Source organism: Tannerella sp. (assembly GCF_052170195.1).
Classification (GTDB): domain Bacteria; phylum Bacteroidota; class Bacteroidia; order Bacteroidales; family Tannerellaceae; genus Tannerella.
This window is the reverse complement of record NZ_JBQNAZ010000021.1, coordinates 1-47,655: the sequence shown is the minus strand read 5'-3', so window position 1 is coordinate 47,655 and position 47,655 is coordinate 1. Positions and strand designations below refer to the sequence as shown.

Annotated in this window: 35 protein-coding genes and 1 riboswitch; of the genes, 17 read left to right on the top strand and 18 right to left on the bottom strand. The window is 50.3% G+C overall.

Translation table 11 applies throughout. The features are described from left to right. Window positions 1-493 precede the first annotated feature (493 nt). Together ACTTKA_RS07360 and ACTTKA_RS07355 are read left to right on the top strand one after the other, a co-directional pair. Window positions 494-3,739, top strand: coding sequence for a S41 family peptidase (locus tag ACTTKA_RS07360; protein ID WP_442724527.1), 3,246 nt, complete (start codon window positions 494-496; stop codon window positions 3,737-3,739). A gap of 156 nt (window positions 3,740-3,895) precedes the next feature. Beyond that, window positions 3,896-5,707, top strand: coding sequence for a glycoside hydrolase family 2 protein (locus ACTTKA_RS07355; protein WP_442724526.1), 1,812 nt, complete (start codon window positions 3,896-3,898; stop codon window positions 5,705-5,707). A gap of 12 nt (window positions 5,708-5,719) precedes the next feature. Here ACTTKA_RS07355 and ACTTKA_RS07350 read toward each other — a convergent pair whose 3' ends face one another. From ACTTKA_RS07350 to ACTTKA_RS07335, 4 genes are read right to left on the bottom strand one after another with little or no spacing between them, the layout of a single operon-like run. After that, a complete protein-coding gene (locus tag ACTTKA_RS07350; protein WP_442724525.1) occupies window positions 5,720-6,871 on the bottom strand; it encodes a Rid family hydrolase in 1,152 nt (383 codons plus the stop codon). Then, window positions 6,868-7,656: an amidohydrolase gene (locus ACTTKA_RS07345; protein WP_442724524.1), complete on the bottom strand. Its 789-nt coding sequence runs from the start codon at window positions 7,654-7,656 to the stop codon at window positions 6,868-6,870. The genes ACTTKA_RS07350 and ACTTKA_RS07345 overlap by 4 nt, the downstream gene beginning before the upstream one ends. After that, window positions 7,649-8,233, bottom strand: coding sequence for a lysophospholipid acyltransferase family protein (locus ACTTKA_RS07340; RefSeq protein WP_442724523.1), 585 nt, complete (start codon window positions 8,231-8,233; stop codon window positions 7,649-7,651). The genes ACTTKA_RS07345 and ACTTKA_RS07340 overlap by 8 nt, the downstream gene beginning before the upstream one ends. Beyond that, complete coding sequence (locus ACTTKA_RS07335; protein WP_014226372.1) at window positions 8,230-8,529, bottom strand: hypothetical protein; 300 nt, start codon at window positions 8,527-8,529, stop codon at window positions 8,230-8,232. Before ACTTKA_RS07335 ends, ACTTKA_RS07340 begins: the two co-directional genes overlap by 4 nt. 152 nt (window positions 8,530-8,681) lie before the next feature. Here ACTTKA_RS07335 and ACTTKA_RS07330 point away from each other — a divergent pair, with 152 nt between their 5' ends. The 6 genes from ACTTKA_RS07330 to ACTTKA_RS07305 all read left to right on the top strand — a co-directional run bounded on the left by ACTTKA_RS07330 (window position 8,682) and on the right by ACTTKA_RS07305 (window position 16,996). Further along, window positions 8,682-10,337, top strand: a complete 1,656-nt coding sequence (locus ACTTKA_RS07330; protein WP_442724522.1) for a glycogen/starch synthase — start codon at window positions 8,682-8,684, stop codon at window positions 10,335-10,337. Between the two features lie 109 nt (window positions 10,338-10,446). Beyond that, window positions 10,447-13,011, top strand: a complete 2,565-nt coding sequence (gene glgP / locus ACTTKA_RS07325) for an alpha-glucan family phosphorylase (RefSeq protein WP_442724521.1) — start codon at window positions 10,447-10,449, stop codon at window positions 13,009-13,011. Between the two features lie 116 nt (window positions 13,012-13,127). Then, a complete protein-coding gene (locus tag ACTTKA_RS07320) occupies window positions 13,128-13,754 on the top strand; it encodes a hypothetical protein (protein ID WP_442713806.1) in 627 nt (208 codons plus the stop codon). A 14-nt stretch (window positions 13,755-13,768) separates the two neighbouring features. Beyond that, complete coding sequence (locus ACTTKA_RS07315) at window positions 13,769-14,581, top strand: SDR family oxidoreductase (RefSeq protein WP_442724520.1); 813 nt, start codon at window positions 13,769-13,771, stop codon at window positions 14,579-14,581. A gap of 33 nt (window positions 14,582-14,614) precedes the next feature. After that, a complete protein-coding gene (locus tag ACTTKA_RS07310; protein ID WP_442724519.1) occupies window positions 14,615-15,682 on the top strand; it encodes a sugar kinase in 1,068 nt (355 codons plus the stop codon). A gap of 42 nt (window positions 15,683-15,724) precedes the next feature. Further along, window positions 15,725-16,996, top strand: coding sequence for a lactate racemase domain-containing protein (locus ACTTKA_RS07305; RefSeq protein ID WP_442724518.1), 1,272 nt, complete (start codon window positions 15,725-15,727; stop codon window positions 16,994-16,996). 165 nt (window positions 16,997-17,161) lie between these two features. On the opposite strand, the gene ACTTKA_RS07300 is transcribed toward ACTTKA_RS07305, so the two are convergent. The 8 genes from ACTTKA_RS07300 to ACTTKA_RS07265 all read right to left on the bottom strand — a co-directional run bounded on the left by ACTTKA_RS07300 (window position 17,162) and on the right by ACTTKA_RS07265 (window position 23,734). Further along, entirely contained in the window at window positions 17,162-17,710 is a 549-nt protein-coding gene (locus ACTTKA_RS07300; protein WP_442713802.1) for an outer membrane beta-barrel protein, read from the bottom strand. Between the two features lie 179 nt (window positions 17,711-17,889). Then, window positions 17,890-18,504, bottom strand: a complete 615-nt coding sequence (locus ACTTKA_RS07295) for an L-threonylcarbamoyladenylate synthase (protein ID WP_442713801.1) — start codon at window positions 18,502-18,504, stop codon at window positions 17,890-17,892. A 55-nt stretch (window positions 18,505-18,559) separates the two neighbouring features. After that, window positions 18,560-19,144 (bottom strand): GTP cyclohydrolase I FolE, encoded by a 585-nt coding sequence (gene folE, locus ACTTKA_RS07290; RefSeq protein WP_075589091.1) that lies wholly within the window; start codon window positions 19,142-19,144, stop codon window positions 18,560-18,562. A 2-nt stretch (window positions 19,145-19,146) separates the two neighbouring features. Next, window positions 19,147-19,623 (bottom strand): SPOR domain-containing protein, encoded by a 477-nt coding sequence (locus ACTTKA_RS07285; RefSeq protein WP_075589083.1) that lies wholly within the window; start codon window positions 19,621-19,623, stop codon window positions 19,147-19,149. Between the two features lie 34 nt (window positions 19,624-19,657). Beyond that, window positions 19,658-20,419 carry a triose-phosphate isomerase gene (gene tpiA, locus ACTTKA_RS07280; protein ID WP_442724517.1) on the bottom strand — a complete coding sequence of 254 codons (762 nt, stop codon included), beginning with the start codon at window positions 20,417-20,419 and terminating at the stop codon, window positions 19,658-19,660. 12 nt (window positions 20,420-20,431) lie between these two features. Continuing rightward, the gene (locus tag ACTTKA_RS07275) at window positions 20,432-21,703 is read right to left on the bottom strand and encodes a BT_3928 family protein (protein ID WP_442724516.1); all 1,272 of its coding nucleotides are present in this window, start codon (window positions 21,701-21,703) and stop codon (window positions 20,432-20,434) included. Next, entirely contained in the window at window positions 21,696-22,244 is a 549-nt protein-coding gene (locus ACTTKA_RS07270) for a DUF1599 domain-containing protein (RefSeq protein WP_442724515.1), read from the bottom strand. The genes ACTTKA_RS07275 and ACTTKA_RS07270 overlap by 8 nt, the downstream gene beginning before the upstream one ends. Window positions 22,245-22,336: 92 nt before the next feature. After that, window positions 22,337-23,734, bottom strand: coding sequence for a LysM peptidoglycan-binding domain-containing protein (locus ACTTKA_RS07265; protein ID WP_442724514.1), 1,398 nt, complete (start codon window positions 23,732-23,734; stop codon window positions 22,337-22,339). A gap of 548 nt (window positions 23,735-24,282) precedes the next feature. On the opposite strand from ACTTKA_RS07265, the gene ACTTKA_RS07260 reads away from it, so the two are divergent. Then, the gene (locus ACTTKA_RS07260; protein ID WP_442724513.1) at window positions 24,283-25,275 is read left to right on the top strand and encodes a GSCFA domain-containing protein; all 993 of its coding nucleotides are present in this window, start codon (window positions 24,283-24,285) and stop codon (window positions 25,273-25,275) included. A 2-nt stretch (window positions 25,276-25,277) separates the two neighbouring features. Next, window positions 25,278-27,752 (top strand): bifunctional UDP-N-acetylmuramoyl-tripeptide:D-alanyl-D-alanine ligase/alanine racemase, encoded by a 2,475-nt coding sequence (locus ACTTKA_RS07255; RefSeq protein WP_442724528.1) that lies wholly within the window; start codon window positions 25,278-25,280, stop codon window positions 27,750-27,752. Here ACTTKA_RS07255 and pnuC read toward each other — a convergent pair. The 6 genes from pnuC to ACTTKA_RS07225 all read right to left on the bottom strand — a co-directional run bounded on the left by pnuC (window position 27,740) and on the right by ACTTKA_RS07225 (window position 38,894). Then, window positions 27,740-28,402 (bottom strand): nicotinamide riboside transporter PnuC, encoded by a 663-nt coding sequence (gene pnuC, locus ACTTKA_RS07250; RefSeq protein WP_442724512.1) that lies wholly within the window; start codon window positions 28,400-28,402, stop codon window positions 27,740-27,742. The two genes, ACTTKA_RS07255 and pnuC, sit on opposite strands and share 13 nt — an antisense overlap. A 35-nt stretch (window positions 28,403-28,437) precedes the next feature. After that, complete coding sequence (locus ACTTKA_RS07245; protein ID WP_442724511.1) at window positions 28,438-30,636, bottom strand: TonB-dependent receptor; 2,199 nt, start codon at window positions 30,634-30,636, stop codon at window positions 28,438-28,440. A 54-nt stretch (window positions 30,637-30,690) separates the two neighbouring features. Next, window positions 30,691-30,786, bottom strand: a riboswitch (TPP riboswitch). A 389-nt stretch (window positions 30,787-31,175) separates the two neighbouring features. Then, on the bottom strand, window positions 31,176-32,636 hold the full coding sequence (locus tag ACTTKA_RS07240; RefSeq protein ID WP_442724510.1) for a TolB family protein: 1,461 nt from the start codon (window positions 32,634-32,636) through the stop codon (window positions 31,176-31,178). A 24-nt stretch (window positions 32,637-32,660) separates the two neighbouring features. Beyond that, window positions 32,661-34,130 (bottom strand): DUF6057 family protein, encoded by a 1,470-nt coding sequence (locus ACTTKA_RS07235; RefSeq protein ID WP_442724509.1) that lies wholly within the window; start codon window positions 34,128-34,130, stop codon window positions 32,661-32,663. 77 nt (window positions 34,131-34,207) lie between these two features. Further along, a complete protein-coding gene (locus tag ACTTKA_RS07230) occupies window positions 34,208-35,842 on the bottom strand; it encodes a RagB/SusD family nutrient uptake outer membrane protein (RefSeq protein ID WP_442724508.1) in 1,635 nt (544 codons plus the stop codon). A 22-nt stretch (window positions 35,843-35,864) separates the two neighbouring features. Further along, entirely contained in the window at window positions 35,865-38,894 is a 3,030-nt protein-coding gene (locus ACTTKA_RS07225; RefSeq protein WP_442724507.1) for a SusC/RagA family TonB-linked outer membrane protein, read from the bottom strand. 1,611 nt (window positions 38,895-40,505) lie between these two features. Here ACTTKA_RS07225 and ACTTKA_RS07220 point away from each other — a divergent pair. The 7 genes from ACTTKA_RS07220 to ACTTKA_RS07190 all read left to right on the top strand — a co-directional run bounded on the left by ACTTKA_RS07220 (window position 40,506) and on the right by ACTTKA_RS07190 (window position 47,346). Next, window positions 40,506-40,709 (top strand): hypothetical protein, encoded by a 204-nt coding sequence (locus ACTTKA_RS07220; protein ID WP_442724506.1) that lies wholly within the window; start codon window positions 40,506-40,508, stop codon window positions 40,707-40,709. A gap of 24 nt (window positions 40,710-40,733) precedes the next feature. Beyond that, the gene (locus ACTTKA_RS07215) at window positions 40,734-42,851 is read left to right on the top strand and encodes a M3 family metallopeptidase (RefSeq protein ID WP_442724505.1); all 2,118 of its coding nucleotides are present in this window, start codon (window positions 40,734-40,736) and stop codon (window positions 42,849-42,851) included. A gap of 98 nt (window positions 42,852-42,949) precedes the next feature. Continuing rightward, window positions 42,950-44,113, top strand: a complete 1,164-nt coding sequence (locus ACTTKA_RS07210) for a sensor histidine kinase (RefSeq protein WP_442724504.1) — start codon at window positions 42,950-42,952, stop codon at window positions 44,111-44,113. 130 nt (window positions 44,114-44,243) lie between these two features. Continuing rightward, window positions 44,244-44,849 (top strand): RNA polymerase sigma-70 factor, encoded by a 606-nt coding sequence (locus ACTTKA_RS07205; RefSeq protein ID WP_442724503.1) that lies wholly within the window; start codon window positions 44,244-44,246, stop codon window positions 44,847-44,849. A gap of 132 nt (window positions 44,850-44,981) precedes the next feature. Further along, the gene (locus tag ACTTKA_RS07200) at window positions 44,982-45,317 is read left to right on the top strand and encodes a YegP family protein (RefSeq protein ID WP_442713786.1); all 336 of its coding nucleotides are present in this window, start codon (window positions 44,982-44,984) and stop codon (window positions 45,315-45,317) included. A gap of 150 nt (window positions 45,318-45,467) precedes the next feature. Continuing rightward, complete coding sequence (gene trmB / locus ACTTKA_RS07195; RefSeq protein ID WP_014226116.1) at window positions 45,468-46,229, top strand: tRNA (guanosine(46)-N7)-methyltransferase TrmB; 762 nt, start codon at window positions 45,468-45,470, stop codon at window positions 46,227-46,229. A gap of 10 nt (window positions 46,230-46,239) precedes the next feature. Next, the gene (locus ACTTKA_RS07190) at window positions 46,240-47,346 is read left to right on the top strand and encodes an Mrp/NBP35 family ATP-binding protein (protein WP_442724502.1); all 1,107 of its coding nucleotides are present in this window, start codon (window positions 46,240-46,242) and stop codon (window positions 47,344-47,346) included. The last annotated feature ends 309 nt before the right edge of the window (window positions 47,347-47,655 follow it).

Below are 47,655 nucleotides of genomic sequence, written 5' to 3'. Positions count from 1 at the left end.
TTATGTTATGCCGTGTAGGGGCGAACCTTGTGTTCGCCCTTTTTTTGTGTGGTGTTGGGTTATCAGAACGCAAATTTCGCAAATGACACAAATGGGCGCAGTACGTACCATGTACCACGCATAACAATTAACAATTGAATTATGTTATGCCGTGTAGGGGCGAACCTTGTGTTCGCCCTTTTTTTGTGTGGTGTCGGCAATATCCGAACGCGAATTTCGCAAATGGGCGCAAATCAACGCAAATGAACACGGTACCCCCCGTAGAGACGCAATTCATTGCGTCTCTACACCATGTGCCCGGCATGACAATTGACCATTAAATTCGTCATATACACGCCATGACGGGCGAACACAAGGTTCGCCCCTACGCGGCATCCGATGGCTGAATGCTGACAGCAGACCGCCCTCAACAACTAAACGGCTAAACAAATCAACCCGATTTGAGGTAATAATGCTTACCTTTGTACACGTCTAAAATCAAATGTAAAAACGTATGAAGAAAAAACAACTATGGAGCCTGGTATGTGCGATGTTCGTCGCAGCGCAACAGGGACAGGCCGAAGAAGCGCGGTTGCTGCGTTTCCCGGCCACGAACGGTAACGACATTGTGTTTTCGTATGCCGGCGATTTGTACAAAGTATCTGCCCGTGGCGGAGAAGCGAAACGGCTCACTTCGCACGCCGGCTACGAAATGTTTCCGCGCTTTTCGCCCGACGGAAAAACGATTGCCTTTACCGGACAGTACGACGGAAATACGGAAGTGTATACCATCCCCGCCGACGGTGGCGAACCGCTGCGCGTAACTTACACCGCCACCAACCAACGCGATGATGTGGGAGACCGCATGGGACCGAACAACATTGTGACCGCATGGACAGCCGACGGCGCGAAAATTGTTTACCGCAACCGGATCGGCTCCGGATTCAGCGGCAAACTGTATACCGTAGCCAAAGAAGGCGGACTCTCCGAAGTCATCCCCTTGCCCGAAGGCGGCTTTTGCAGCTTCTCACCCGACGGAAAACGGCTGGCTTACAACCGTGTGATGCGCGAGTTTCGCACATGGAAATACTATCAGGGCGGTATGGCGGACGATGTCTGGATTTATGACGCCGGAAAGAAAACGGTCGAGAACATCACGAACAATCGTGCACAAGACATCTTCCCGATGTGGGTCGGCGACGAAATCTATTTCCTCTCCGACCGCGACCGGACGATGAATCTCTTCGTCTACGATACAAAAACAAAAACGACCTCGAAGGTAACCGACTTCACCGAATATGATATCAAGTTCCCAAGCACGAACGGGCAACTGATCGTCTTCGAAAATGCCGGCTATATCTATCGGTTCGATCCTGCCGCAAAGAAAGCCGAAAAGGTCAACATCACGCTGGCCTCCGACCATCTGTACGCCCGGAGCGAAATCAAGGACGGCGGACGGTACATGCGCGGAGCCAGCCTCTCGCCCGATGGGAAACGGGTTGTCGTCACGGCACGCGGCGAAATCTTTAACCTCCCCGTCGAGAAAGGCGTGACGAAAAATATCGTCCGCACACCGGGCGCCCACGAACGCAGCGCTACTTGGTCGCCCGACGGCAAACACATCGCTTACATCTCCGACGCAACGGGCGAAACCGAGCTTTACATGCAACCGGCCGAAGGTGGTGAAGCCGTTCAGCTGACGAAAAATAACGATACGTATATCCGTAACTTCGAATGGAGTCCCGACAGCAAATCGATCGTGTACACCGACCGCAAGAACCGAATCAACCTGCTGAATGTGGCAACCAAACAGGTAACCGAAGTGCTGCGCGATCCGAAGAAAGAACCGTATGAGGTCACTTTCTCGCCCGACAGCAAATGGCTGGCATATACACGCATGGCCGACAACGAATACGACATCATTTATCTCTATCGCATCGACGACAAGAAAGAATTTCAGGTAACCGACCGGTGGTACGATTCGGGTTCTCCCACGTTTAGCACAGACGGGAAATACCTTGTATTTACCTCGATGCGCGACTTCAATCCGACCTACGGATCGAAAGAATGGAACCACGTCTACGGTTATTCGAACGGGGTTTACCTCGCGCTGCTGACCAAAGATACGCCCTCCCCCTTCCTGACCAAGGACGACGGGAGCAAAGCCGAACCGAAGAAAGTAGAAATCAACGTAGAAGAAGGCGGCAAGAAAAAAGAGACGGACGAGAAGAAAAAACCCGAAGGCGTCACGGTCAAAGTCGATGCGGACGGACTGAGCGACCGGATCGTGAAAGTCCCCTTGCCGCAAGGATATCACGGTAATCTTTATTCCGACGGGCAAAAAGTGTATTACAGCCGTAACAACTCGACCTATGTCTATGATCTGAACAAACAGAAAGAAGAAACCGTGGCCGAAGGCGCCCGTATGTGGGTGGAGCCGGGAGGTAAAAAAGCCGGATTCTTTAAGAACAAACAATTGTTTGTCAAAGATATTCCTGCCGGAAGAGTCGATCTGAAAGATCCTGTGAACTTCTCGGATATGAAGATGACGATCGACTATGCCAAGGAGTGGGCGCAAATCTTCGACGAAGCTTGGCGCGCTTTCCGCGACGGCTTCTACCTCGAAAATATGCACGGCGTAGACTGGAAAGCGATGAAAAAGAAATATGGCGTATTACTCCCTTATGTGAAGAACCGTCAAGACCTCACCTACCTGATCGGCGAAATGATCGGCGAACTCAATTGCGGCCATGCCTACGTGAACACCGGCGAGACGAATCGCCCGCAACGCATCAAGACCGGACTGTTGGGCGCAGAGATCTCGCGCGACAAGAGCGGCTTCTTCCGCCTCGAAAAAATTCTGCCGGGCGAATCATGGAGCCCCGCTCTCCGTTCTCCGCTCACCGAGCCGGGCATCGAAGCTCAAGTCGGCGATTTCATCGTCGCCATCGACGGAGTGCCGACCAACACGGTTAACGACCTGTATGCCCTCCTCGTAGGGAAAGCCGACGTTCCGACGGAATTGTCGCTCAACGGCAAAGCGCAGCTCAACGGCGCCCGCAAGGTGGTGATCCGCCCGCTCGAAGAAGAATATTCGCTCTATCATTACCAATGGGTAAAAAATAACATCGAGAAGGTTGACAAGGCTTCGGGCGGCAAAATCGGATATATCTATATCCCCGATATGGGAGTAGACGGACTGAACGAATTTGCCAAATATTTCTATCCGCAACTCGACAAGGAAGGACTCATCATTGACGACCGCGCGAACGGCGGCGGTAACGTCTCCCCGATGATCCTCGAACGTCTGGCTCGCGAACCGTACCGCATGACCATGCGCCGCGGATCGACCCGTAACGGTACCGTGCCCGATGCGGTGTTGGTTGGCCCGAAAGTGTGTCTGATCAATAAATATTCGGCTTCCGACGGCGACCTGTTCCCGTGGGGATTCCGCGCGCTTAAACTCGGTAAACTGATCGGAACCCGCACATGGGGCGGAATTGTCGGGATCACAGCCTCGTTACCGTTTATCGACGGTACCGACGTGCGCGTGCCGTTCTTCACAAGCTACGACATGAACGGTAACTGGATGGTAGAGAACAAAGGCGTAGAACCGGATATCCTCATCGACAACGATCCGGTAAAAGAATGGAACGGCGAAGACGAGCAGCTCAACCGCGCCATCGAAGAAGTCATGAAAGAACTGAAGAACCGCAAACCGTTGCCCAAAACTCCGGCGCCGCGGGTGTGGAATAAATAACTCTGATCGATGCCTTCCGTATCTCTGTATGGGATGAAGTACATCTCTGTACAGACCCGGAGGGCATCGATCTTTCTCCGGCATATCAGTACAGTCGGCAATATACAAAGTTCCATTATCATTTATCTATCTCACAAAAATTCACACAAAATCATCATGAAAAAGACAATCCTGTTTATATATATCGTACTTTTCTCACTCGGCGTATCGGCACAATGGAAACCGGCCGGCGACAAGTTAAAAACGGTTTGGGCTGAACGCTTTGACCCGAACCGGGTATTACCCGAATATCCGCGTCCTCTGTTAGAACGACCGGCATGGATGAACCTGAACGGCCTCTGGGAGTATGCGATTCGAGACAAAGGAAAAGCCGAACCGGCCGATTTCGACGGAAAGATTCTCGTGCCTTTCGCCGTAGAATCATCGCTTTCGGGCGTACAAAAGACCGTGAACGAACAGCAGGAACTGTGGTATAAACGTACGTTTACGGTGCCGGCAGCCTGGAAAGGTCGGCATGTAAAACTCAACTTCGGAGCCGTCGACTGGCGCGCCGACGTGTTTGTAAACGATATCTTTATCGGCACACACCAAGGAGGCTATACACCCTTCTCGTTCGATGTAACCCCATTTCTTAAAACAAACGAACCGCAGAAACTCGTCGTACGGGTATGGGATTCGACGAACAAAGGATATCAGCCGCGAGGCAAACAGACGTTAAACCCCGAAGGCATCTGGTACACGGCCGTTACCGGTATCTGGCAAACGGTATGGATCGAGCCGGTTGCGGAGCATCATATCACAAGCGTCCGCTCAATTCCCGATATCGACCATGAAATCGTCGAAGTGACCGTCTCGACCAACGACGATCGGAGCCATGATATCATTGAAGTCTGTCTTTTCGACGGTGATCGTATGGTATCTTCGGCCAAAGGCATCAGTGGAAAGACTTTGCGTATACCGGTTACGAACGCCCGGCTGTGGTCGCCCGAATCTCCGACGCTCTATGCGATGAAGATCAGCCTCACACACAACGGCAAAAAAATAGACGAAGTATCGTCCTATACGGCTATGCGCAAGATATCGACGGCTCGTGACGCCAACGGCATCATGCGCATGCAGCTCAATAATAAGAATTATTTCCAGTACGGACCACTCGACCAGGGCTGGTGGCCTGACGGACTCTATACAGCACCTACCGACGAAGCGCTGCTTTATGATATTCGAAAGACGAAAGATTTCGGATTCAATATGATACGTAAGCATGTCAAGGTTGAGCCTGCACGCTGGTATTACCACTGCGACAGGGAAGGGATGCTCGTCTGGCAGGACATGCCGAGCGGCGACATGGACAATGTGTGGGAGCCGCGTCAATACGGCGGAGGCACAGACAGACAGCGAAGCGAAGAGTCTGTCGCCAATTACTATCATGAGTGGGGAGAAATCATGGACTTGTGCATCTCCCATCCTTCCGTCATTATCTGGGTGCCTTTCAACGAGGCATGGGGACAATTCGACACCGAAAAAGTAACGGCATGGACGGAACATCGTGATCCGTCACGACTCGTCAATCCGGCCAGCGGAGGAAACCATCGCCGGTGCGGAAGCATACTCGACCTGCACAATTATCCCGGTCCGGAAATGTATCTGTTCGATCCCGAACGTGTAACGGTTCTCGGCGAATATGGCGGTATCGGGTTGGCGCTCGAAGGCCATCTATGGTGGGATAAACGCAACTGGGGATATGTGCAGTTTAAAAACAAAGAAGAAGTAACGGCCGAATACGTGCAGTTTGCCAAGACGCTTCAGTCATTCGTCAGACAAGGTTTCTCCGCAGCCGTTTATACGCAGACAACCGATGTGGAAGGCGAAGTGAACGGGCTGATGACCTACGACCGGAAAGAGATCAAAATCAACGAAGCCGAAGTACGTGCTGCCAATCAAGAGGTTATTCGTATACTATCGGAATAGTCTGACGCATTCTCAGAATAGGGGGAAACGGTCGTCGCCGTCGGCAGTGACGGCGATGCACTCGACCTCGACGAGCCATCCCGGACGACAGACCGCAGCACAGACCGTGATACGGGGTATTTGTGGGAAATAAGCGTCTATCCATGTGCCGACCGCTGCGTAATCGCCCGGGTCGCGCACATAGACAATCATCTGCATGACGTTGTGCATGCCGGCATCAGCCTCGGCCAACAACGCCCTGATATTTCCGAATAAACAGTCGAGTTGACCGGAAAGATCGCCGGGATGCACGATCTCGCCATACTTGTTAATGCTTGCCGTACCGGAGATAAAGATATGCCGCCGGTCACCGTATTGCACCATGGCACCCCGCTCGAACGTCACGCCGTATTCGCTCGTTCGATTCAGATGATCAAGCGCATCAAGATAGCGCACCTGCTCCGTTTCCAAGCCGTGCACCGCATACGCATCCATCGTCACCAATGCCCGCGGATCGGTATGCCGTCCCTCAATGCCCGTGCTGGCAATGAAATGACTCTGCGACGTCAGCCCTTCCCGCTCGAAACATGCCCGGCGTGCCTTCACCATACCGGCATAACGCAAATCGACGTCGCGCACAAAAAGCCATGTACGAATACAGTGACGGCTCAACGTGCATGCCTGCGTCGCCAATAAAGCCGTGTAACGGTCAAAAATATCGGCTGTCTGCTTCTCTTCGTCCGAAGCCGATGAGTGAAGTTGTGTATGATAAAAGTGACGATAAGACGGACGGATCAGTTCGGTAGCCTGTACGGACAAGTTTTTAGACACACGTGAACTTTCGGATGTCACCCAATAAGCCCAGAGGGCTACCTTTGTCAGACCGGGCGCCTGCTGTACGACAGACAACGCCGCGTCTTCGTTATCGTATCCACACAAAAAACCGTGTTGATTCATGACATCGCTGAGGAAGTAACGCCTCCAGACGAGTATCGTATGGGGGTATTCGCGCTGCCAACGGATCAAAGCCTCTTCAAGCTGTGTAAATTGCGTTTGAGTATCCGACTCCGATGCCGTGATTCGTATCGACAAATGGTATTCGGCAGCCTGCCCGGACAGAGCAAATTCGCTGTAAGTAGCGAGGACCGGCAGATCCGCCCATTCTCTGTGATGTGTGCAGATCATCGGATATCGAACTGATCCGCATCACGCCAGACCGGAAACTTCTCCCGAAGCGTATCCAACGGCTCCCGCTCCAGCGTACACGTGACGATTGTTTCTTCCTCTTCGCCGGCATCCGCCAGCTTTTCTCCTTTCGGAGTATATATTCTCGAGCTGCCGTGATAAGCGAACTCGCGGCCATCCACACCGACACGGTTCACCCCGCACACATACACCATATTCTCGATCGCCCGCGCATGCAGCAGCGTCTTCCACACATCCCGTCGCACACTCACCCAGTTGGCCACGTAAATCAGCACGTCGTATTCGTTATTCACATTGCGGCTCCAGACCGGGAAACGCAAGTCATAGCAAACCATCGGGCAGATTTTCCAGCCGCGATAATCGAGAATCAGCCGCTTATCGCCGGCCGAGAAACTGCGATCTTCGCCCGCCATACGAAACAGATGACGCTTATCGTAATAATACTCCCGACCATCAGGGGTAATAAAGAATGCACGGTTATAAAAACGCCCTTCTTCCGAAGCGATAAAGCTCCCTGTCACGGCCAAGCCGTATTCTCGGGCCCACTGCTTCACCGAAGCGATCGTCTTGCCGTCGACCGGCTCCGACAGGTCGTGCACGCGCATCGACAATCCCGTCGTAAATAACTCCGGTAAGACTGCCAGATCGGTTTTGCCGGTTAAACCATGCAGCAATTTCCCATAATAAGCCACGTTCTCCGTTCTGTCTTCCCACACAATCGGAGCTTGAATCATACTGACACGCAACGAGCTGTTACTATTCATCGATCTTTCCGTTTCTCTTATCGCGTTCTTCCCCGACTTCCCCGAATTTCTCTCCATGATGGCCTCTGATTCCCTTATAACACGAACGGATATAACGGATGTCCGCATCCGCATCGCCCGTCGGCCGGAAAGTCGACATAATCCCGACTTCTTTCCTGCCGTAATCGATATAACCAAGCTGAATCGGTACCTGTGCCTTCAAAGCGATGTAATAAAAACCACGTTTCCACTCATCGACCCTCTTGCGCGTCCCTTCCGGCGTGATAGCTACACGGAAATAATCGTGTGATGCAAATTCAGCCGCCATCTGTTCGGTCATGGACTGGTTGCGGCTCCGGTCGATCGGTACGCCGCCCATGCTCCGAAAGATTAATCCTAACGGAAAGAAAAACCATTCTTTCTTCATCAGGAATTTAGCTTGTTTCCCGACCGCGTTGTAAAACAACTTGCCGATCAGAAAATCGGTGTTGCTCGTATGAGGGGCTACACAAATCACACACTTGGGAACATCGTCGCCCGTCAGACCGATATTCCATCCCATGCACTTAAGAAGCCATCTACAGATCGCTTTTTTCATGCTTTCTTATCAAGCGCTTCGGTCAATCGGACGATCTCTTCGGCCAACGCATTCCATTCTTTTCTCAGATCAGCAGATAACTTTTGATAATATTTCTTGACCTCTGCCCGGTTTGTGCCCGGAGCATGATGTGCACGGCAAATAAACTCATCGTTCCGATCGCCCATGCGCGTCGCCAATAATAAAACTTTCTCATTGTCTATTTTCGGAAGTAAATAATGACAGATTAACAAGTCGGAAAACAACATCCCGAACAGACGGGAGATATGTTTCTTTAATTTTCTTCTTTTTGCCATTTTAGTTTCTTCTTTTTGAGTTAAACATTTTCTTTTTTTCGACAATCAAAGGTATGACAATTCTCCGGGATTTGGATAAAGAAACACAAGAAAAAGAAAAAAAGACGTATCTTTGCCGGCTAAACAACTACCTTTTATAAGGTTAGACAACTATGATAAAAAAGGCAATAACTCAACCGGATTATATTTTTGAATGCAGCTGGGAAGTCTGCAATAAAGTTGGCGGTATTTATACCGTCTTGTCCACAAAAGCACGCACGTTACAACAGCGTTTTACCGATACGATTATTTTCATCGGGCCGGACCGCGGAAAGCCGGATGCCGATTTTCGAGAAGACCCTGCGCTCTACGCCGACTGGGCGAAAGCGGCAGCTTCCGAAGGACTGTCCGTGCGCAAAGGACGATGGCAGATACCGGGCACACCTCCGGTGATTTTAGTCGACTATCAGCCTTTCTTCGAAAAGAAAAACGAAGTCTATTACGAAATGTGGGAATCGTTCGGTGTCGATTCGTCAAAGGCTTATGGCGATTATGACGAGTCTTGTATCTTCGCCTACGCCACCGGAAAAACGATCGAAAGTTTCTACCGCTTTCATGGGTTGGAACAGAAAAAGATCATCGCCCATTTCAATGAATGGATGCTGGGGTTCGGAGAGCTATATCTACAGAAATACGTACCGCAGATTGCTACGGTGTTCACGACACATGCTACCTCCATCGGACGTTCGATTGCCGGAAACGGTAAACCCCTCTACGGATGCATGAATGGATACGACGGCAATCGGATGGCAAGAGAATTAAACATGGAAGCCAAGCACTCGGTCGAGAAGCAGGCTGCCCGTTATGCCGACTGTTTCACGACCGTAAGCGATATTACGGCCACCGAATGCAGGCAGCTCTTGGACAGAGCACCGGATATCGTGACCCCCAACGGTTTCGAGCCGGACTTTGTGCCTGCCGCTGACGCCTATCCGGCATGCCGTGCCGAAGCCCGTAAGAAGTTGCTTAAGGTAGCCGAAACATTATGCGGCCACCCGATTGATGAAGACGCATTCCTCATCTCGACGAGCGGCCGGTATGAGTATCGTAACAAAGGCATCGACGTCTATATCGAGGCCATGAACCGCCTGCGTACCTCCGGCAAGCTGAATCGGCAGGTCGTCGCATTCCTGCTCGTACCGGCGTGGGTGTTTGCGCCACGGGCCGATCTGAAAGCAGCTCTGGATAATGATTTCCGCACGCCCGAACCGATGCAGACCGCTTTCTTGACGCACTGGCTCCATAACATGCACGAAGACCGCGCTACCCGGTTCATGATTCATTCGGGGTGCGTGAATGCAACCGACGACAAGTTGAAGCTGATCTTCGTGCCCTGCTATTTAGACGGGAAAGACGGTATTTTCAACAGGTCGTACTACGACCTGCTGATCGGTATGGATGCCACCGTCTATCCGTCGTATTACGAGCCGTGGGGATACACGCCGCTGGAGAGCGTGGCGTTCGGCATTCCGACCGTTACGACCGATCTGGCCGGCTTCGGGTTATGGGCCAAAACAAAAGTTTCGGGCGATGATATCGCGGAAGGGGTGGCTGTTATTCACCGGACGGACGACAATTACTTTCAGGTGGTCGAAGATATCTCCACCGCGTTGCTTTCACTCATCGAAAAAGATGCAGCCGAACAGAAACGTATTCGTGAAAGATGTTTCAAGCTGGCAGCTCAGGCCGAATGGAAGCGATTCATCAACTATTATTACGAAGCGTTCGATAAGGCATTCGACAACGCGAAAAAACGCCTCCACGCATAGGCATCAATAAACAACAGGAATATGCAAAAAGCAGTGTAACAGGCTTACATTACGCAAAATTTACACTATCTTTGCTGCCCTTATTCTTATTTTTATAAAAAACAAAAGTATGAAGATTCAGTCAAAGAATTCAAATGATCCGATCTGGAGAGACATATACTCTCATTCCAAACTTCCGAAACAATTAGAACCACTTCACGAAATCGCTACCAACCTGTGGTGGGTCTGGCATTACGAAGGCGCGAAGCTCTTCGGAGAAATTTCGCCCGAGTTGTGGAAATCGACCGAAGGTAACCCCGTTTTATTGCTTCAGAAGTTACCACAGGAACGGATCGAAGCGATTCTGGCCGATCAGAAGTTGATGGACAAAATCGACGACGTATATAAACAATTCAAGAGCTATGTAAAAGTCAAGCCCGATACAAGCAAACCGTCGGTGGCCTATTTCAGCATGGAATACGGACTGACGAACGTACTGAAAATCTATTCGGGCGGATTGGGTGTGCTGGCGGGCGACTACCTGAAAGAAGCCAGTGACAGCAACATCGATCTGGCAGCCGTCGGGTTTCTGTACCGTTACGGCTATTTCACCCAAAGTCTGGCCATGGACGGCCAGCAGATTGCCAACTACGAAGCCCAGAATTTCGCGACATTGCCGCTCACGCAGGTGATGACTGACGACGGCCGTCCGATGGTGCTCGAGGTGCCGTATCCCGAACGGATCGTCTACGCGCATGTCTGGAAAGTAAGCGTCGGGCGTGTACCGCTTTACCTGATGGATACCGACATACCCGAAAACAGCGAGTGGGATCGCTCGATCACCCACCAGCTTTACGGCGGCGACTGGGAAAACCGCATGAAGCAGGAATACATGCTCGGCATCGGCGGTATTTTGCTATTGAACAAGTTAGGACTGAAGAAGCAGGTCTATCACTGCAACGAAGGCCATGCCGCACTGATCAACGTACAGCGGCTCGTCGACTATATACAGAACGAGAAGTTAGACTTCAATCAGGCGCTCGAGGTCGTTCGCGCCTCCTCGCTCTACACGGTTCATACGCCCGTTCCCGCAGGCCACGACTATTTTGAAGAGTCGCTTTTCGGCAAATACATGGGCGGATTCGCGGAGAAGCTCGGCATCAGCTGGCAGGACTTTATCGACATGGGACGTACGAACCCGGGCAGTCAGGAAAAATTCTGCATGAGTACATTCGCCCTCAACACCTGTCAGGAAGCCAACGGGGTAAGTTACCTCCACGGCATCGTATCGCGCCAGATGTTCGCGCCGGTATGGAAAGGATATTTCCCCGAAGAGCTGCACGTGGGCTACGTGACCAACGGGGTGCACCTGCCTACATGGATGGCTACCGAATGGAAAAAATACTGTGCGAAGAATTTCGACAAAAGTTTCTTCAAAGACCAGTCGAACAAAGCAATCTGGGAAGCCATCCAACATGTTCCGGACAGCGACATTTGGGAAATCCGCAGGGCGCTCAAGCATAAACTGATCGAATACATCAAAGATCAGTACCGCGACAACTGGCTGAAGAATCAGGGCGATCCGTCGAAAGTAGTTACGCTGATGGAAAAAATCAACACGAATGCGTTGCTGATCGGCTTCGGACGCCGTTTTGCCACATATAAACGGGCGCACCTCCTGTTCACCGATTTGGACAGGCTGGCCAAGATCGTCAACAACGAAAAGTGCCCGATACAATTCGTATTCACCGGGAAGGCGCACCCGGCCGACGGCGGCGGGCAGGGACTGATCAAGCACATCGTGGAGATTTCGCGTCGTCCGGAATTTCTGGGCAAAATCCTCTTCCTCGAAAACTACGACATGCGTCTGGCACGCCGTCTGATTTCGGGCGTCGACATCTGGCTGAATACCCCGACACGACCGCTGGAAGCATCCGGCACATCGGGCGAAAAGGCCGAGATGAACGGCGTACTCAACTTCTCCGTGCTCGACGGATGGTGGTACGAAGGCTATCGGGAAGGAGCCGGCTGGGCGCTGACCGCACAACGCACGTACGACAATCAGCAATATCAGGATCAGCTCGATGCCGCGACGATTTACCATCTGCTCGAAGACGAGATTATCCCGCTCTACTTTGCCAAGAACAGCAAAGGTTATTCGCCCGAGTGGATTCAGTACATCAAAAACTCCATCTCGCAAATCGCACCGGATTACACGATGAAACGCATGCTCGACGATTATATCGAACGGTTCTACAGCAAGCTGGCCGCACGATCGACTTCGCTCATACGGAACAATTACGCCGAGGCTCGAAGCATCGCTGCATGGAAGAAAGAAGTGGCCGAGCACTGGAACGATTTTGAGATCGAATCGTTCGAATATAGCGAAGACGCTGCGCATCCCATGGTAGGCGACGAATACGTTGTCCGGATTGTCATCGACCGCAAGAGCCTCAAAAGCATGCTCGGCGTCGAAATCGTCTACACGCGCGAAAACCCGGAAGACCATACGACCGAATTTGTTTCGGCCACTCCGTTCCAACTGAAAAAGGTAGACGGCACGAAACTGCATTTCGAACTGAAAAAGAGAACGAAAGTCTACGGACATCTGCGTGTCGGATTCCGTGTTTATCCGGTAAACGAACAACTGCCTCACCGGATGGATTTCGCGTACATCCGCTGGGTTCAGCCGTAAACATGCGGTCGTCCGTCATAGAAAAACCGGGCATACGTCCGGTTTTTTTGTGCCCGTCCGTTTCTGTTTTCAAAATATATCGTACATTTGTGTATTGTTAAAAAAGACAAGACACCATGGACAAAAAAATCATGATCTCCGACCTCTTCCACAAATCGTGGAAAAGTCTGTGGGCCCAGATCTGGGTACTGAGCGGACTGTTAATCGGCTACGCAATCATCAGCATGTTGCTTCAAGCCTTTATCCCGAGGCCTGCCAACGGCACTCTCAGTATCGCCGGGACGGTCATCGTGCTGATCGGTCTGTTTATCTCGCTGATCTTCGAATTGGGATACACGAAAAACCTTTTTCAGGCGATCGACGGTGAAGAGCCGCAGTTCTCTTCCTACGGACAGATGAGTCGCAAAATCTTCGTGTATTTCGCGGCTAAGCTCATCTACGGACTTATTGTTTGCGCGGGACTGTTGCTGCTCATCGTGCCGGGCATTTATTTAGCCATCCGCCTGCAGTTTTATTACATGGCGATCGTAGAAGAAGACGCGGGTATCCTCGACTCGCTCAGGCGAAGTTGGGAGATCACACGCGGTTCGACGCTGAAACTTGTTCTGCTCATGCTCGTCCAAGTCGGCGTCATGCTGGCCGGATTCGCCTTGTTTCTGATCGGCATCTTCGTGGCGCTGCCGCTGTGCGGACTGATGAGTTGCTACGCATTTCGCCGGTTGACGGTATCGACCACTTCATAAAATCAAGATACATCATGAATCATTTATTCAGTATAAAAGACAGAGTCATCGTCCTGACAGGAGGCTACGGCATACTGGGACGTTGCATCGCCAAACATTTGGCGCGCGAAGGAGCGAAGGTCGCTATCCTCGGACGGAACGCCGAGAAGGGCAACCGGTTGAAAGAAGAGGTGCGCAAGCTCGGAGGCATGGCCATGTTTCACGCGGCCGACGTCATGCGCCGCGAACAGCTCGAAGAAAGCCGGCAAGCCATCGTGCAAGCATTCGGAAGCATCGACGTGCTGATCAATCTGGCAGGAGGAAATATGCCGGGCGCTACGATCGCGCCGGATCAGACGTTTTTCGATCTCGACCTCGACGCTTTCAGGCAAGTCATCGACCTGAACCTGTTCGGTACGGTACTCCCGACGATGGTATTTGCCGAAACTATGGTCGAGCAAAAGAAAGGAAGCATCATCAATATCTCGTCCGAGGCATCGCTGCGACCGCTTACGCGCGTACTGGGCTACGGATGCGCCAAGGCCGCCGTCAATAACTTCACCCGGTATCTGGCCACCGAGCTGGCTACGAAATTCGGCGAGGGACTGCGGGTGAACGCCATCGCGCCAGGGTTCTTCCTGACCGAACAGAACCGCACGCTGATGACCAACGCCGACGGTACCCCGACGGAGCGTTGCCAACGTATCGTCGCACACACGCCTTACGGCCGACTGGGCAAGCCCGAAGAGCTGTTGGGCACGGTACAGTGGCTGGCAGCCGACGCGTCGGCTTTCGTGACGGGCACGGTGATACCCGTCGATGGCGGATTCGACGCTTTTTCGATTTAATCGCACACATGCACCTTTAAAATACATACCATCATGACAAAGAAACAATGGTCGCTCGTCGTACCGACGAGCATGGGGGTACGGCTGACACCCGCCGCGCAGGGACAACCGTTTCATACGAGCCATTCCATGTTGATGCAGGCTACGAGCGCCGAGACGAACGTGGCGACGGTGGCCGCATCGCTCGGACTGCCGGTCAAAGCGCTGACGACGTTCGTCGAAGGCAGCCCCGTGGCGCAATTTATCAAAGCCGATCTGCGCAGCCGCGGCATCGCCTGCGAGGGGCGCGAAGTGCCACAGGGCGGACCGTGGGGCTTGCGTCATCAGATCAATATGGCCGACAGCGGCTTTGGCGCGCGAGGACCACGCGTGTGGAACGACCGTAGCGGCGAAGTAGGCCGCACGCTGAACGTGCGCGATTTCGACCTCGACCGTCTGTTCGGGCGCGAAGGTGTGGAGATGCTCCACCTTTCGGGACTGATCGCGGCGCTGTCCGACCAAACGGGCGAATTTTGCCTCGAGCTGGCGCGCGCGGCCAAACAGCACGGCACACGGATCTCGTTCGACCTGAATTACCGCGCCTCGTTCTGGGAAGGACGCGAGCGCGCGCTGCGCGACGTCTTCACCCGGATCGCATCCGTGGCCGACATCCTCGCAGGTAACGAAGAAGACTTCCAACTCTGCCTCGGCATCGACGGGCCGGAGACCGGCGGGAAGAACGTCGGCACCCAAACGGAGCGTTTCAAAGAAATGATCCGGAACGTGAAGCGAACGTTTTCCGGCGCCTCGGTTTTCGCGACGACCTTGCGCGAAGTGTCGGACGCGAACCATCATCTGTGGGGCGCCATCATGCTCGCGGGCGATGAGTGGCACTACGTAGAGCCGCGCCCGATCCGGGTGCTCGACCGCATCGGCGGAGGCGACGGCTTTGTAGGAGGTCTGCTCTACGGCATCCTCCGAAATTGGGAGCCGCGACAGTGGATACGCTTCGGATGGGCTACCGGCGCGCTGGCCGTAACCTCGCTCACCGACTATGCTCAACCGGCCGACGAAGCACAGGTATGGAGCATCTGGGAAGGAAACGCGCGGGTGATGCGATAAGCATACCCGCGTCCGCGACACTTTTTCAAAACGATACGAACGATGATATACTACGAACAGGGAGTGCCGGATAAAGCATTCGGTCATGACGAACTGAGGCAGGCCGTGGTTTCGATCCTCGACCGGCTGGGCGAACGACGCAAAGTATTGGCCATCCCGCCCGACTTTACCCGCTTCCACTCGCGGGCGGGCGAACTGACACGCTACATCTACGCGTATTACGGCGAACGCCTGACGGACATTCTTCCCGCCATCGGCACGCATTTTCCGATGACGGACGGGGAGATCGCGAAAATGTTCCCCGGCATCCCCCGCTCGCTCTTTCGCGTGCATGACTGGCGCAACGACGTGGTACATATCGGTACCGTGCCGGCCGACTACGTCGGCGAGGTATCGGGCGGCGTAGCCCGCTATCCCATGCCCATGCAGGTGAACCGCATGCTCCTCGAAGGCGGGTACGACCTGATCCTTTCCATCGGGCAGGTGGTGCCGCACGAAGTGATCGGGATGGCGAACTACAACAAGAACCTGCTCGTTGGCACAGGAGGCGCCGAAGGCATCCACAAGAGCCACTTTATCGGCGCGGCATACGGCATGGAGCGTATCATGGGACGCGCCGACACCCCCGTGCGCCGCGTGCTCAACTACGCCTCCGAACATTTCATCCGCCACCTGCCCGTCGTCTATCTGCAAACCGTTATTTCGGCCGGGAACGATGGTCTGCAAATGCGCGGACTCTTCGCAGGCGACGATGCCGAATGCTTTGAAAAAGCCGCCGCCCTCTCGTTACAAACAAACTTCACCATGCTCGACCGCGAGATACACAAAGCCGTCGTCTACCTCGATCCCGAAGAATTTCGCAGTACGTGGGTCGGCAACAAAAGCATCTATCGCACGCGCATGGCCATGGCCGACGGCGGCGAACTGATCATCCTCGCCCCCGGTGTACGGCAGTTCGGCGAAGACGCGGACAACGACACGCTGATCCGCCGGTACGGCTACGTCGCCACGCCGCAGGTGCTGCGGTATGTCGAAGAAAACGAAGAACTGCGACAAGCACTCGGCGTGGCCGCCCATCTGATTCACGGCACATCGGAAGGACGATTCCGCATCACCTACTGCCCCGGACACCTGACACGCCGCGAAATCGAAAGCGTAGGCTTCGGGTATGCCGACCTCGACGCCATGACGCGGAAATATCCCCCGCACACCCTGCGCGAAGGCTGGAACACCGTCGACGGCGAAGAAATCTACTACATTTCCAATCCTGCGCTCGGTCTTTGGGCCTATCGGAAAAGATTTGAAAACACCTGATAAAACTCAATCATAGAAACAGTGTAACTGAGTATGTGGAGATAGGATACAAAAAGAAAGGCAGGAAAAAGAACATTCGCGTTCTTCTCCTGCCTTGTTTTTGTTGATTCACCGACTCCTTCGTTTGCCGGAGACGGCGAATACAACATTCTTAAAACATACTGCTTATTTCATTTTCTTCATCTTCGCTACCGGAAGGTAAATCTGGAATCCCACGTTCAGCGAAAGTCCGTGTACGCTACCGGAGCCGAACTGTCCGTTATAAAGCGCCAACGCTTCTACCGCCACATGCTCGTTGAGGAAATATGCATACCCCGGTCCGAAGTTGATGTTGAACCCAGCATCTGCATTCTTAATTCCAGATACTCCGACACCTGCTTCAGCAAACCAGCGTCCTTGTTTCAGCAGCGTATCGAATTCTTTCGGTCCGAAATAATAACGTCCAAAACCGTTCACACCGTAATTATACGTCGTATTACCACCTCTTTGACCGGTAAAACCTGCGTCCAACTTGGCACCGATTGCAATATTGTCCTCAATAAAATACCCCAGACGAGGTGTCAAATTAATGGTGAAGTTGCTTCCGCTACCCAGTCCGAAACCGATATTTCCGATCGAACCTCCTACCAGCACGCTACCTTTTTGAAGCTGCGCCGTTGCTGCTCCTAACGAGCAGGCCAAAATAAATAATGTACTGAATAAAATCTTTTTCATCTGTCAAATAATGTTTTGTTTTTATACTTCTCCTACTCTGTTTTCTGAATGGCTTTTCGGAATCCGCCGGCACAAAAATAGAAGAATCGAACAAATTTTATTTACAGACCGACATTAAAATACCTTTTTTTATTGATTTCTTTCATTTTTTCAGAAGATGCTTTCCGACACTAAATCATTCAGAGTTCAACGATTCCTCTGCCCTGACGGACGATGGAGAACGGCTCCTGCGTACAGTCTACCACAGTCGATCCTTCGGTGCGGCCGTAGCCTCCGTCGATCACAATATCTACCTGCCCGGCATATTTTTCTTCCATCAGTTCGGGATCGGTAAGGTATTCCGGCTCATCGTCGCTCTCGCGATCATAGACCGACATCGAAAGCAACGGATTGCCCAGCGCGTCGGCCAGCTCGTGCACAATCGGGTTGTCGGGGATGCGAATGCCCACCTCCTTGCGGCTTTTGTAAATCTTCGGCAGCTCGCCGCTCGTGGGCAGGATAAACGTAAAAGGGCCGGGCAGACAACGTTTCATCAGTTTGAAAGCATGGTTGCTGATGCGCGCGTATTCGCTGGCGGACGATAAGTCCGGGCAAATGATCGAGAGGTTACTTTTTTGCGGATTGACGCCCTTGATACGGCAAATCTTTTCTACCGCACGCACATCGAACGCGTCGCAGCCCATCGCGTAGAGCGTATCGGTGGGATAAATCACCAATCCGCCGTCGCGCAACACATCTACCACCTTATCGATCTCTTTCCGGTTCGGATGATCGGGATAAATCTTCAGCAGCATAAAAACAGGTTATTTCCGGTATAAAGAATATCAACTTCGTACAGACGACGAAGCGTTATTTTTTGATCAGGTTCATAAATTCTTCGCGCGTTCGGGCCTGCTGAAACGAGCCGGTAAAGTCGGACGTCGTGGTCAACGAGTTCTGCTTTTCCACGCCGCGCATCTGCATGCACATGTGCTGCGCCTCGATAACGACCATCACACCCAGCGGGTTCAACGTCTTCTGAATACATTCTTTGATCTGAAGCGTCATACGCTCCTGTATCTGCAAACGATGCGCAAAAATATCGACTACGCGCGGAATCTTGCTCAGCCCCGTGATGTAATGATTCGGGATGTAGGCCACATGTACCTTGCCGAAGAAAGGTAACATGTGATGCTCGCAGAGCGAAAAAAAGTCGATGTCCTTGACGATGACCATCTGCTTGTAATCTTCTTCCTCAAACATGGCCGAAGCCAGCACTGCCTCCGGGTCTTCATCATATCCTTTCAGCAGAAACTGCATAGCCTTAGCCACTCGCATAGGCGTTTTCTTCAATCCTTCACGGTCTGTATCTTCGCCCAACAGTTCAATGATTTGGCGATAATGATCGCTCAATTGCCGGCGTACTTCCAACAATGCTTCCGTCTCTTTTTTCATATTCATCGAACAGGAATACGGATTTCTTCCTTCGTAATAAACATCTCTTTACGGAACGAGGGAAAAGCCCCGACCAGCTTTTGCATCATACGGAAGGCTTCTTCGTACGAAAGATAGTCCCCTACACGAAGTCGCCAGAAAGGCGCCGTGTACGACACATACGTCGGCACATCCGAAAACTGGTTCTTGATCTGCTGTTCCTTGCCGAAGGCTTCATCTTTCGAACTGCGCTGATTGTTTCCGGAAAAGATCTGGATGCGATAGCCGGCCGAAACAAGATACTTCCTGCCGTTCACTTCTTCGGTACGGTCCGAATCCATCGGACGCCCGATCATCTGACGGATGGCCGGTGACTGGTGAATCGTCACCGTGCCCCGACCCGGAACATTCCGCGTCAGGGCATCGACGATGGAGTCCTGCGCCGTCAACATACTGCTGACGCACCCTAGAAGCCCCAATATAAACACATAACGTTTCATAAGCCTTGTTGAAAAGCAAACCGGGCTTGTGCCGTTATCTTTCAAACGCCTCGATGATGGGCATGAATTTCTCGACTTCGAGCGATGCTCCGCCAATCAACCCGCCGTCTACGTCGGGGTTGGCAAACAGTTCTTTCGCATTGCCCGCATTGCAACTTCCGCCATACAGGATGGACGTGTTGTCAGCTACTTCCTGACCGTATTGCTGTGCAACAGTGCGGCGGATGTGCGCATGTATCTCCTGTGCCTGCTCAGCCGTCGCCGTTTTGCCCGTTCCGATGGCCCATACCGGCTCGTATGCCAATACGAGCTTGCCGAAATCTTCGGCCGAAAGGTCAAACAACGATTCGCGAACCTGCGCATCGACTACCTCGAAATGCTTACCGGCCTCGCGCTCTTCGAGCACCTCGCCGATGCAGAAAATCGGCGTCAGATTATGTGCCAGCGCCAGCTTCACTTTCTCTTTCAGTATCTCGGGAGTCTCATGATAATATGCGCGACGCTCCGAATGACCGAGAATCACGTATTTTGCACCCGTCGAAGCGACCATCGCGGCCGACACTTCGCCCGTGAAAGCTCCTTTTTCTTTATCGGCGCAGTTCTCTGCCGCCACCCCGATCTTCATCGTGTCGATGGCCGAAACGATACTTGCCAGATGCGTGAACGGCACGCCTACAATCACTTCGCAGTGTACGGTTTTTCCCTTCAGGGCAGTATTCAAACCTTTGGCCAGCGCCAATCCTTCGGGCAGGGTGGTATTCATCTTCCAGTTCCCTGCAACAATATTCTTCCTCATTTGTTCAGTCTGTTAATTATATGTATTTTTTATTCCTCGATATCTACGGTTTCGGAGATAATCGTATATCCAAACCAGCAGCAAAGGTAATACAAAAGCTGCAATTACGGATAACCAAAGGTTATGATCCGTCCGGTTTTCCATACGTTTATCGTTCAAGTATCCGTTTATCACGGTGTCTAATTCATCCTCGCCGGGGATGTCGTTATGATGCCATTTGGCCAGAATCGTACCTTCGCGAAGCAATACCATCCCCGGATTCGAGCGGATGATGGTCTTGAGCAGCACCTCGTCGGCTGTCAGGAAAGGATAATCGGCGCCCGTATGCTTCACCCACTCGGCGATGTGTCCGTCGGACGAGCCTGTTACGCCGTAGAAAGTCAGCTTATGCTCCATGGCGTAATCATACGCATGGTTGATCTCGTCAATATGTTCGTTGCTTGCCTCTTCCAGCCGGTGAGCCACAAGCAGCATGACGATACCCGACCGAGTGAAAAGCTCGTCGGCGACGTTCTCCCCCTGCTCGTTAAACAGTCCGAATGAGCTGACTTTCGGCACGAATCCCGGCTTAACAAGTCGTGCATCGACGTACGTCCATGTAGAATCATCGGCCGGAGCGTCTTCCAATTTAAATTCTTTCGTTTCGCCGTTCTTTTCGTAGATAAATACGTATTCATCTTGCGGCGCATCGGGCGGAATTTCCATCAGCTCCGGAATATTCGCTCCTACTTTGTACGGACGAAAATCGGTAATCGGCAAATGATTGTAATTCCAATAACAGAAACCGAGACAGAAGAGGTACGAAAAAAGCCCAACAAACCAATACGACCGATACGTATAGAACGATGTCAATTGCTTGTAATACATCCATGCAAAGATGGCTGCCGCAAGCAGAACGAGGTTTTTACAGAATGTCTGCCAGTTCGTAATGATCCATGCGTCGCCGAAACATCCGCAATCGGGCACGGGATTGAAGACGGCCAGATAAAGCGTGAGCGGCGTCATGAAACTCATGAAGATCAACACGCCGAGTGTCGCCAGCTTGCGGTAAACAGCCGTCAACATACACACGCCGAGCATAAACTCGACAGCAATCATATTGAACGACAGGAGCAACTCGAACCACTCACCGTATCCCATGCCAAACGAGGCGAGATACTCCCCGATCTTGATGGCGGTACCCATCGGGTCTATCGCTTTGACCGTGCCGGAAAAGATAAATGTCACGCCCAATAAAACGCGACAGCATTCCGCGATCGTTTTTATGAGAAATCGCTTAGGCATCTTCCCCGAAAGTCAGTTTGATCAATCCGAACAAAGCGTAATTCACCATATCCATATAATTGGAAGCGATCCCTTCCGAAGCGATCACCTTTCCGTCGTTGTCTTCGATTTCCTTCACCCGATTGAGTTTCGTCAGAATAAAATCGGTATACGAAGTGATACGCATACCCCGCCATGCCTCGTCATAATCGTGGTTCTTGGCATACATCAGCGTTTGAATTTCTTTCAGGTGCGCATCATAAAGCTCCAAAGCCCGGCGCGCGTCAATATCGCACGTATCGACAGCCCCCAGCTCAAGCTGTATCAAGCCGATCACACCGTAATTCACAATAGCGATAAATTCGGGCCTGATGCCTTCGCCCACCTTACTCACTTTCTTCATCTCAAGACTCCGGATACGCTTGGCCTTGATGAAAAGCTGATCGGTAATCGACTCGGGACGCATGATACGCCACGAGGGACTGTAGTCCGACAACTTAGCCTGAAAGACATCCCGGCACTCTTTGATTACCGCTTCAAATTGTTGTTTCGTATCTGCCATAACCCAACTTTATATAAAGTCAACGTGCCAATTACGGAAGATATTGTATCGTCAGTAATTGGCACATTGTGCTCAAACCATTTATTTTCTCTTCATGAACAACGCAGCGAACGTCCGATCTTCAGTACAGTCGTTTTTTGTATCTTATTCAATGTGCATAGTTGTTCCACACTCACCCCGTGACGACGTGCGATAGCCCCTAAGGTATCGCCTTTCCTCACCTGATGATAAACCGGTGCTTTCCGATGTGTGGTACTCTTTGACTTTTTTGCGGCTGCGACATTCGGCCGATCAGAAGCAACCGTTTGCTTGCCTTCCATCACCGAGTTATCTTTCTGTGCTACGTTCTCCGCTCCCGGGATATCACCTTCCGATACCTGATCTTCGGTATGTTCTGCCATAGTAATTTCTTCTGTCTCTTCTTTCACCACATGCTTTGCACTATGCTTTGCCGCCCGGTAGCAAATCTCCTGCCCTTCATGCAAAGGGTCTGTCGGACGGATATTGTTCAACTTGCAAAGCGCATCGACCGTCATGCCGTGTTGACGTGCAATCGAATAGAGGGTCTCGCTCTTCCGTACTTGATGATAAACAGGCTTTTCTTCTTTTACAGCGACTATTTCATCCGCTACCGTTTGTTGTACCGGTTTCAGTTGTGTTGCTTTTTTCGAAACTCTTGCCGATGTTTTCCCGCAACGGAGCGTTTGTCCGACACGCAGCACAGATTTTTTTTTCAATCCGTTCAAACGACACAACTCCGCAACGGAAAGACCATGTTTCCGTGCAATAATTCCTAAAGACTCACCTTTCCTTACACGGTGATAAACGATATGTTCAGATGTTGAAGTATAGAGATTATGTCGGTTACGATAAGCGTTTTTATGAAAAACGTAGAAGTCTTGATGAGGAACGCCGTTGTCGAAGTCGATGATGTGGCTGGGGTCAATAGCTTCTCCGAGGAAGCGTGTTTCAAAGTGAAGATGAGGGCCTGTAGAGCGACCTGTATTTCCGCCGAGAGCAATGGGTTGTCCTGCTTTGACGATCTCATTTTCGGCAACTAGAAATTTCGACAGATGACCATAAATCGTTTCGAGACCGTTAGGATGGCGAATTACCAGATAATACCCGTAACCGCGACGTTCAAAGCTTTTGATTCGTACTTTCCCACTGAATGCACTGCGAATCGTATCGCCAACATAGACTTTCAAGTCGATTCCGCGGTGCATTCGGCGACGGCGTGGGCCGTATTTAGAAGTAACTTTCAACTCATTGTCAATGGGTATTACAAAGGTAGAGCAATCGATCCTGAACGAATCCGGCATAGCAATATCTCTGGTGCGGAAAGGATTTACCCAACACGTATCCCAATTGGATTGATATAATTCATCAGCCGGAAAAAGGAGGTTCTCTGCTTCAATCAATTCTTCTTGCGTTGCAAACGTAACAGGTTCCAATTCTCCCGTTACGATCTTTTTCTTTGTTACATCCACTCGATCAGCAATAAGTTCTGAAGCCTTCCGATCTATCCTGGGAGTTTTTAATACAGCCGGGCGTTCCTGTTTTTGCTCATGTTGCTTCTTCCCCCATGGCAACTGTCCGTAAACTCCAGTCGAAAAAAGGGCAAAGCCACATAAAATGCTTACATGTCGTAGTATAGTCATAGTTTATTCACTTCGTTTTTCAACAAAAAGTGTCCAAAGGTCTATATTTTCAGTCTACCGACCAAAAAAAATTATCCCAAAACCATGATAAACAGACAAAAATACATTTTTATCACACCATAACCCATTTAAATACAACATCATACAAAACAAACATGTTTTATAACATATCTCAAAACTTGCACGAATTAAGTTCAAACTTTCGCATTTACCTGAAGAATTCTTTTTCTTTGCATATTATATTGCATAATATAAATGGTAATGTAGCAAAGCAACAAAGCTGTTAAAGTATAAAAAAGGAACACGAAATACGATACTTGTACGACCTGCTACATTACCTCTTTTAATGCTTTACTACTTATTAATTAATAAGCGCTATGATACTCTATACAAAAATCAATATCCCTCGCTCTCCTGTCCGTTTGGCATACGAGCACAGGGCAATATTATTCGGTTCCTGCTTTGCCGAATCGATCGGACGACGTTTATCCGACAGTCTGTTTCGTGTGGAGATCAATCCTTTCGGTACACTTTATAACCCTGCTTCGGTAGCTATGGCTATTGAACGACTGATAGAGGGAATGACATTCACGTCCGACGATCTGTTTCAGCATGAAGGCTTATACCATAGTTTCTTTCATCACAGCTCTTTTTCGTCCGCATCGGCCGATGACTGCCTGCAACAGATAAACGACCGACTGCAACAGGCTACGGTTATGTTATCGTCGGCCGACCGTATCATCGTAACTTGGGGGACGGCCTACGTCTATCGTTTAAAAGAAACAAGGCAAACGGTGGCTAATTGCCATAAACTTCCGGAAAAATATTTCGAGCGGGCACGCCTCTCGGTCGAGGAGATCGTTTCACTGTGGGAACCGCTGATAGCGAAGTTACAGAAAAAATATCCGTCCCTGCAATGGTTGTTTACGGTCAGTCCGATTCGGCACTGGCGAGACGGAGCACACGAAAACCAATTAAGTAAAGCGACCTTACACCTTGCTGTCGAAGCATTGCAAGAACGCTTTCCGGTACAGACCGCTTATTTCCCCGCCTACGAACTGATGATGGATGAGTTGCGGGACTATCGTTTTTATGCCGACGATATGTGTCATCCGTCACCAACAGCTATCCAATACATTTGGGAGCGTTTTGTCGAAGTATGCATGGATGAGCCTGCACGTTGTCTGCTAAAGGAAGCAGAGGAGATTCGCAAAGCACTCAATCATCTGCCGTTTAATCCGCAGAGCGAGGCATACCGGCGATTCCTGACACAAACTTTGTTAAAAATAGACCGTTTCAATGAGAAAATGCCCTACCTTTGTTTCAAGCAAGAACGAAAAGATATAGAACGACTGCAAACCGAACAATAATGATGAAGTATAAGATTCAAGAGATTGCCAAAATAATTGGCGCAACAAACCGCACCCTGAACGACAGTATGATCGATCGACTGCTGATCGACAGCCGTATGTTGTCGTTCCCGGAATCGACCCTGTTTTTTGCGTTGAAAACTCAGACCAACGACGGACACCGATATATCCCCGAGCTATACCGGCTGGGCGTGCGTAGCTTTGTTGTCAATCATGAGCCGCCGGAAACACGGATGATGCCTGATGCCAATTTCTTGATCGTCCCGAACGTGCTCACAGCGATGCAAATGCTGGCGGCACATCACCGCAAGCAATTCGAGATACCGGTCATCGGTGTTACAGGGAGTAACGGTAAGACCATCGTCAAGGAGTTGCTTTACCAATTGCTTCATACGGATTTCAACATTGTCCGTTCACCTCGCAGTTATAACTCGCAGCTCGGCGTGCCGCTCTCCGTATGGCAGATGGACGACAAGCATACGTTGGGCATCTTCGAAGCGGGTATCTCACAGCCGGACGAGATGGAGAAGCTGCAACGCATCATTCGTCCGACGATCGGCATGATCACGAATATCGGAGAAGCACATCAGGAGAATTTCGCTTCATCGACTCAAAAATGTATGGAGAAATTATCGCTGTTCAGCGATTGCGATATCGTAATCTACAATGCCGACGATGAGTTTATCGCGCACACGCTCGACAAGGCGTGCCTCTCGCATAAGGCCGTAGGCTGGAGCCGTAAAGATTCGGATGCGCCGTTATACATTGAGAGAATACACAAAAAACAGTCTTCGACCGAAATCCACTGTGTGATGCTGAATCTGGAACAAACGTATGAAATTCCGTTTACCGACGACGCTTCGATCGAAGATGTGATTCACTGCATCGCCCTGATGCTGTATCTGAAACCGACGTCACTCAGAAACAGAAAGGTTTTTGCGGGACTGGAGCCGGTGGCCATGCGGTTGGAAGTGAAAGAAGGCATCAACGGATGTCAGCTGATTAACGATACGTACAATTCCGATATTAATTCGCTGGATATCGCGCTCGATTTTCAGCAGAGCCGCCGTGCCGAAAAAGACCTGAAAACGACCGTGATTCTTTCGGACATTCTGCAATCAGGCATGCTGCCCAAATCATTATACAAAAAAGTCGCAGAGCTGTTCCGCCGTAAGAAAGTAGACCGTATCATCGGGATCGGCCGCGACATGAAGGAATACGGCTCTGCATTCGAGATGCGCGAAAGCGAGTTCTACCTGACAACCGACGAATTTATTCATTCTCCTTCGATGAAAACCTTCCACGACGAGTTGATTCTGCTGAAAGGTTCACGTGCCTTCCATTTCGAGCGCATCACGGAGCTGTTAGAAAAAAAGGTGCATGAAACGGTGCTTGAGGTAAACTTGGATGCGGTAGTGCACAACTTCAACCATTTCCGTTCAAAACTGCACCGCGACACGAAGATGGTTTGCATGGTCAAAGCCTTCGGGTATGGCGCCGGTTCGTATGAGGTGGCGAAGACATTGCAGGAACATCGTTGCGATTATCTGGCCGTGGCGGTGGCCGACGAGGGCGAGGCGCTGCGCAAAGAAGGAATCTCCATTCCGATCATCGTGATGGATCCGGAATTTAGCAGTTTCAATGTCTTGTTCGAGCGTCAACTGGAGCCGGAGGTGTACAGCTTCCGCCTGCTGGATGCCCTGATGAAAGAAGCCGGACGACGCGGAATCACCTCCTACCCTATTCATATTAAAATCGACACGGGCATGCACCGGCTGGGCTTTCGTCCGTCGGATGTGCGGGAGATTTGCCAACGGCTGGAACAACAAAGTTCACTCGTCGTGCGCTCCGTTTTTTCGCATCTGGTCGGGAGCGACTCGCCCGAACACGACGAATTTACACGGGGACAGATACGCCTCTTCACACAATCGGCCGAAGCCTTGGAAGCAGGATTAGGTTATCCGGTACTCAAACATATTCTCAATTCGGCCGGTATCGAACGTTTCACCGGACATCAGATGGATATGGTTCGCCTCGGTATCTCGCTTTACGGCATCAGCGCCTCGGTCAGCGAGGCGAAGAAGTTACAGCCGGTCAGTTCACTCAAAACAACGATTCTGCAAATCCGCGATGTACCGGCAGGCGATTCGATCGGTTACAGCCGCAAGACATACGCCCAACGCGATTTACGGGTGGCTATTCTTCCCATCGGCTATGCCGACGGTCTTGACCGTCATCTGAGCAACGGGGTGGGCGAAGTCGTTATCAACGGGACGCGCTGCCCGATTGTCGGAAATATCTGCATGGATATTTGCATGGTCGACGTTACGGATGCCGATGCGCAGGAAGGCGACACGGCGATTATCTTCGGTTCCCAACTTCCGGTGACCGAAATTGCCGACAAGCTGGACACGATTCCTTACGAGATTCTGACATCCATCTCGCCGCGTGTCAAGAGGATTTACTATCGCGAATAACGATTCTCCGTCATAGCGGAAGTCATCATCTTCTGCCATTGGCGGTAGCCGAAGACAGGCACAATAGAATAAACAACGTAGGTGACGGCTGTCGGGGTCATTCCTTTCCAGAAATAAAGGGTGGCGGAGACGGCATTCACAATGAGCCAAAACCACCATTGTTCAATATATTTCTGTGCGAGCATCCACATGGCCACGATGCTGAGCGCCGTCGTAAACGCATCGCCGAGAGGCACAGGGCTGTCGGTAAACCGGATCAGCACCCATGCGATCAGGGCGAACAACGCACAAAAAACAGCCAGCAGTTTCGGCCAGTAAGTCTTGGGAGTATACCGTATGGCCACTCCCAAGACTGCCGTTTCACCGGATCGAAGGCTTTTCTGTTTGAGGGCAGCCTCGCTTTTCCACCACCGGAACCAGCCGTAAGCGCTTGCCACGAGGTAGTAGATGTTGATCCCCATGTCGGCATAGAACTTATTAACAAAATAGATATAGATATAGAAAAGAGGGATTACGACCCCTACCGGCCACAGCCAGATGCTGGCTTTATATTCCAGCCACAGATAGATCAGCATGATCGCGGCTGCAACGATTTCAATCAATTCATATCCCATGTTGTTACGTAAAAAAGTTTCTACGTTCTTAGTCATACGGCGTCCGGACGGCGGAACAGCATATTCTTCGCTTAAAATTTCAGTGTTACACGTGCCATCATATTCGTTCCGGCCTGTGCGAAGTACCCGGAATCGGTCATACGTTTACCATCGAGGATATAGCTGTATGTCCAGCCGTTCGTTTCGTACATTTCGTTAAAGAGGTTGCGGATATTCAAGTCGAGTCCGATCTCTTTCATGAAACGGGGACGGAACGTGTATCCGATACGCAGGTCGTTCACAAAATACGGATCCAAACTGCGCAGACGCGATGAGGTATTGTCAAGATACTGCCGACCGACATACGACGACATGAAAGCTGCCGAGAAGCCCCTCCAATGGAAGGCGAAGGTACTTCCAAACGTCAGGTTCGGAGAAAAAGCAATATCGGTCGTACCGAGACTTTGGGAGGTTTGAGGCAAGTCTTTCCCGTTGGCGTCGTATGTATTGACATACTCCGTAAAGTTGCGGATTTTGTTACTGCTCAACGTCAAGTGTCCGTTCCAGTCGAGCCACGATGCTACTTCTACGCCGCCACTCCACTCGACTCCTATCCGGTAGCTGTCTTTGATGTTCGAGGTCAGCTGCTCGCCGATTTCACTGATTTTACCGGTAAGGATTAACTGATTGTCGTAATCCATATAGTACAGGTTCAGACCGACACGGAAGATGCTTCCCGTGTACTGATAGCCGGCTTCGTAGTCGTAAAGCGTCTCGTAGGTAGGCTGTGCCGAAGGACCGTTCTCGGTGAAGTTATCGCGGTTCGGCTCGCGATGTGCCACGGCGAACGAAGCATAAGCATGATGACCGTTTCGCTCGAATGAAAGCCCGGCTTTCGGATTGAAGAATGAGAAGGTCTTCTTTACACGTACCTTATCGCCGGCTTTATCATCGCTTCCGTTGATTTGGTAATCAATGCCGCGATATTGCAGGTCGGCATAGGCGCTTAGCGAAGGCAGGAAGCGATAGGTCGCTTTCACATAAGCGTTATAGTCGAGTTTCTCGCCACGGTTGCGGTAATATTCGTGGTTGGGTTTGGGCAGTGCGGCTGAGGTCTTAACCCACATGACACGTCCGAAGTGATCGCCGATGTAATTGTTGGCCGATGCACCGAAAGAAGCCTGCAACCGGTCGTGCGTATAATTCATGCGGAACAATGCCCCGTAAAAATCGTTTCTCAACCATTTACGTCGAACAAGATCGGTTTTCTTGTGAATCTCACCCTTGGCATCTACATAGTTGTCGAGCTTGTACGATGCGTACTTCGCACCGGCCTTGTAGTCTTCGTAATATCCTTTCCCGTCGGTATAGTGCAGCGTTACGTTCAGGTTCAGTCGGTCACTGAGACGTTGCGTAGCGAGCAAGTGATAATGATGCTGCCAATAGTTATCCGTCTGGTTATCGTAGAATTTCGTTTCGCCGTTCTCCTTATAGGCCCCGCAACTGTTGTAACGACGGTTTGTTTTAAGTTTGGCCGAATCAACCCCATACCATGCCTGATAAGTCACTTCGCTGCTGCCGAAAGTCTGGAACTTGATCATTGTTCCGCCGTTGTAATATGCAGCCGAGCCGTAATACGAATTCATATCCGCCCGGGCGCGTTCGATATACCCGTCGGTCTGCACATTCGAATAGCGCGCATCGAACACGAAATGCTCCCAAAGCAGTCCCGTCCCGCCGCAGAAAGTGTTCGTAAATGTCCCGAAACTGCCGGCCGACGAAACGACTTCGAGGTACGGTTTGAGCGATGGACGTTGAGTCTGCATCGAGACAGTCGCGCCGAAAGCGGCCGCACCATTGGTCGAGGTGCCTGCTCCGCGTTGAATCTGAATATTTTCGACCGACGAAGCGAAATCGGGCATGTTCACCCAAAAGACCCCGTGACTCTCCGAATCGTTGACAGGTACACCGTCGACCGTAAAATTGATCCGGTTAGCATCCGTACCGCGCACCCGCATGGATGCGTAGCCTATGCCATTCCCACCGTCGGAAGTAACAACGACCGAAGGTGTCTGCATAAATAAATAGGGCAACGACTGCCCGGTATTGTTGGCCCTGAGTTCCGCCGCCGACACATTGCGAAACGCCACGGGCGTCTCTTTCCGCGCCTGCACGGCCGAGACAACCACCTCGTTCAGCTCATACACACTTGTCGAATCGACCCTTTCCTGGGCCATCACCGATACGCCGGACAACAATAAGCCGGCTACTCCATAACAAATCTTCCTCATTTTCTTTTCGTTTTAAATAAAATGGGGAGCTACGAAATATACAGAAAAAAAGAGACAAAAAAACCTACATCTTCCTACGCCGGCATTACCCGGATCAGGTGTAAGGGTATGATCTCAGCCTGTAAAAGTAAGGCACCCCTGTTATATAAATTCGGAGGCAAAGGTAATCATTTTTATCATCAGACGTTCATCTAACCCGGATTTTTCGGGAGCTGACGCATCAAAACCCGATTGAGGACGAAATGCGGTACGAGACGAAGATAATGAGAAATATGCGCGGAAACTTCCGTGCATCGACGGAAGACTTAGCGAGTTTCGCGGAAACTTCCGTCCGTTGCCGGAAATCTTAATGAACCGTGCGGAGACTTCCGTGCATCGACGGAAGACTTAGCGAGTTTCGCGGAGACTTCCGTCCGTTGTCGGAAATCTTAATGAACCGTGCGGAGACTTCCGTGCATCGACGAAAAGCTTAGCGAGTTTCGCGGAGACTTCCGGAGGCATCCTTACAAAGGCGCTATTTCTCTCTATTTTCAGCCATCTCAACGAGTCGTTCGGAGCGCTGCATGACCGATCGCCTCCAGAAAGTCTTTATTCTTTTCTACCGGCGCTTTAATCAGTTCCGGAACATTATACGTGTACGTAAACGTGTCGTAAAACTCCGGATCTTTCTGCGGAAGCAGAAAAGGTTTTCCGGCACGTCCGGTACGACGGTCGAATGCAGCCAGATAAGGACGCGCCCAAAGTCCGTCCATACGTTTACTGCTAAAAACAAACCAATCGCCCGACGAGGCCCACGTATGATAACTGTCCACATCGTTGCTGTTCACTTCGTCAAGCACACGTATCGCTCCGTTTTGCAAATCCATCAGATACAAGTCGCTTTCAGGATGCCAGATCGAGAAGTTCCCGTAATCGAACTGCGTAAACATCAAATATCGTCCGTCGGGCGAAACACGCGGAAAAGAAACGGAACGACCGAAAGCAGACGCCTGATAGACGCATTCAAGATCGTACAGGCGTTCCTCTTTTTCGTCGAAACGAATGCGATACAAGTCGTACCGGATACTGTCGAGGGGCATTGCGGGAGCATACGCTGCCGCACGACAAAAATAAAGCGTTGTTCCGTCGGGCGACCAAGCAGGAAAAGTCTCCATATAGTCCCGCGTATAAACGAGTGAGTCGGTGAACATCCTTCGGGTCTGCGTATCGTAAAGCACCAAATCGGCATCGAGGTCGGACACTTCAATCGGTTTCTTGCCCGAAGCGTGAAAGAACTGCTGGATCTCATTCATCGAAAAAGCGATGTAACGTCCTTGCGGATGCCAGACCGGATACGTCGCCCCGTTTTTATACCCTTCCGGTTTGAGGTTCACCTTCTCGGTCTGTCCGTTACGACGAATCAGCGTCCCTCCTTGCTTTCCGCGGATATGCAGCATCATCGTCGCAGGTGAGTTGAGAGTGAACGAATGGCAGTTCACACATTGTTTGCCGAAGTCGCGGTTTTCCAGCAGCGGAGTCTCCTTATACGAAGTCAAATCGCGCTGATAGATTCCCATTTCGTTCCACAATTCATATCCGGGATACAGAAGACGATAAACGAGAAAAGGGTCTATCGGATGCTCGGATACGGTGTTGATAATATCCGCATAGCGTATCCACTTTTCTTCTTTCAGCAAACTGATACGAAAGAAAATCTGCTTGCCCTGTGCCTCTTTCAGCAGACTTTTCCATTTTTTTCCCGGGATATGCACCGTCGGATCTTTACTACGAATGAGGATCGTCACGTTTTCCGCACAACCGATCTCCGTCTGATAAGCCTCCGCCGTATCACGGATGACGAAATTGGGCGGAGCTATATTGATGGGAAAGGTAACGCCGGCATAATCGGGATATATCTTCGGCTGTGCTTCACGATGTGCTTCGGGAGCATGATAGGAAACGCATCCGGCAAGCACGCAAGCAATCAGCAACAGAAAGTATGCAAGAGATCGAGTATTCATATCGATTGTTTCTAAATTTGTCGTTTAATCACGGATCACTTTCGGTCCGTAAGGGCTGATGTAATTGAGGTAAAACCAGTACGTATTCCCAAACTCGGCCTGTAAGGCCTCCATCTGTTCGGCTTGTGCCAGTCGATAGTAACGATCGAAACGGCGCTTAGTATCTTCACCGACGGTAAGGCCGGTCATCTCAAACACCTTCTCCCGGCCTACGCCAAGTTCGTAAATATAAAGAGCTTCCTCATAAGTCTGCGGTAAACGAGGATAAGCAAAACGGCGCATAAGCGGGAGATTTTGAGCAAACCGCTCCACGTGATTACTCAGCAGCAAATGGCTCATCAGGTATTCAAAAGCCATACGATTGGTCGTATCTTTTTCGCACAAATACTGGAGTTCGGGACCGAGATTCAACACATTGGAAAAACGTGCAGGAATATCGTCGACGTTTTGCAGCGCATTTCGAGGCAACGACGTATCGGACGTACCGGCAAGCTGTTCGAGCCGGAGCGCTTCGTCACGATAGAAGAGCGATTGCTTCAGCAGATTGATAAAACGCTGCGCAACGCGCGGACGACCGTTCGAGAGATTATAACGAGCCAGATTTAGCAGGTGCGGCGCCGTCTCTCCCCACACGACCATCGCCTCGAACTCCCAGCGATGCGCCTCGTTAAGGTAGCCCAATTTTTCATAAAGCAAGTATCCGTATTCGCTCTCACGACTGTTTCCGTCCCACGGAAAATACAGGCTCTTCACCCCCAATGTCTGCGGATAGTCAAATAAGCGATAAGGCAATGAACCGGTATGATATAATGCCAGATTGTGAAAATAAGCGATCAGGTGATTGCTTCTCCCGCGGTTAAGGTAATTTTCGGTATATTCCAATACTTTGTTCCAATCTTCGGCCTTGGCTGCCTGCTCGGCCTTAAGCATGATACGCTCGCCTACGGAATACGATTTCAAAAAGAACACATAGCCACCTGCCGCGTATACGGTTAGGAGAATCACGGTCAGCCAAATGCGTCCATAACGGCCGGTCGGATGCGGCCAACGGACGATTTTTCGTTGCGGTCTTACAAATAGCAGCAGCAGATTGATCAGTAACAAAAGCAGGAATACCCCCACGACCGTTTTGAGGGAATGATCGACAGACATAGTATAAAAGAAAAGGCAAAGCGAAGGGACAACGGCCGGTTGCAACAAATCTTCCCCTTCGATGAATATTCGGATGATACGGTCTGTTAAAAAATAAACGGAAGCAAGTATCAAAGCCAATATGACACTTCCCGCCGTGGGATTGTAAAAGAATTGAATCACAAAATTCGTGACGTATTCCAGCCAGCCTTCGGAGGCGAATATCTGTCGCCGGTACGAAGTGGAGTAAAGAAACAGATGATGCTGCTCTTGATACGTAATTACGTGCGACAAGGCTCCCCGATAAACCGTAAAATAAACGAGGAAAAGCAGGCTGAACAGAACGTATTTCAAATATTTCATTGTATGGTAAAAAAAGTGAATAAGGCTGCCCTGCAAAAAGAATTGCAGGACAGCCTTTTTATACCGCTTAGGCGGCATTAATTCGGATAACCCTGATTCTGTGTCAGGGCCGGATTCAAATCACGCTCCTCCTGCGGAATGGGATAGACGTAATTATGATCTTCGTACTTACTACCGGTCAACTTCACATTCTCTCCTTCGTAGAGAATGCAAATCTTTCCTCCGTCTCCTTCTTTCGCATCGGGCGAATCGACCAGCTTGTATTTCAGCCCGAGGAACGGTTCATTGAGCACTTTTTTGGCAATACCCCAGCGACGAATATCCCACTGACGTTTGCCCCCTTCGAGTGCAAACTCCACGCGCCACTCGTTACGGATACGCTGACGCAGATCGTCCTGTGTCCCGCAATACGTCGGTTTGCTTGCATCCGTCTTTTGCAGCTCGGGCATACCGACACGTTTGCGCACGGCATTCACAGCCTTGAACGCCTCATCATCGAGCGGTGACAACTCATTCTTAGCCTCGGCATACGTGAGCAACACCTCGGCATAACGTATCACCACGGCATCTTTACCCATATCCCAGCCTTTTGACGAAGGATCGATGGACGGATCGAGCCATTTCTGCTGATAGTAACCGGTAGCCGTGGCATCGCCATGCTGACCGATTCCGGTCGGAGCAGCCGATTTCAACGGAGCCACGTTGATGGTCACCCCGTACAGGGTCTCTCCGTGGTGCAACACATTCACTTCCAGACGCGGGTCGCGATTCTCAAAAGGCTTTTTCGGATCGTAAAGCGTCGACTTGGCAATCGGAGCACCCTCGATATCTTCAAAAGCATCGACTAAGCTCTGTGTAGGGTTAATACCACCCCATCCTTTCGTCGGGAAAGCTTCCCAACCGATTAGATACCACGAATTTTCGGCTTCCTTGAATTGTTTAACCAGAATAAATTCCTTGCATCCGTCGGCCTTCTCCCAAAAGAGTTCCTGATACTTGCCGGTATTCTGCTCATCATATAAATTATATTCGTTCAAGTCCATCACTTTCTTCGCGCTTTCGGCAGCCACATCCCATTTCCCATAGTATAAGGCCGCCCGTGCCTTCATGGCCAACGCAGCCCCTTTGGTTACGCGACCATATTCCGATGCACTCCAAGACTTAGGCAAATATTCGATGGCTTTATCGAAATCTTGCATCACCTTTCCGTATACCTCCTCACGGGGAGTACGCACGATGCCTTCCTGATCACTTAACGATAACGGCTTGTCGACGTAAGGAACATCGCCGTAGCTGCGTATCAGATCGAAATACTGGAATGCGCGGAAGAAATAAGCCTGACCAAGCACGCGATTCTTCTTTTCGCCGTCATAGTTGGGAATAAGATCGACCTTACTGAGCACGATATTCGCTTTACGGATCGCTGCGTAGTTCCCTTTCCATCCGAAATCCTGTGGGTCGTACACTCCTTTCGAAATATTTCCGGCCGCCCATTTGATACCGTGCACCGCATCGTCCGAATTAATCGCACCGTCCACGTCCCAGTAAGGGAGTGAAGTATACAGGTTTGAGACTGCTTTTTCCGCATCGTCAGGCGATCTCCAAAAGCTTTTATCCGATAGCTCTTCAAGGGGATAACGATCCAGATCGACACAGGAAGTCGTTCCCAACGCGGCTATCGCAACAGCAATATATAGATGTGTTATTTTCATTGTTCTTTTTATTTTAAAAAATTTAGAATGTCATTTTCAGTCCCAGTGAAACTTTCTTCACGTTCGAATAAAAAGCTCCTCGCGTATCCGAAGGCGATTCGGGATCTAATCCGTCAAGTCCGGAGAAAGTCAATAAATTCTCACCCGAAACAAAGACCTTCAACCGGTCGATACCTGCTTTGCCAAGCAATTGCTTTGGAAGGGTATAACCAAACGAAATATTTTTCAGACGGACATACGAAGCATCTTGAAGCCAGAACGACGAAACAGCATAGTTCGTCTGTGAGTTTCTGGTGATACGCGGATACGAAGCGTTATGATTCTCCGGCGTCCAGCGGTCAAGATGTCTTTTGAGTACTTTTCCACTGTTGAAAAAAGAATATGCTGCTTCCATCGTATAATACGCATCGACGTCGAAAGCGCCTTGCCAAAGCATCGAGAAGTCAAAATCTTTATAATAGAGACCCACGTTTAATCCGCCGGTCCAGCTCGGAAAGTTTTTACCGATTACACTACGGTCATCACCGGCAGTGATTTTTCCGTCTTTATTCACGTCTTTGTATTTAATGTCACCCAGCTTTTCACTTCCCAAACGCTTGGGATGGTTCTTCAGCTCTTCTTCGGTATTGAAATAGCCGTCGGCCACGAATCCGTAGAACGAACCGATGGGATGCCCTTCCAAACGCCAGATCTTTTCGTTATCCGGATCTTTCCCCTCGGTACCGAACATGTTCGTGATTTCGTTCTTTACGTATGCCACATTGAAGTTGACGCTATATCTGAAATCTTTATTGATACGGTTGTTGTAGAAGACACTCAAGTCAAATCCGGTATTCTCCACATTTCCGGCATTCTGCGCCGGAGGATTCATCCCGATCACGCCCTGAACAGGGAGGTAAAGCAACATATCGTTTGTACGTTTTTTGTAAAGAGACAGTTCAAAGCCGACCATGTTGTTCAGGAATGCAGCTTCAAGACCCAATTCATAGTTGGTCACGGTCGCCCATTTCAAGTTTGAATTCACGTAGCGTGATTCATGCACCGTCGAGTAAAGCGTATTGCCGAACATCGTCAAGCGATTTTTAGCATTGTAGGCATACGTCGGAACGGCCGGATAAATATCATCGCTTTTCAACTCTTCATTACCGGTTCTCCCCCACCCCAGACGCAACTTAAAATTGCTGAGCCAGTCGAAGCGATCTTTGATAAATGCTTCTTCCGAGAGTCTCCATCCGGCCGAGAAAGCCGGGAAGAATCCCCAGCGATTATCTTTCGGGAAACGCGACGAAGCGTCGGCACGCATGTTGGCCTCGAACAGGTATTTGTTCTCGTAATCATACTGAATACGTCCGAAGTATGAAAGACGCGCCGTTTCATGTCCGCCGTCAAGGTTTTTTTGCGATGAGGCATCGAGCGTATTGAGCGATTCGGGAAGATCATCGCTTCCACCGCCGGTACGACTCGTTTCGGTGTATCGATACGTATATTCCACCTGTTCGGCACCCGCCAAAAGACCGATCGTATGCTTGTCGAATGTTTTATTGTAATTAACCAGCAACTGCGATGTGTACCAGTTCCAGTTATAATAATTATGATATCCTTCGCGCTTACCGGAATTAAACTTACCATATTCCAAATGCTTTTTGAACTTACGCTGATCACGGGCATCGTGGCGTAACGAGTAAACCCCTTTGATGCTCAATCCTTCAATCGGAGTCAAGGTGAGGGAAGCTGTCGCATGGATTTGCTGATCAATATTGCGGTAAAGTCCCGTGCGTCCCTGATGGGCAACAGGGTTGTTCAAACCATCGTATTTAAAGTTTCCGTCTTTATCATAAATGCCGAATGTGGGAGGTATACGGTTTACATATTGTAACAACGATGCAAATCCTTCAAATTCGTCCTGATCCGTTCCGCGATAAGCAGAAGCATTCAAGCCGACACTTACCCACTTGTTGATTCTCGAGTCGAGATTGATACGGCCGTTATACCGGTCATAGCTTTTTTCCTGCGACAATCCGTCCTGAAAAAGATAAGCCAACGAAGCCATATACGTCGTACTTTCCGATCCACCGCTGATCGATACATTGTGTTGCGTTTCGAGCGCTCTCTTTTTCATTACCGCATTGTACCAATCCGTGTCGGGATGTCCGATCGGGTCGGAGCCATCGCGAAATTTCTGGATATCTTTGTCCGAGAACGGCAGCGGAGCATTCGGATTTTCGTTACGCGTAGCTTCGTTATACAACATGGCAAAATCGGCTGCTCCGAGGAAATTGAGTCGGGCGGTAGGGCTTGCCCACGACACTAATCCGGAATAATTGACACGGGCGCTCTGTCCTGCTTTGCCCTTCTTGGTGGTGATCAAGATAACCCCATTGGCGGCCTGCACACCGTAAATAGCCGACGAAGCGGCATCCTTCAAAACAGAAATCGACTCGATGTCTTGCGGGTCGATCGAGTTCATGCTTCCCGGTACTCCGTCGACAATTACCAACGGACTGGCAGCATTGATCGAGTTCTTACCGCGGATGGTGATCGTTCCCGTCTGGGCGCCCGGCGCACCGGAGTTCTGGATCGTCGTTACTCCCGGCATCGTTCCGGCCATTGCGGCGGAAACGCTCGCCACCGGACGCGCTTCAAGCGCCTCGGCCTGAAGCGAGGCAACGGAACCCGTTAAGTTCGCCTTCTTCTGTACACCGTAACCTACGACTACGACTTCGTCCAGCACCTTGTCGTCAGATTTCATCGTCACGTCGATCGTTGTCCGTCCGGCCACCGTCACCGTTTGGGTTTGCATCCCCATATAGCTGAAGGTAAGTTTGCCTTCGGATGGCACATTCTCCAATACATACTTCCCGTCAATATCGGTAATCGTACCGATCGTGCGGTTACTCTCTACCACAACGGATGCTCCGATGACGGTCAAACCCGTATCGTCCACGACCGTACCGCGTACGGTAACAGTCTGAGCAAACGTTCCCAACGATACTGTCCACAGCAGGGCAAACAGTATTCCTTTCCATTTACAGATTGAATGTTTACGTTTCATTCTTAATTGTTTTTAATAATATTATGTTTATTGTTCCATTCGTTCATCTCATCTACAGTCTTTGCGTTCAGGGCATAGAAGTATCGTCTCCTTTCGGATACAAAAGGAAGCATACCGGTATCGGGCCGTACAAAGAAATACCGCCTGCAATATCGGGAAAGAATAAATTTGGTTTCGGAAAAAACGGGAGAAAAGCCGGTTGAAAACTCGGCAGAATAATTAAATAAGGGTACCCCCCCCCCGTTAATATTTGTAAATATTGGTAAAAACATCTCCACTATACTCTCGTATAGAGTGCAAAAGCCTCGAAAAGTGTTCTTATTTCTACTTATCGACATCTTATTATCTGACTTTGTATGGCTCACTTTTTTATCTTCAAGCTGTTTTTTTTAGAGCCCGCAAAAGTATTCGTTTTTTTGCAATAAAACAACAACTATATATGTTATATAACATGTTTCCGATTCAATTGAGCCCAATTTACGAATAACGATGCCCTGCTCCGCGCCGACGAGGTCTATACCTGACTCAAAGGCGCGGAACGAAAGGACGCCGCCGTCAAAGCGCACGTCGACGAGATGCGTAAACGCTTCATCCGCCGCACCGAAAAGCCCGCCGACACTCCGTCCGCCGACAACGAAGGATAAGAAACGGAAGGCCGCGACCTTTTTTACTCGGGCTTTGCACCGAAATCAGACACGGCCGTTTGAAAAGCAGACAACGTCGGATGAAAATCAGACGACGTTGAATGAAAACCAGACAACGTTGAATGAAAATCAGAGAAGCGTCTCTGAAAAAAGCGCGAGCTTGAAGTAAAAAACGACAAAATGGCAGGAATGCCCTTCCCCCTTTGTCATTCCGAACGCCCCCCTTTGTCATTCCGAACACAGTGAGGAATCCCGCGGGGAAGAGGGAAGAGATTCTTCGCTTCGCTCTGAATGACAAAAGTAATTGTTAATGGTCAATTGTTAATTGTTATGCGTGGTACACGCCGAATCATGAAATTAATTGTTAATGGTCAATTGTTAATTGTTATGCGTGGTACACGCCGAATCATGTACCTGGAAAATAACCATTGACAACTAACAATTGGAAAACAGCCCTGAAAGGGCGCGTTAATTCAGCCCAATGCGTAGCGCAGCGAAGCGTTGGGGAACACAGGCGCCCCCCTCGGCGGAGGGCTAAAAGCCTGAAGGAATATAGATTATGTACCCGGTATAACAATTGACAATTAACCATTGACAATTGATTTCCGGCGGTGAGCCGACGGAGCAGCGAGCAGGGCGAAAGAAAATCAGGCTGTCCGAAGCGAAGCGAGTTACCTGATTTTCCGACCTGCGAGCGTCGCGAAGTCGTGTGAAGCGCACGAAGCCTTGACCTTTTGGTTACTTTTGGGTCAAGCCAAAAGTAACGGAAAAGAGATTCTTCGCTTACGCTCTGAATGACAAAAGTAAGAGGAATTACGAATTACGAACGCCCACCTTTGTCATTCCTCACTGCGTTCGGAATCTCGCGGGGGAAAAGGAAGAGATTCATTCGCTTTTGTTCACAAGACGAAAGTTTTATATATTTGTGCCCGTTGTCATGAAATAAGAGTTTAAATTACAGAAAGACATGAAGAAGTGGATTTTATTAATGTGTGTGTTTGTTTGCGGTCAGGCTATGGTGCAAGACGATTTCGAATCGCTCGAAAGCATACGTTTAAGCATGACGGCCGACGGCACGCAATACGTACGCGCCTTTATCGAAGAATCCTTGCAGGGAGAAGAAGGCTATCACCTGTATCTCTCATGCGACCGAAATAAGCATTATAAATAATCACAGTATAAACAGAACTTAACAATGAAAAAAACAGTTATCTTAATGGGAATGGCAGCAATCGTCGGCGCATGTAAGCAAAAATCTGCCGATACTCCGGCGCAGACGCAGGAAAATCCTTTCTTTGCGGAATATACCACACCTTTTCAGGTGCCTCCTTTCGAGGAAATTAAAATGGAACATTACAAACCCGCCTTCCTCCGGGCAATGGAAGAACATCAGCACGAAATCGAAGCCATTGCGGGAGACAGTACAGCGGCCGATTTCGAGAACACCATCGTAGCCCTCGATCAGGCAGGACGGCTATTGAGCAAGGTAAGCCTCGTGTTTTACGGATTAAACAGCGCCAATACCTCCGACGAGATGCAAGCGCTCAGCCGTGAACTCTCGCCGATGTTATCGAAACATAACGACGATATCAACCTGAATCCGCAGCTCTTTGCACGCGTAAAGGCTGTGTATGATCGTAAAGCCGAGTTGGGACTCAACAAAGAACAGGCCAAATTGCTCGAAGAAGTTTATAAAGGCTTTGTACGCAGTGGCGCCAACCTGCCGTCCGACAAGCAGGAGCGTCTGCGCGAACTGAACAGCGAAATCTCGCTGCTGCAACTCACCTTCGGACAGAATCTGCTCAAGGAAACGAACGACTTCCAGCTCGTGATCGACAAGCAGGAAGACCTTTCCGGACTGCCCGAAAGTCTCATCGCCTCGGCTGCCGAAGAAGCAAAGAACGCCGGACAAGAAGGAAAATGGATCTTTACGCTCCACAACCCCAGCGTAATGCCTTTCCTTCAGTACTCCGATCGTCGCGAACTGCGTGAAAAGATATTCAACGCTTACATCAGCCGCGGCAACCGCAATAACGAGACGGACAACAAGGAGGTGGTGAATAAACTCGTTCGCCTGCGCCTCGAAAAAGCCCGCCTGATGGGCTATCCGACGTATGCGGCTTTTGTGCTCGACGACCGTATGGCCAAAACCGAAGCCAACGTGTATAAGCTGCTCGACGAAGTTTGGACACCGGCGCTCCTGAAAGCCCAGAGCGAGTTGTCCGACCTGCAGGCCGCCATGAAACAGGACGGTCTCGACGAGCCGCTGCAAGGCTGGGACTGGCGTTACTATAATGAAAAGGTAGTAAAGAGTAAATTCGACCTCGACGAAAATGCTGTGCGTCCCTACCTGCAACTCGAAAAAGTACGCGACGGCATGTTCTATGTCGCTAACCGGCTCTACGGCATCTCTTTCACCGAGATTAAAGACATTCCCAGACCGCATCCCGAAGCGACGGCTTTCGAATGTAAAGATGCCGATGGCACGCATTTGGGCATACTTTACCTCGACTTCTTCCCCCGTCCCAGCAAACGGGGCGGAGCATGGTGCGGCTCCTATCGCCCGCAAACGTATAAGGACGGACAGCGCGTAGCTCCCGTCGTAACGATCGTGTGCAACTTCACGAAACCTGCAGCCGGTCAGCCCGCATTGTTGAGCGTTGACGAAGCGACGACCATGTTCCACGAGTTCGGACATGCCCTTCACGGACTCTTCCGGGATGTTCACTACTACGGCATCTCCGGCGTACCCCGCGACTTTGTGGAGCTGCCCTCGCAGGTGATGGAACATTGGGTGCTCGAGCCCGAAGTCCTGAAAGTCTACGCCAAACATTACCAAACGGGCGAAGACATACCACAGGAACTCATCGACAAGCTGGATAAGAGCAGCAAGTATGGACAGGGATTCATCACAGCCGAATATACGCAGGCCTCGTACCTCGATATGGATTACCACGTCTTGCAGGAAATCCCCGACGGGTTCGATGTGCTGAAATTCGAAAACGAAGCGATGACGCGTCGCAAAGCTCTTGCCCAAATCCCACCCCGATATCGCAGCACCTACTTCAATCATACGATGGGAGGTGGATATACCGCCGGCTATTACAGCTACATCTGGGCGGAGGTGCTCGATGCCGACGCCTTCGAAGCATTTAAGAAAACAGGCGATATCTTCGACCGTACAACGGCCGATAAGTTCCGCCAATATATCCTCACCCCCGGCGGTATCGACGATGCTGACGTGATGTACATGAACTTCCGCGGTAAAGAGGCGACGACTACCCCGTTGCTGAAAAACAGAGGGCTCAAATAAAACGGGTAAAAAAACACCGTTCCTCTATTCCGGCGCGACACGTATAATATTTCATATCCGTCATCGTTTACTAACGTAATGATACAAGACGATAAGCTATGAATAATTTATATGAGTCGCGCCGGAATCTGAAATATGCCTTTATTATCGGAGCCGTACTGATTGCCATCGCGTCGGTCGTGGTTTCCGACATGCTAATCCGGAAACTGGCACACGAAGAGCGCGTACGAATGGAAATATGGACGGAAGCCTACCGTGTACTGACAACCGAAAACACGGATCAAAACCTGATGGTCGTCCTGCGCATCATCGAAGGCAACACCTCCATCCCCGTCATCCTGTGCGACGATGCCGGAAATATTCTCAGCCACCGTAACATCGATGTGCGCGGCAGCGACGAAGACGCTTTTCTTAAACGAAAAGTCACCGAATTTCAATCGAAGAATCCCCCCATCCCTGTCGAGATCGGTCCCAACTCATACCAATACCTCTATTACGACGATTCCATCCTCCTCAAACGCCTCCTGATGTATCCTTATGTACAGCTTTCGGTCGTCTTTATCTTTATCCTCATTGCGTTTCTGGCATTAGCGAGCACAAAAAAAGCCGAACAGAACAAAGTATGGGTCGGCCTCTCGAAAGAAACGGCACACCAGCTCGGCACCCCCATATCATCCCTGATTGCATGGATCGAATACCTCAAAACAAAAGAAGTAGACGACACCTACCTGCACGAAATGGAAAAAGATGTAAAACGACTCGAAGTGATTGCCGACCGCTTTTCCAAAATAGGCTCCGATCCGGCGCTGAAACCACTCAACGTGAACGAGGCCATCCGCTCGGCCTGTGACTACATGAGCACACGTATCTCGTCGAAAGTACACATCGAAACCGAACTGTCCGACCAGCCCTTGTTCGTGATGATGAACGAGTCGCTCTTTTCATGGGTGATTGAAAACCTGATGAAAAACGCTGTCGATGCCATGGAAGGACAAGGAACGATCACATTCCGCACAGGCAGCCGCAAGCAACGCGTCTGGATCGATGTGACCGACACGGGCAAAGGCATCCCGAAATCGCGCTTTCAGACCATCTTTAACCCCGGCTATACGACCAAAAAACGCGGCTGGGGATTAGGCTTATCACTCGTCCGCCGCATCGTGGAGACGACACCAGGCAGCGAAATTTATGTAAAATCCTCCGAGATCGGTAAAGGCACAACCTTCCGTATCGAGATGCGCCTACGCTCACATTCGAAGTAAAAAAGACACTCTTTCAATCACATTGCGTAGCAAACCCGCATAAAAGTAGCCTGCATGGTTTGCAGATATGCCCGATATGTTATACATTTGCGGTGAATCATCCGTAGCATATCGAAGAAAAACAAATAACATGAAAGACGATGCATACATCGAAAATCTATTCAGAAAAATAGCTGTTCATGACAGTCGCGAGGCTTTCAAGGAATTGTTTTTTGAATTTTATCCCGCTCTGTGCGTCTTTGCGCAACGTTACGTAAATGATCCGGAGGCCTCGGAAGACATCGTGCAGGAAACATTTCTGAAAGTCTGGAAAAATCGGAAGACCATCGATATCCGGCTTTCTTTTCGCAATTTCCTGCTTACCAGCGTCCGCAACAGTTGTACGGATTACCTGCGCAAAGAATCGGTTACAACCAGATATACCCCCGACCAGGTTGAGCAGCCCCATGCATCCATGTCGCCCGAAGACTTCTACACGTTGGGCGAACTTGAGACCCGTCTCCGTCAAGCGTTAGAGAAATTGTCGAGCGATGTCAGGGAAGTATTTGAGATGAACCGTTTCAACGGACTGACGTATCGTGAAATCGCCACTCGGCTCGAACTCTCCCCGAAAACCATCGAAGCCCGCATGAGCAAAGCCCTGAAAACCTTGCGGCATGAGCTGAAAGATTACTACCCGCTGCTACTCCTGCTGTGTGTGCATATTAATGCAATGAGGAATCTCCTACCGGGATAAATATGACTTTTTAAGACGAGAAAAGTCAGAAATGGCCTCATGTAATCATTTTCTTTCAGGATTGAACAATTATAATCGTTTGCTTGTTTAAACAATGACAAAAATATTTATCATAAAAATAAAATAAAGACAATGGGAAAATTTGTAATTTCAACCCGAAAGAACGGTGAGTTTCAGTTTAATCTGAAAGCTACAAACGGACAGGTGATTTTATCGAGTGAAGGTTACACAACTAAAGCTGCATGCATGAACGGAATAGAGTCGGTAAAGAAAAATGCACCGACGGAGAGTCGTTTTGAGAAGAACATCGCAAAAAATGGTAAATTTTATTTTAACCTGAAAGCTACGAACGGACAAGTCATTGGCAGTAGTCAAATGTACGAAAGTGAAGTCTCTTGTGATAACGGTATCAAATCGGTACAAAAGAACGCTCCCGATGCAGCTATCGATGACCAAACATTAGCGTAACTATTCATAACCAACACCTCTTACAATCGAGCTTTTTATTACGTAACATGGGGCATTTAGGGCATTGATGGCTGGAATAACCAACGAGACAGGAGGGGGAAATTTCCCCCTCCCAAACACATCCGATATTTTTCCGTATCTTTGTGCCTCATGGGAAAAAACAAATTACAAAAGTTTGCGGAGATGGAAGCGTTACCGAACGTCTTTCAGTATCCGTATGCAGTGTTGCAGGCCCAGGGAGGCTGTCCGCTGAAAGGCCATTGGCACGCGGAAGTATTTAAAAACGAACGCCCCATCGTTCTCGAACTTGGGTGCGGACGCGGCGAGTACACGGTTGGACTGGGACGCCTTTTCCCCGATAAAAACTTTATCGGAATCGATATCAAAGGCGCACGCATGTGGGCTGGTGCCAAGGAAGCTTTCGATACCGAAATGAAGAATGTTGCCTTTTTGCGCACCGAGATCGAACGGATCAGTCATTTCTTCACCCCCGGCGAAGTCGCCGAGCTGTGGCTCACCTTCCCCGACCCACAGATGAAGAAAGTGAACAAACGGCTTACAAGCACGCGTTTCATGCGTATGTACAGTGAAATACTTCGTACGGACGGCCTCATTCATCTCAAGACGGACAGTCATTTTATGTTCACCTACACGACTGAGATGATAAAGTCTAATGACTTACCTGTCCAGGCATGCACGGACGATCTCTATCATTCGGGCGCTGCCGACGATATCCTGTCCATCCGGACATATTACGAACAACAGTGGATTGAACGGGGGTTGAATATCAAATATCTCCGCTTCGTCTGCCAACCGCGCGAAACGTGGATCGAACCTGACGTAGACATTGAACCCGACGCCTACCGCAGCTACAACAGAAGCCGGCGCGGAGGCTCACAAACGTATAAATAAAACAACCTATATGACACTTTATCCGAAATTAATTCTGGAAGCGCTCGAAAAGGTGCGCTACCCGGGCACCGGCAAGAACTTGGTCGAAGCCGGAATGGTCGAAGACAACATACGCATCGAAGGCTCCAAAGTATCGTTTACACTCATCTTTGAGAAACCGAACGATCCGTTTATTCAATCCGTTGTAAAAGCGGCCGAAACATCGATTCTCACCTACATCTCTCCCGAGATCGACATTAAAGGAAATATCTCCGTTAAAGCCCTGCAGGAAAAACGTCCGGAGCCTGACAAGCTGCTTCCCGATGTAAAAAATATCATCGCCGTGGCCTCCGGAAAAGGCGGAGTAGGCAAAAGCACCGTCTCGGCCAATCTCGCAGTAGCGCTGGCCGCCGAAGGATACAGCGTTGGACTGCTGGATGCCGATATTTTCGGACCATCACAACCCAAGATGTTTAACGTCGAAGATGCCCGCCCGGTACTTGAAAAGGTAGGAGGGCGCGATCTGATATGCCCGGCCGAGAATTACGGTGTAAAACTGCTCTCCATCGGTTTCTTCGTCGACCGTAATAACGCCGTACTGTGGCGTGGCGCCATGGCCTGTAATGCGCTCAAACAACTGATTGCCGACGCCAACTGGGGAGCACTCGATTATCTGCTGATCGACCTCCCGCCGGGCACAAGCGATATTCACCTGACACTCGTGCAAACACTCGCCATTACAGGCGCCGTCGTTGTGAGCACCCCTCAGCAAGTCGCTCTGGCCGACGCACGCAAAGGAATCAGCATGTTTCTGGGCGAAAAGGTGAATGTTCCCGTATTAGGTCTTATTGAGAATATGGCATGGTTTACCCCGGCCGAACTGCCGGAAAACCGATATTACATCTTCGGAAAAGAAGGATGCAAACAGCTGGCCGAAGAACTGAACGTACCGCTACTCGGACAGATTCCCCTTGTGCAAAGCATCTGCGAAAGCGGAGATGCCGGCGCACCGGCCGCCTTGGCCCCCGATACGATCACGGGGGCCGCTTTCCGTCAACTGGCCACAAACGTCGTAGAACGGATCGAATATCGTCATAAACATTTGGCACCGACTCAGCGGGTCATCATCCAATCGTAAAATAAACCCAGATTACGCGATAGAAGAAATAAGAATGAATTTAATTCAGGCCTTCAGTCCTCCGAACAAGGTCCGGATGTCGATACCCCACCCTTGCGGGATGGGGCTGAAATAATTCGGGCTTTCAGCCCTTTCGGACAATGGTTAATGGTTATGCGTGGTACACGCCGAATCATGTACCCGGCAAATAACCACTAATCATTGACAATTAACCATTGAAAAACAGCCCTGAAAGGGCGAGATAATTCAGCTCAATGCGGAGCGGAAGCGAAGCGTTGGGGAAAAAGCAATATCCCCGTTGGGAGGGCT

Excerpts from the sequence above, each read along its gene's own strand:
- ACTTKA_RS07360 (WP_442724527.1), top strand. The coding sequence starts at position 494 with ATGAAGAAAAAACAACTATGGAGCCTGGTATGTGCGATGTTCGTCGCA.
- ACTTKA_RS07355 (WP_442724526.1), top strand. The coding sequence starts at position 3,896 with ATGAAAAAGACAATCCTGTTTATATATATCGTACTTTTCTCACTCGGC.
- ACTTKA_RS07350 (WP_442724525.1), bottom strand. The coding sequence starts at position 6,871 with ATGATCTGCACACATCACAGAGAATGGGCGGATCTGCCGGTCCTCGCT.
- ACTTKA_RS07345 (WP_442724524.1), bottom strand. The coding sequence starts at position 7,656 with ATGAATAGTAACAGCTCGTTGCGTGTCAGTATGATTCAAGCTCCGATT.
- ACTTKA_RS07340 (WP_442724523.1), bottom strand. The coding sequence starts at position 8,233 with ATGAAAAAAGCGATCTGTAGATGGCTTCTTAAGTGCATGGGATGGAAT.
- ACTTKA_RS07335 (WP_014226372.1), bottom strand. The coding sequence starts at position 8,529 with ATGGCAAAAAGAAGAAAATTAAAGAAACATATCTCCCGTCTGTTCGGG.
- ACTTKA_RS07330 (WP_442724522.1), top strand. The coding sequence starts at position 8,682 with ATGATAAAAAAGGCAATAACTCAACCGGATTATATTTTTGAATGCAGC.
- glgP (WP_442724521.1), top strand. The coding sequence starts at position 10,447 with ATGAAGATTCAGTCAAAGAATTCAAATGATCCGATCTGGAGAGACATA.
- ACTTKA_RS07320 (WP_442713806.1), top strand. The coding sequence starts at position 13,128 with ATGGACAAAAAAATCATGATCTCCGACCTCTTCCACAAATCGTGGAAA.
- ACTTKA_RS07315 (WP_442724520.1), top strand. The coding sequence starts at position 13,769 with ATGAATCATTTATTCAGTATAAAAGACAGAGTCATCGTCCTGACAGGA.
- ACTTKA_RS07310 (WP_442724519.1), top strand. The coding sequence starts at position 14,615 with ATGACAAAGAAACAATGGTCGCTCGTCGTACCGACGAGCATGGGGGTA.
- ACTTKA_RS07305 (WP_442724518.1), top strand. The coding sequence starts at position 15,725 with ATGATATACTACGAACAGGGAGTGCCGGATAAAGCATTCGGTCATGAC.
- ACTTKA_RS07300 (WP_442713802.1), bottom strand. The coding sequence starts at position 17,710 with ATGAAAAAGATTTTATTCAGTACATTATTTATTTTGGCCTGCTCGTTA.
- ACTTKA_RS07295 (WP_442713801.1), bottom strand. The coding sequence starts at position 18,504 with ATGCTGCTGAAGATTTATCCCGATCATCCGAACCGGAAAGAGATCGAT.
- folE (WP_075589091.1), bottom strand. The coding sequence starts at position 19,144 with ATGAAAAAAGAGACGGAAGCATTGTTGGAAGTACGCCGGCAATTGAGC.
- ACTTKA_RS07285 (WP_075589083.1), bottom strand. The coding sequence starts at position 19,623 with ATGAAACGTTATGTGTTTATATTGGGGCTTCTAGGGTGCGTCAGCAGT.
- tpiA (WP_442724517.1), bottom strand. The coding sequence starts at position 20,419 with ATGAGGAAGAATATTGTTGCAGGGAACTGGAAGATGAATACCACCCTG.
- ACTTKA_RS07275 (WP_442724516.1), bottom strand. The coding sequence starts at position 21,703 with ATGCCTAAGCGATTTCTCATAAAAACGATCGCGGAATGCTGTCGCGTT.
- ACTTKA_RS07270 (WP_442724515.1), bottom strand. The coding sequence starts at position 22,244 with ATGGCAGATACGAAACAACAATTTGAAGCGGTAATCAAAGAGTGCCGG.
- ACTTKA_RS07260 (WP_442724513.1), top strand. The coding sequence starts at position 24,283 with ATGATACTCTATACAAAAATCAATATCCCTCGCTCTCCTGTCCGTTTG.
- ACTTKA_RS07255 (WP_442724528.1), top strand. The coding sequence starts at position 25,278 with ATGAAGTATAAGATTCAAGAGATTGCCAAAATAATTGGCGCAACAAAC.
- pnuC (WP_442724512.1), bottom strand. The coding sequence starts at position 28,402 with ATGACTAAGAACGTAGAAACTTTTTTACGTAACAACATGGGATATGAA.
- ACTTKA_RS07245 (WP_442724511.1), bottom strand. The coding sequence starts at position 30,636 with ATGAGGAAGATTTGTTATGGAGTAGCCGGCTTATTGTTGTCCGGCGTA.
- ACTTKA_RS07240 (WP_442724510.1), bottom strand. The coding sequence starts at position 32,636 with ATGAATACTCGATCTCTTGCATACTTTCTGTTGCTGATTGCTTGCGTG.
- ACTTKA_RS07235 (WP_442724509.1), bottom strand. The coding sequence starts at position 34,130 with ATGAAATATTTGAAATACGTTCTGTTCAGCCTGCTTTTCCTCGTTTAT.
- ACTTKA_RS07230 (WP_442724508.1), bottom strand. The coding sequence starts at position 35,842 with ATGAAAATAACACATCTATATATTGCTGTTGCGATAGCCGCGTTGGGA.
- ACTTKA_RS07225 (WP_442724507.1), bottom strand. The coding sequence starts at position 38,894 with ATGAAACGTAAACATTCAATCTGTAAATGGAAAGGAATACTGTTTGCC.
- ACTTKA_RS07220 (WP_442724506.1), top strand. The coding sequence starts at position 40,506 with ATGAAGAAGTGGATTTTATTAATGTGTGTGTTTGTTTGCGGTCAGGCT.
- ACTTKA_RS07215 (WP_442724505.1), top strand. The coding sequence starts at position 40,734 with ATGAAAAAAACAGTTATCTTAATGGGAATGGCAGCAATCGTCGGCGCA.
- ACTTKA_RS07210 (WP_442724504.1), top strand. The coding sequence starts at position 42,950 with ATGAATAATTTATATGAGTCGCGCCGGAATCTGAAATATGCCTTTATT.
- ACTTKA_RS07205 (WP_442724503.1), top strand. The coding sequence starts at position 44,244 with ATGAAAGACGATGCATACATCGAAAATCTATTCAGAAAAATAGCTGTT.
- ACTTKA_RS07200 (WP_442713786.1), top strand. The coding sequence starts at position 44,982 with ATGGGAAAATTTGTAATTTCAACCCGAAAGAACGGTGAGTTTCAGTTT.
- trmB (WP_014226116.1), top strand. The coding sequence starts at position 45,468 with ATGGGAAAAAACAAATTACAAAAGTTTGCGGAGATGGAAGCGTTACCG.
- ACTTKA_RS07190 (WP_442724502.1), top strand. The coding sequence starts at position 46,240 with ATGACACTTTATCCGAAATTAATTCTGGAAGCGCTCGAAAAGGTGCGC.